Below are 57218 nucleotides of genomic sequence, written 5' to 3'. Positions count from 1 at the left end.
CGCGCGGCCAGCACCTGGCTTTCACCGGTCCGCCCGGAACCGGCAAGACGACGATCGCACGAGTGGTCGCCAAGATCTACTGCGGTGTCGGGCTGCTCAAGACCGACAAGGTGGTCGAGGCCAAGCGCGTCGACTTCGTCAGCCAGAACCTCGGTGGCACCGCGATCAAGACCGAGAAGCTCATCGACAGCGCCATGGACGGCGTGCTGTTCATCGACGAGGCCTACACCCTGATCCAGACCGGCCTGTCCGGTGGTGACGCGTTCGGCCGCGAGGCGGTCGATACGCTGCTGGCGCGCATGGAGAACGACCGCGACCGGCTGGTGGTCATCATCGCCGGATACGACGGCGAGATCGACCGCCTGCTCACCGCCAACGACGGTCTGGCCTCGCGCTTCGCCAAGCGTCTGCAATTCCCCTCCTACACCGCCGAGGAACTGGGCCGCATCGGCGAGATCGTCGCGGGCGGACGCGATTCCCAGCTCGCGCCGGAGGCACTGACGACGTTGGTGCAGACCTGCCAGTACCTCTACGACCTGGAGAGCACCGACCAGAGCGGGCAGCCGCGCCGCGGTGTCGATCTGGCGGGCAACGGCCGGTTCATCCGCAATGTGATCGAGGCGGCCGAGGAGGAGCGCGAGTTCCGGCTGGCCAATACCGAGGGCATCGACCTGACCGAGGTCGACGACGATGTGCTCATGCGGATCGAGGATCCGGACATGCGGACCGCGCTGAGCGGAATCGTCGCCACGCTGAATGTGGGCCGGGCCCCCGGCCTCGACTGAGCCCGAAACCGTAGGGGCCGTGGGCGATCCGCCCACGGCCTCGCCTACTTGCTGGCGGAGGGCAGCGAATCGTAGCTGGTCAGCGCGTCTTTCGCGGACAGCGTCGGCCCGGGGACCAGCTGGCCGACCACCGACCAGGGCGCGAGCCGCGGCGTGGCGCCGAGGCCGAGCACCGCGGCGGTGGCGGCGTCGGGGATGCCGTAGCGAATGCCGTTGTCGGCCACATAGAACAGCGATTCACGGCGCAGGCTGCCCGGCTCGGCGCCGGTGACCTGCACGTATTCGCCGGTGCTCGGCGGCAGGTAGACCGCGTCCATCCGGTCGCCGGTGCCGTCGGAGCTGGCCAGGGCGACCGGTTTGGCCGCGTCCGGCAGCGGCAGGGTCATCCCGGCCAGCATCGTCACCGTGGCGCGCTCGCCGGGACCGTCCACCGACTTGCCCGGCGCGGCGGCCGCACCCGGGTTCTTGGCCCAGTGCACGCAGGCGACCGGGGCGTCCTCGGCGGACAGGATGCGCGGCGCGCGCTCGGGGAAGCCGTCGATCGGCAGGGTGTGCCGGATCGGCATCTGGTCGAGCGCGTCCGGGGCCAGCGCGGCGATCTCGCGCATACCGCGTGAGTCGGCATTGCGCAGCAGGTCGGCGGTGAACTCCGAGACCCGCTGCACGCCGTCGGCCAGCACCACGTACAGGGTTTCCGGGTCGGCGGCCCGCACGCCGCGCACCGAGATGATGCCGCCGATCGGCACATTCGACAGTTTGCCCGGGCCGGGTTCGCCCGCGCGGTCGATCGTGGGCACGGCCAGCGGCGGGGCCTGGGTGGTCGCGCCGAGCACCGCGCTGCCCATCGGGCGCGCCTGCTGATCGGTGAGGCCGAGAGTGCGCGAGACCACCGAGTTGGCCGGGTCGATCTCGGCCCTGGTGCCCCGGTGGACGAGGTAGGTCTTGTCGTCGCGGCGCACGAGCAGGGCGTCGTCGTCGGCCGTGACACCGATCCGCTCACCGGTCGCCAGCCCGCCGACGATGGCGGTGGTGGTCCCGCCCGTCGCACCGGACGCGCTGCCGGAGGCCGAGAGCTGGGTGGTCTCGCACAGCGTCCACTGCGAGCTCGCGCCCTGGCCGGAGCCGGGCATGGCCGCGGGGGCGCCGGGGATGCCGAGCAGCGGGCCGCGCGGCAGCGAGCCGAGCTTGTCGTCCTTCACCGATTTCGGGGTCTGCGCGTCACCGACGATCAACCGGGCCGAGGCCAGGTTGAGCACCGGATGCAGCGTCTTCTCGCCCTCTTTCGCCTCGACGACCACATACATGGCGCCGCTCTGCTTGCCGGTGACGATCAACGCGTCACCGATCGCGCCCTGTGGTTTGAGGAAACCCAGAATCGCCGCGCCCGCCACGATGATCAGCCCGAGCACCGCACCGACCATCATCGACCGGCTCTGCGAGCGCATCGGATCGTGCAACATGCGCACGTCGCGGCGGACCAGCGCGTGGTCGAGCCTGCGCAGCAGAAAACGATAACCATTGACCTGGGCTTTGGTTGTCAGCTGTGCCGGCACAGGAACTCCGTTGCTGCGTTGATCACCATCTCGTCGGACACGGTACCGTAAATCCGGAATTGTCCTTCACCATGAATCGACGGATGCCGAGCAGGGACAACGATTTTGAACAACGAAATGAACGCCGGGCGAACCGGCGGCGACAATGCCTATGACACACTGCGCGATCCGGAATTCTGGTTGTTCCGCATGTATCCGCTGCGGGCCTGTGTGCCGGTCGCGATTCTCGCGGCCGTGGTGGCGTGGGTGGTCCTGGCCACCACCGATTCCGGGTACGGGGCGCTCGGTGCCGCCGCGGCGGTGCTGCTGATCGGGCTGGTCCCGATCCGGCGCCGCCCGCCCGCGGTGCGGGTCGAGGGCTGGGTGGCGCGGCGGCTGCGCGCCCGCGCCGACACCCTCGACCGGGCCCCGGCCTTCGATGTCCCGCTGCCCGAGGGCGGCGGCTGCGGCGTGCGCTGGGACGGCGACCTGCTGCTCACCATGCTGCGGATCGACCCGCCCCCGGACACCCTCACCCTGCTGCGCCGCGGCGCGCTGAGCGCCGATCAGCTGCTGCCGCTGACCGAGGTCGCCCAGTGCCTGGACCAGTTCGACGTGGAGCTGGTGAGCATCGATGTGATCGCCACCGGCGCGCGCACCGCGGGCACCGGTGCGGCCGCGCACCTCTACGACCGCATCCTCGGCCCCCTGCCCGCCATCGCCCACCGCACCTGCTGGCTGGTGCTGCGGCTGGACCCGGTGGCCAACGCGGCAGCCGTGGACAAGCGCGGCGGCGGCGCCACCGGCGCCCTGCGCACCATGATCATCGCCACCCGCCGGGTCGCCAATCGCCTGGCCACCCAGGGCATCGACGCCGCCGTGCTCACCGCCACCGAGATGAACAGCGCGGTGCGCGAACTCTCGCACGGTTTCGACCCGCTGCGCCTGACCGAGTCCACCCACGGCCTCGAGTCCGAGTTCGGCAGGCACCTGACCCACTACCAGCTCACCGCGCCGATGATCAGCACCGCGGGCCTGGCCGAGATCTGGTCGCTGCCGACGCTGTCGACCACCGTCACCCTGCGCCTGCATCCCGGCGCGCGACGGGTCGGCCGCGCCGACGACAAGGCGGGCACGGTCGTGCTCAACGCCGTGGTCCGTTTCGATTCCCCCGCCCCCTACGACGAGGTCCCGATCGCCGGGCTGCGGGAACTGCCCGGCGGCCAGCGCCGAATCCTGCTCGACGCCTTGCCCATCGGCGCCGCCGAGGACCTGGGCGGCCGCGACGGCTACCGCGGCACCCTCACCGCGCTCACCGACATCGCCGTCCCCACCACCGGCTGCGGTCAGCTGATCGGCGCCGACGAACGCGGCCAGGGCATCGCCGTGCCGCTCATCGGCGCGGGCACCCGCCATGTCGACGTGATCGGCAATCTCGACCTGGCCCAGCAGGTGGTGCTGCGCGCCACCGCCCTCGGCGCCCACGCGGTGGTCCACACGACCCGCCCCCAGGCCTGGCACTCGATGGTCGCCAATCTGGCCACCCCACAGCTTCTCTCGATCGCGCCGCGCGCCGCCGGTGCCACACCCCAGACCCCACCCGGACCCCCACCGGCCCCCGCCGCTCCCTATCCGACGACCACGGTCCTGGTCTTCGACGGCATCGCCCCCACGAGCCATCTGGGTGGCGCGACGATCGTCGAGGTGCTCGCGACCGAACGCGATCCCGAGGCGATTCCCCCCGACGTCACCCTCGTCCAGGACCCCTACGCCCCCAACAGGATCACCGTCCGAACCGCCACGGGAAGTGCGACGGTTTCGATGGTGACGACTCCCGACGAAATGCACTACATCGGAGAATCCCTGGCAGCCCGCTGAATTCGGTCACCGCACAGCGAATGCCGGGCGTTCCCCGCATTCGCAACCACCCACGGGCCGACCTCGAGGAGGCCCCGCCCGCGCAGCGGGCGTAGCGGCCCGGCCCGAGGAAAAACGGGGCGTGACAAAGTGCCGCAGGCACAAGTCACGCCCCGTTTTTCATCGGGCCCCACAGGGGCCGCGCTCGAGCGCGCCAGCGCTCAAAAAACACAGCTCCTAAAAGTCAGCGAAGCCGTCGCCGACCTTGCCGTCGGCTTCGAGGGCGCGGTTGAGCGCCGACTCGACCTGGGCGGCCAGCTTGTCGAGCTTGTCGAGGGTGTCGGTCAGCTCGGTGGTGACGTTCTTGTGCGCGGTGTCGAAGTTCGCGATCGCGTTGTCACCCTGCAGGTTGTTGCGGAAATCCGAAGCGGCGCCTTCGAGTTCGTCGATCTCGCCCTTCATCTTCCCGCCGTAGGTCTGCAGGTCGCTGAACAGCTCGTTCATCGCCGCGGGATCGTAAAGAATGGTCATGAGCTCAGTTCCTGTTCGTGCGGGTACGCGTCAGAGGTTGGTGTAGGTGCCGCCGCCACCGGAGGCGCCGCCACCGGACAGCCCTGCGCCGTCCATGTTCACCAGGGTCGACTTACCGGTGTTGACGGCTTCGGTGAGCCGGTCGAACTTCTTGTTCAGCGCGTCGGCTTCGTCGTGCCAGGCCTGGGCGACCTTGACGAATTCGTCGGAGGCGTCACCCTTCCAGCCGCGCAGCACGGCCTGGGCCGCGTCGTCGATCTGGCCGACCGACGTGCGCAGGTTGTTGATGGTGCCTTCGAGCTTGGAGACGACGCCGTCTACGCCGCCTGCTTCTACACCTACTGGTCCCTGAGGGGGCATGTGCCGAACCTTTCCTAACTTGATGGTTGAAACGAGAGATGGCTAATCGGGCCGCCACCCCCCACCGGGAAGCCCCTCGAGGAGCGCACCGACCGCCTGGGTGAGGCGATGGTCGGTGCCCGGCGTGATGGTGGACCACACCTGCCCGTCGGGCGCCGTCATCGGCGCCACGACGATCCGGCCGCGCGCGGTGTCGTACACCGCGACCGCGCCAGGGGCCCGGGTGGTCAGCCCGTCGTGATGGACGGTGGCGACGATCTCGGTGTAGCCGTGACAGCTGCCGAAGGCCGCGCCGAGCACGGTCGCCTGGTGCGCGTCGATTCCGAGCGCGTACATCGCGTCCACGTAGTGGGAGGTGGTCTCGGCGGCGTCCAGGCGCGCGGCCAGCTCGTCGGCCGCGACGCTCACGCCCGCCACCTCGGCGGGCGGGCAGGCGGGCAGGGCGGCGAGCAGCAGGCGGGCGAGTTCGCGGTCGGAGCCGTCGATGGTGCTGGTGGTGATGTCGAACGCGGCGCCGGTGCGCACGGCGTTGGCGTGGCCTGCGCCGCGGCGGGCCAGGCAGACGCGGCGGCGGTCGTCGTCGCCGTAGCGGCGGGCGACGAGTTCGGCGTCGGGCTGGGCGAGGATGTACAGGGCGTCGGCCAGCTCGGGTTCCACATCGCCGTAGGCGTCGAATATCCCGGTCGCGGTGAGCTCGTCGACCGCGGCGTCGCGGGCCGCGCGCCAGGCCTCGAAGGTGTCCTGCTGGGGACCGACGCCCAGGACCAGCGGCAGGGTCTGCACGCCGAGCCGGTCGGCGACGGCCAGCAGCGAGTCGTTGGTGAGGGTGGTCATGGCCTGCCCTCCGCCGCGGCCGTGGTGGTGCCGGTCTGCGGGGCCGGTCGTTCGGCGACGCCGAGCACGGCGGGCGCGGCCTGGATCTCGCCCTCGGCGACGAGCTGGTCGGATTCCTCGTAGGCGATCCCGGCGCGGGGGAAGGCGCTGCCGCCGCTCTGGCCGCCCGCGCCGGCGCCCATGGCACCGGGGACGATCGGGGCGTGGCCGGTGGGGGTGTTCACCGGGGTGGCCTGCGGTGTCGTGGTGGTGACCGCGGCGGTGGACTGTACGAAAGTCGGTGCGCGGTACGCGGTTTGCACGGGCGCGGGCATCCCGGGCAGCATGCCGAGTCCTGCCGTGCCGAGGCCCGGCAGGGCGCCGGTGGCGGGCGCGCCGGGAGGTGTGGTCTCGGCCGCTTGTTCGCCTGTCAGCGCGGTTTCCGGTGCGATGGACGGTGGTGGGGCGTGCAGCCAGGGGGTGGCCAGGGGCTCGGTGGCGGCCTCGTAGCTGCGCATCACCCGGGAGGCGACGGCTTTGGCCACGTCGGCCTCGGTATCGGTCTGCGCGGCAATGGCTTTGATCGGCGCGCCGAGCGCGGCGCCGACCTGTTCGAGGGCCTGTTGCATCGCGGTGATGGCGGCGATGTCGGCGGTGGCGGGCATGGCCAGGGCCGCCACCTCGTAGGCGAGGACCTGGGCTTGCAGGCGCGCGGCATTGGCGGTCGCGGCGGCGGCCGTCTCGATGAGCCATTCGCGCAGCGTCGAGATGCGTTCCCACACTTGTTCACTGCGCCCGGAGGTCCAGGAACCGCGCAGGGTGTGCAGCACCTGCTCGTAGTCGAGCACGGCCGCGCCGAAGGCCGCGGCGAGCCGCGTCCAGGCGGCGGCCGCGTCGGCCATCGGCATCGGACCGGCACCGGAGGTGAGGTCGGTGGCGAGCTTCTCTGGCTCGCGCGCCTCCCACACCACTCCGGTGAAGCCGGGCTGCGGTGGTTCGATCATCGTCCGGTGAAGCCGCTGGTGTTGTCGGTCTCCATCTGGTCGAACTCGCTGACCTGCGCACGCAGGGTCGCGGCCAGCTTGCTCATCTCGTGCGCACCGGCCTCGGCGCCGGTCAGGTAGTCCTGGGCAACGCCGTTGGCGGTGGTCGCCGCCCGCGCGGACACCTCGTCGGTCCCCGCCGGTGCCACCTGCAGGGCGGGGGCGAGCGCGCTCAGTTCCGTGGTGAGCCGCTCGGCGATGCCGTCCAAGGCGGCCGCGGCCTTGCTCGCGGCGGTCGCGTCGAATTCGAAGCTGTTGGTCATGTGCCACTCCTGTCGTGCTGATCCCGCGTCACAGTGAGAGTTCTTTGTCCGGTGGCGCTTCGGTGGTCACCGTCTCGGCGGCACCCACCACGGGCGTCGCCACACCGGCGATCGGGCCGACGACTTCGTCGCCGTGGTTACCGGTCACCAGTTGCGAGTGCACGGCCTCGTTGCCGCCCCCGTCGACCGCGCGCGCCAGCGGTGCGCCCGCGCCCGCCGCGCCACCCATCGGCATGTAACCCGGTGAACCGCTGGCCGAGGCCGTGGTCGTGGCGGCGCCGCCGGAGGTGGTGCTCCCGCCCGCTCCGCCGAACGCGCCGGTGCTGGTGAGCCCGCCCGCGCGCCCGCCCTGCCACGGGCTCAGCGGCGTGGCGGCCGCGCCCGCGGCGCCGATCGCGCCGACGCCACCGATCGCACCGCCACCACCGCTCGCGCCGGTGAGCGCGTCGGCGGATTCCCCGGCGGTGAGTTCGGCGTCGGTGGTGGTCGTGTCGGTGGTCGTGGTGCTGGTGGACAGCGAACTCACCTGCTCGGCCAGCGTGCCGATCGAGGACACCGCGGTGCTCGCGGTGCTGATCAGCGGCGAGATCAAGCTCATCAGCTGACTCAGCGACTCGCTGCTCGCGTCGACCCCGCTGGGCGCGTTGGTGACCTCGACCTTCTCCCCCGCCTGCGCCATCTCGCCACTGCGCGCGACCATCTCGGCCTTGGTCTCGGCGGTGATCGCCAAGCCCTCGGCCATCGCCTCCATGGTCGCCGCGACCAGCACCGCCTGCCCGCCCGGCGTCGCCGCGTAGAGCGGGGCCAGCGCCAGCGTCGCCGAATAGCGCGCGATCACCGCGGCCATCTTGGCGCCGCCGACGGCCACATTGCCCGCCGCGTGGGTGAGCACCGCCTTCTCCTGGGTGCTCTGCGCGGCCAGCTTCGCGCCGTCGGACTGGGCCGCGGTCGCCTTGTTGGTGGCTTCCATCGCCGCGGCGCTCTGCCACAGCTGCATCACCGTCTGCAACGCGGTCGACCCGAGCGACATCGCGGTCTGCAACCCCGAGGTGATGGCCGAGAGCGCGTCGACCGGATTGGTCGAGGCGCCCGTGTCGGAGGTGGTTCCGCCGCCGAGGGACCCCGTGCCGAAGGCCGAGGCCAGCTGGGTGAGCGGCTGCATGAGCGCGCTCAGGTCGAGCGTCGGCAGCGGTGGCATGTCCGGCAGCTGGATGAACTCCGGCAGCGCGGGCAGCTGCGGCAGCCCCATCGTGCCGAGCACCTGACTCACCGGCTGATCCAGCATCGGCGCCAGCGAACTTCCGCGCAGCAGCTCGAGCACGGTCGGATCGACCGGCACCGCCGCGCTTCCCCCGGGATTCGTCATGACTACCGATCGACCGCGGCGATGCCCAGCTTGGACGCTCCGTCGGCGCCCTCGTAGGTGGCCGCGGCCTGGGTGGCGGTGAGCGCGGTCCCCGCGTGCACCGCGGCCAGCTCGGCCACCGAGGTGAGGTGATTGGCCTGCGCGTAGGCGAACGACAGCAGGAACTCCTGGCCGATCAGGCCGAACACCGGCACCGCGGCGGCCATCGTGGCCGCCTGGTCCACCGCGCCCGCCTGGGCCACCCCCGCCGCCATGGTGGCCGACGCACCCGCGTACGCGCGAACCGCTTCGGGAACTACCGCAACGTGATTCATGGCTATCGTCCAATCTCGAAACAGCCCATGGTGTTTCGCTACTCTATCTACCCGCTGGAAACCTGCACCATGCATATCGAGGGTGAAGTTCAGCTGAACCTCACGTGCCCGCCCGGTTGAAAGCGCTGACCAGCTCGGCGCGTTCGCCGAGCGCGCGATGCGCGGCGGCCCGTGCCGTCTCGACCAGAACGCGCTCGAAATCGGCGGGCGAGAGCTTGCCGACCGCGGCCGTGAATTCCAGCCCGACCAGCGCGCCCGCGCCGTCGACGGTGGCGGTCACCGCGCCGTCGGGCGAGGTCTCCTGCGCCCTGATGTCCTGGGTCGCCTCGTTGAGGTCCTGCAGCCGGTAGAGCTGCCCCTGCACCTTGGCGATCAGTTCGTCCATGGTCTCGACCATCGCCCCCTCCTCTCTGCTCGTCGGCTCGTCAGATCGAGCGCAGCCAGCTCTGCGGCTCGGTGTCGTATTCCTGCTCCTCGACGATCTCCGCCGCCGCCACCTCGGCCGCGGTCGGCAGCCCCGTCGCCGCCAGCAGCGCCGGGTCGAACCCGGCCTCCGCCAGCTGATTGCGCCGCGCCAGCCCCGCCCGCTTGGCCGATTTCCGGCACAGCCGCAGGATCTCGGCGGCCAGCTCGGCGGGGTCGCGCCGCAACTGATCGGCGTCCACGGTGACGCCCACCGGCAGCCCCTGCTCGGTGGTGCGCACGGAGATCGCGCCGGTGAGCGAGGCCGCGGTGAACTCGGTCGGGAACTGATCCATCGCGTTACGCCCGATCATCTCGGATGGCTCTGACAACTTCGGCGATCTGGCCGTTGATCAGCGAGACCAGCCTGCGCCGATCGGCGCCGACGGCCACCCTCGGTGAGCCCGGCACCAGCACGTAGCGGCCGTCGTCGGTCAGGTCGCGCCAGCCCAGCCGCAGCCGCACGACCCCGCGCGGCCCGAACCGCGACCAGCCCTGTTCGATGTCGATGAAGCCGTCGCGATCCAGGGCCGCCCGCTGGAAGGTCAGGGTCTGTACCGCGGCGTCGTCGTCGTAGTGCTGCACCAGCGAGCGGCCGTAGCTGTGGTCGAGTTCCTCGTCGGTGGGCTCGTCGAGCCGGATCTCCTGGCCGCGGCCCGCGGGCGCGGCGGGCAGCTGATCGGCGATCACGTCGCCGAGGGTGAGCGCGCCGTGGCGGGTGATCTCGAAACCGTCGGCGTGGTAGAGGGTCCGGCCGGGCCGCTGCCTCACCAGATAACCGACCTCGCCCTTGCGCACCGCGAGCATGCGCACCGACCAGGCCGGGTCGGTCAGGCGGGCACCGCCACCGTAGCCGCGCACGATCACGCGCAGGTCGGGCTGGGTGAGCACGTCGAGGAGTTCGTCCAGTTCGTGGCCGCACCGCTGCTTGATCTCGATCCAGGCCTGCCTGCGGGCGAACTCGGCCTCCTCGGCGTCGGCGGGCTCGCTGGTGTGGATGAACGGCTCGGGCATGTACTCGGCTTCCAGGCCGGTCCACAGCGCCTCGAACTCGTCGCCGGTGAATTCCCAGGTGGGCGTCACTGTTCCACCACCGGGCGCGCGACGATCGGCGCGTCACCGAGCGCTTCGTCGAGGTGTGCGGTCGAGTCGAGGTAGTCGGCGCGCTTGTGTTCCTTCTGCTGGCCCTGACCACCCGCGCCCGCGCCGCCCATCGGCGCCATCGGCATGCCGCCCATGGGCGAACCCGCGGTGGACGCGAGGCCGGCGCGCACGGCCGACTCCGCGCCGGTGGCGACCGAGGCGCGCGGGAACAGTTTCGAGGCACTGTCCAGGCTCGGCGAGAGGCCGCCGGGTCCCGCGCCCGCGCCACCGGCACCCGATCCGCCGCCGCCACCGCCGCCCTTGCTCGCCGCGCTGAGGGCCTTCTTGGCCTGGTCCTGTAGCGAGCTGAGCGCGGCCGAGGTCGGGATGCCCGCCAGGGAACTCTGATCGGCGGCGGAACTGGCCTGGTCCAGCGCGGACTGCGCGGCCGAACTCGCCTGCTCCAGTGCCGATTGCGCGGCGGAGGTCAGCTGATCCGCCGACGACGAACCGGTCGAGCTACTGCCGCCGTTGTCGCCGGTGCCACCGTTCTGGGTGCCGCCGTCCTTGCCCTTACCGGCGCCGGACTCCTGCTGTTGCAGCTGGGACAGGACCTTGTCGAACGCCCCGAGGGCCGAACCCGTGCTACCGCCCGAACCCGAGCCCGCACCCGATCCGGAGCCCGAACCCGAGCCCGACCCACTGCCGCTGCCGTTCCCGTTGCCGTTCCCGTTGCCACTGCCGTCGCCGGTGGTCGGCGCCGTCGGCTCGGGCAGCGTGGCGATATGGCTGGTGGTGCTGTTGACCCCCGGCACATAGACATTCCACATCACCTGTCGGCCGTTCTTGGCGCAGTTCTCCTTGTCGGTCTGCGCCTGCGTGCCATTGGGATCGGAGTAGCAGCGCGGCAGCATCAGCGCCGTGGCCAGCTGCCGCGAGGTGGCATCGAGCCACACCACCGAGTACTCGAGCGCCGACTTCACCTGCTCGACCTGATCCACCAGCACGCCGTTGCCGTCGTGATAGGCCGACATCGCCGACATGGCCTTGGTCGCGCCGCCGGGACTGGTCCAGCTCTTCTTGCTGGCCTGCACCTTGGCGTTCAGGTCGTCGAATCCGGTCTTCAACGAGGAGGCGAGCGTGCCCCAGAACAGCGCGTTGTGCGCGATATTGCCCGGCGAGGTCGCCAGCGACGCCCGGATCGTCTGGAGCTGGTCGTAGGTGAACCCGCTCGGGCTCTCGGCCTTCATGCCCGCCGGATCGAAGGTCTTGCCGTCGGCCAGGTTCTTGGGCAGGGTGACGGCGGTGCCTGCCTCGGGCAGCAGCCCGGTGGTGGGCGGGGGCGGGGGCAGCTTCATGCCCTCGGTCTTGCTCTTCTCGATCTCGGTGCGCAGCTGGTTCATGTCGACCGAGCTGTCGGATTCGGCGCCCTTGTAGTGGCGTGCCGCGTCCAGGAACGTGTTGCCGACGTCGTCGAGCACCGTTTCGTGTTTGCCGAGAATGGTTTTCAGCTGATCGGCTTTGGCCTCGAACTGCTTGGACAGCTGCTTACCCGACTCCAGCGAGGAGAAGTCCACCAGCTCGGCCACCGTATCGACCGACATCTTGACCGTGTTGACCCAGTACCGCGCGTTGGTGGCGGCCTCGACCAGGTCCGGCAACGCCGACGGCTCGAGCATCAGCGTGCCGTCCGCTGCCGCCGAACGCAGACCCGACCACTGTTGCTGCGCAGATGGTCCCGTCATGAAGTAGGCCCTCCCAGTCCGTACCGGCGTCGCCGGGCGCCTCGCCGGGCACCGCCATCACGACACCGCCGATTCGCACAGCTCGTTATCAATTCTAAGGGTTGCCGGATGAATCCCGCATGTACAGCGGCGATCTCACCGATGACCGTGCGGCGACCATCCACCGCCACGGCACGGTCACCAGCCGGAGTCGGTCGCGGTGCGCGGGCGGGCGACGGCGCCGTCGTCGGGCAGAGCCGAACCCGCTTCCCGCTCCGGCGAATTGGGCGGTGCCAGCGATGCCTCGACGGGCTGCGGAATCGCGAATCCGTCCATGTCGTCGACCAATTCGGTGATCTTGGGCAGGCGGGCCCGTTCGCGCTGCAACGGCGCCATCAGTTCCTGGGTGCGCCGCCCCACCTCGACCGCGGCCTGCTGCGCGGCCTCGGTGACGGCCTTGGCGATCTCGGTGTAGGTGAGGTCGTCGATGTCGGGGGTGAACTTCGTCTCGATCACTTTGTAATCGGCGTTGACGGTCACCGTGACCCGCTTGCGCACGGTGGCGCTGGCGACGATCTGCGCGCGGTCCCGCTGCACCTGCGCGATCGCCCGCATCTGCTCCTGGACGGTCTCGAGAATGTCCGCCATCTGTGCCTTGGCGTGCTCGTTGGCCATACCGTTCTCCCTTCGGTCAGCGAGCACACCACACCTGCCCCGGCCTCGCAACAGCGCGGCGGGGCTTACCCTTTCGCGAGCCCCGCGGTGTGCGTGCCGGTGAGCCCGGCCAGTGTCAGCTCGAACCAGGCCGCGTCGACGTGGTAGGTGTCCGCGGGAAAGACCCGGGTGAAGGTGTCCCTGGCGACGGCGGCCCGCTCGGCGGACTCGACCAGGCCGAGCACGGCGGCGCGGCGTTGTTCGGGCGCCGTGTCGCCGAGCAGACCGGTCAGCACCCGCACCACGGTCGCGGTGTCCCACATGCCCGGCACCGCGGCGGCGACCGCGTCGGCACCGGGCGAGGCGCCGCGATACCAGCGACCGCCCTCCCACCAGTAGCAGAAGGTGAGCAGCCCGTTGTCGGCCCGGCGATTGATCACCGGGGCGGCCACCCAGTCCGGCGCGCCGAGATACAGCTGCGGCGCGGGCGCGTCACGGTTGTAGACGGCGTCGAGTTCCGGTGCGTCCCAGACCCCGCCGGACAGGACCGCGCGATCACCGGGCAGCAGGCACAGCGTCGAACCACTGAACGACGACCCCTCGAAGACATGGAACGCGGGGGTCACCCGCGGACCCCACTTCGAGCCGACGGCGACGAAGGCCGCGGCGATCAGCGCCCACCGGCGGGCCATCGGTTCCAGCGCGGGGAACTCCACGTCCGGTGCCGAGCCGACCGCGTGCCTGCCCGCGGCGGTGTCGGCGCGCGCCTGCTCGGCGGCGGCCACCGGGCCCCGGATCTGGCGGTCGCCGTGACCGATGTAGGCGGCCAGCCAGACCGGCAGCCGCTCGCGCGGGTAGATCTCGATATCGGTGCGGTACACCGTCGGCGGGAACAGCTGGTCGTCGGGGAAGGGCTCGTCCCCGTAGTCGTAGTCGACGTCCATCCGGCCCGCGTTGGTGAGCGTGAGCAGGTAGCGCCACCACGGGCCGTCACCCAGCGAGGCGGACAGGTGCCGGTGCTCACGCAGCAGATCGAGCAGGTCCGGGCTCGGGAACACCCGGGCGAACCGGTCCTGTTCGTCGTGGAAGACGATCATCGACACCTCGGCCGCCGCGGTCATCGCGAACGACGCCTCGACCTTCGTCCACCCCGGCGGCCCGAGCGCCGCCACCGTTTTCGCGATGCGGTGGCTCAGCGCGGCGGCCTGCTCGGTCACACCGTTCTCGGCCACCGCCGTGGTGAGCGTGAAACCGACATCCGGCTCGCCGGTCAGCTCCTCAGCCAATGCACACTCCTTGCCTAGTCCCGGCTCCGGTCGTACTGCGCGATCAGGGCGCCGGTCTCGTCCCACAGCCGCCGGGTGAGCAGCGCGCCGTCCGGGGCGAAGACAGTTTCCTCTTTGCGGGCCCCGGTCGGGAACCACTCGCGCCAGGTACCCACCTGACGGCGGTCGGCGTATTCGCCGGTGTAGCGCGGGGTTCCGTCGAGGTACCAGCCCCGGACGGGCCCGTCGGGATAGCCGTCGGTGTAGCCGGCGACCTCGGTGATCGGGCTGCTCGGTGCGGCGCGGCGGAATTCCTGACCGGTGAACGGTTCGTCACCGCGGTAGCGGCGTTGTTCCTCGTCGTCCCAGCGCAATTCCTCGGCGGGGACGGCCGTGGCGGCGACGCCCTTGCGGGTGCGCTCGTCGGAGTATTCGACCAGCTCGCCGGCCGGGTCCCACACCGAGTGGGTCAGCAGCACGCCGTCGATGTCGTAGACGTCCTCGAGGCGGCGCGCGCCGTCGGGATACCACTCCTGCCAGGTGCCGACGGGGCGGTTGCGGTAGAACTCGCCGTTGTAGCGCATTGTGCCGTCGGGATACCAGCCGGTCCAGTCGCCGTCGCGTTCGCCGGCGTCGTAGCTCCAGTACTCGCGCCAGGTGCCGTCGGGATAGGACTGGGTCACCGCGCCGCTGTAGGGCTCACCCCGATACGACAGGGTGCCGGTCGCCGGGTCGATCTCCACATCCGGATCGTCCGGTTCGATCGGATCGTCACTCACCTGGAAAACCTCTCCGATCGGTCAGGCTCGGTCGCTGAAGATTGTCATCCGGCTCGCCGGATCGGCCACCACGTTACGGACCAGCAGGCCGAGGTCCAGTTCCGGTGGCAGGGCACCGTAGATCAGCTCACCCATCGGCCGCCCACCCACCGCGACGCTGAACCGCGTCATCCGCTGCGGCGAACGCTCCCACCCCACCTGCGCCCCATAGGTGACATCGATCGCCTGACCACCGACCTGCACCAGCAACCGGTCGGCGAGCCGATAGAAGATCACCGTCACCCCACCGAGATCGGCGTACAGCCCGTGCGCACCGTGCTGCCCCGGCGCCGCGGGCCGCAACGCCCCCGACCGCGGATCGAACTCGGCAGGCACACCCCCGCCATACGCCCGCACCAGCAACACAACCGGCTCGACCGGCGCCCGATACTCCGGCCGATAAGCCCGTCGCTCACTCCCCTGCCCACCCCCCGGCGGCATCACCGTCGGCGGATACATCGGCCCACCCTGACCCCCACCCGACCCGGAACCCGGCTGCCCACCCGGCCCGTACAGCTCACCCGATCCGAGACCATGAGGCTGGCTGCCCGGCGGATACGACTGACCGTTCCCGGGCACGTAAGCCTGGCCGGACCCCAGCGGCTGCCCCTGGCCAGCTCCGGTTCCGTGGGGCTGACCGTTCCCAGGCGCAGGGGTGTGACCATCCCCGGACACGAAGTTCTGACCGGGCACCGGCGGCTGGAGCTGACCGGTCCCGGCCCCGTAAGGCCGACCGTTCCCAGGCGACGGGGCGTGACCATCCCCGGGCACAAAGTTCTGACCCGGCGCCGGCGGCAGGAGCTGACCTGTCCCGGCCCCGTAAGGCCGACCGTTCCCAGGCACCTGGGCCTGACCATCCCCGGGTACGAAGTTCTGACCCGGCGCCGGCGGCTGGAGCTGACCGGTCCCGGCCCCGTAAGGCCGACCGTTCCCAGGCGACGGGGCCTGACCATCCCCGGGTACGAAGTTCTGACCGGGCACCGGTGGCTGAACCGCACCGGTGCCGGTTCCGTAAGGCTGACCGTTCCCCGGTGCGTACGGGTCACCGGTCCCCTGCGAGTACGGCTGACCGTTCCCGGGCGAGAAGGACTGGCCGTTCGCCGGGGCATGCGGATGACCGGTGCCCGGCATGAACGGCCCAGCGTTTCCGGGCTGGTACGGCTGACCGTTCCCAGGTGGATACGGCTGACCGCCATCCGGTTGGTAAGGCATGCCCGGCCCCGGCTGAGTCACCCACGGCGGGAGCGACGGCATGACACGACCACCGTCGGGCGGAGTCGGCCGATCAGGCCATGACGGTACCGGAGACCCACTCGCCGACGGCTCGCTCGGTACCGCGCCCGGCGGGACCGTAAGCCCCGGCGGCACACCAGATTCCGACGGTACGGATGGAGCCGAAGGCCCCGATGGATTCGTCGGCCACGGCTCGACCGGCAGGGGACCCGGAGTCCCCGGCGGAACCGGAATACGGGGCGGCACAGTCGGTTCTGTCGGCCACGGCGGCGCAGGCGCAGTCGGTTCGCCCGGCGACACAGGGGGCCATGGAGCGGTCGGTGGATCCGACGGCGCGGGCGACCATGGCGGAACCGGCGGGCCCGATGGCACAGGCGGCAGCGGCGGAAGCGATGGGTCCGCCGGCCCAGGCTGCGTGGGACCTCCCGGTGGAACAGGAGGCCATGAAGGTATCGGCGGGTCCGCCGGGTCAGGTGACCGCGGCGGGACCGTCGGGTCCGTCGGCACGGGAGGCCATGGCGGCACCGGCGGGTCCGACGGCACAGGCGGGTCCGACGGCACGGGAGGCTGCGGGGTCGGGTCCGACGGCGCAGGCGGCCACGGCGGACTCGGCGGCTCCGTGGGCACAGGCGGGTCCGACGGCACGGGAGGCTGCGGGGTCGGGTCCGACGGCGGAGACGGCCACGGCGGACTCGGCGGGTCCGTGGGCACAGGCGGCCACGGCGGCACCGGCGGATCCGAGGGCACAGGCGGCCACGGGGGACTCGGCGGGTCCGTGGGCACAGGCGGCCACGGCGGCACCGGCGGGTCCGTGGGCACAGGGGGGCGCGGCGGCACCGGTGGGTCCGTGGGCACAGGGGGCCGCGGCGGGACCGGTGGGTCCGCTGGTGTGGGGGGCCGCGGCGGGACCGGTGGGTCCGCTGGTGCGGGGGGCTGTGGTGGGGTCGGCGGTTCCGGCGGGGCGGGAGGACGTGGTGGTTCGGGGGTCTCCGGTGGGCAGGGCGGGTCCTGGGGGCCCGGTGGGGGTAGGGGTGGGTGGGGAGGGTGTGGTGGGTCGTGGGGTTGTGGGGTCAGGTCCAGTGGGGGGACCGGCCATTCGACGGCGTCGAAACGCGGTACGTCGAGGTCCACCTCGTATTCGTGCGGGGGGTGCGGGATGTGTGAGCGCAGGGACGAGCCCGGCAGATGACGACGCGCACCGGGGTGGTCCCCGTCCGGGGATCGGGGTGGGAGGGTCGGTCCGCCCGGGTCGAAGCCCTTGTCCGGACTTCCACCGTCCGCATCGGCATCCGAGCCGTCGGACCCGTCCGGATCGCCGCGGTCGACATCGGCCGGATCGGCAGGACGCCGCGACTCCTCGGCGGGCCCGCCCTCCTGATCGGATCGGCCGGACCCGCGCGATTCATCTTCACCGGCAACAGGATCCGGGTCCACCGAAGGTCGGCGCGACGACCCATCACCCGCGGTCGCGGAGTCGAGACCCGTTGCAGGCTGACCCTTCTCGACGGGTCCGCGATCCGTCGGGATACCGGGGTCGCCCGGGTCCGTGACCGGGTCGAGCACGGAAGGATCATCGACCACGACATCCGGTCCACTGCGCGGTGGGCGAGGCGATTCGGCAGCGGGACGATCGGCGCTTCCGGATTCCTCGTCCGAGGCAGCGGGCACATCGTGCGAACGATCCACGGATCGAGTTCCGTTATCCCCCTCGCTGTTCGGACCGGCAGGCAATTCCGGACGCACCGGCGCACCCGGCACGGCGGGAGTCGACGGCGCGGGCCTCGGCGCGCCATCCGGGTTCGACCGGGTCACGCCATCCGACCCGTCGACCTGGGCGGGCGTTTCCGGCGCGCCGAGTTCGGGGTCGGTGACGAACGGTTCGTCGAGCAGTGCGCGCAGGCGGGCGATATCGGCGGCGCGGCGGCGGATCTCGTCGCGGATCTGTTCGTGGACCTCGGCGAGGCGGTCCAGGGTGAGGCGTTCGTGTTTGTCGATGCGGCCGTCCCGGAACCAGTCGTAGACCTTGGCGATCTTCTCGTCGTCGGCGTCGGTGAGGTCGGCACCGAGCAGGCGGGCGTGGTCGCGGCTCGGGCCGGGGACGGCGTCGGTGGGCGCGGGGGGCCGGGGCGAGCGGTCGCCGATGGCGTCGGCGCCCACTTCGCGCAGGAAGTCGAGGGCGTCGCGGGGGTGGACCGGCGGGTCGTCGCCGATCGCGCGGGGGTCGGTGGCCGGGTCGTAGACCAGGTCTTCGGCGTAGGGGTCGACCTTCGCCAGCGCCCGCACGTAGTCGGCGAGCGGACCGGTGAGATCGTCGAGGTCGCCGCGCGCGGCCCGGTTCGACACGGCCTCGGCCAGGGTCGCGGCGTCCAGCGGCAGCCCGCCACGCGGGAATCCGAGATGCGGGGCGAGCGCGTCACGCGCGGCGTCGACCGCGGCCGGGTCCAGGGCGCGCAGCAGCTTCGCGTACTCGGTGAGGTCCTTGGCGCGCTGCCGGTGCAGTTCCACCCGGGTCGCCGGATCGGCGAGCCCCTCGGCCACCACCCGCGGACTCAGCTCGCCCGGGTCGACACCGAGCCGCAGCGCCAGCGCGCTGCGCGCGTTGTGCAGGGCGTTGAAGTTGTCGACGGCGTCGACGCTGAGCGCGTAGTCGACGAGCCCCTCGAGCTGCCTGGCCCGCACCTGGTTCGCGCGGTCCAGCTCGGCGAGCAGATCGTTCCACTGCCCCGGCGCGAGGTTCGACGGATCGTCGATCGCGAGCCGCCGCGCGACCTCGGCGATCTCGCCCCGCACCTCGGCGAGCGAACGCGGCTCCGGGACAGCACTGTTCGCCTCGTCGACGACAGCGGGCGGACCGGCGTGCGGCACGGTGTCCAGCGCAGGCACTTCGACCATCCGCCACGGCCCCGCCCCGTCGCGCACCATCGTCGCGTCGACGGTGCGCCCGTCCACCTCCTCACGCAGCTGACGCACCTGCGGGGCCTCGACCTCCGCGACCCGCACCCGCCCGTGCTCGTCGATCCCGACGATCCTGATGTGGATGTCGATCTCGCCCCGGTTGAGCCGATCGATGAAGTCCGCGTCGGCCGCGGCGAGCGCCCGCGCCAGCGCCGCTTCGTGCCCGGCCCCGGTGTCGACGATCGCGATCGTGCCGTTCTCCGGATCGAGCACGAGCCGGTCCCCGCTGTCGAGGTCGAGGAAATCGGCTGTCCGCCGGACGAATTCGTCGAACAGCCCGGCATTGCGGTCGAGCTGGTCACGCAGCTTCGCGATCTCGGCGTCGAGGTTCCCGACCAGCGCCGTGAGATCGGCGGCCGCCAGATGCGCCCAGGTGGACCGTTCGTCGCGCAGGCCCGCGCGGCGCAGGGCGTCGTCGAAGATCCGGCGCGCGTCCTCGGCGTGGATGGTGGGTGAGCCGTCGTCGCTCAGATCCGGCCAGAGATCGACCCATTCGCCGCCGTTGTTCACCCCGCGCCAGTTCAGCATGTCGAAGCTGAACTGCTCGCCCCTGGCCGCGACGACTTCCTTGAGGTAGGCGCCCAGCGGATCGTTGCTGAAGAAATTGGCGGGCCGGAACGGGATGTCGGCGTGTTCGGCGTTGAACAACCGCGCCGCGGCTTCCAGCGCCTGGATCACCCCGTCGCGACGCAGCAACCGGTACTGCGCCTCTGCGAGGGCCTTACGCAGGCCCTCCTCGCTGAAATCGGTGATCCGCAAGCCGAGTTCGGCGGCGAGCGCGTCGAGCACGGTGGCGTCGGCGAGTCGCTGGTCGACCGCGTCGAGCACCTCGCGCAGCCACGGCGGCAGCGGCTCGTCCGGCGGGGGTGTCCGCTCGGGTTCGGCGGAAACTCGCTGCGGCTCAGCAGGTTCCGTGTGCTGCTCGGCCTGCCGGTCGGCGAGTTCCTCCGGGGTGAGACTTTCCGGTTCGAGCAGGTGCTCGAGCCCGGCGTCGCGCAGTTCCTGTTCGATCCGGCGACGCAGTTCCGGATCGGCGTCGGAGATCCACGGCTTGTACTCGGTGCCGTCGAGATTGCGCAGCGGCAGGAACTCGCCCGCCTGATCGGCGATCCGCGCGGACAGATGCCGCAGAATCGGCACCAGCTCACGCTTGCGCCACATCTCGATGCTCTCTTTGAGGATGCGCACCGGATTGAACTTGACCTGCAACTGGTCGTATTCGCCGCCGGGCACCCCGGGTGTCGCGTCCTTCTCCGAGGTCAGCGGCAGCCCGGCACCGTGCCCGAGCATGGACTGGCCCGCGCTGTCGAGGCTCGAGCCCGACGGGTACTTCGGGTTCTCGCCGTGGAAGCCGCGATTTACCAGGCGATCCCAGAGCTTGCGCAGCCAGTTCTTCTTCGGTGCCACCTCGACCGGAGCATCGGCAGGCCGGAACGGACGCGGTTCGCGGTTCGCGAGCGGTTCGAGATGCCAGGCGTCGGGCCCGTCGGCCACCAGCCGCACCAGCATCCTGTCTCCGTCGACATCCAGCGACAGGACCCGGTCGTCGAGCTGGTGGCGCACCATCTGATACAGGTGCGCCATGTCCCCGGCATCGCGCGCCACCCCCGATCGCAACCGGAGGATGTCGTCGGCGGCGCGGACGAGACCGGGATCGGCGGGCAGTCCCAGCCGGGCGGCCCAGCGCCGCGCGACGGCCTCGCGCAGCGCCCGCTGCTGCGGATCGGTGGCGGCCTCGGCGTGCCGGACCGCGGCCGCGAACGCCTCGACCGCACCCGCCCGCAACACCTGGCGGTAGCGCGCGGCGTCGAGGGCACCCGGGTCGGTGAGGTCCACCCCGAACCTGGCGGCCAGGCGATCCATCGCCTGCTGCGCGGGCTCGAGCCGGGGTCCACCCGGCTGCCGCGCACCGTCTTCCGGCGGCAGGATCGCGGACGGACGCAAGGGCGTGGCCTGCGGGTTCGGCTCCGGTTCGGCGCCGAGCGCGGGGCGGGCGTCGTCGAGTCCGGCCAGCCGCAGGTCCTCGGCCAGCTCGGCGCGCACGCGCGGATCGCCCTCGACCCGCCAGTGATCGAGCCCGTCCTGCAATTCGTCCAGGTCGAGCGGCTCGTAGTCGTCCGGATACCGCATGGGCTTGCCGAGCTCGGCGTCGGAATCCAGGGCCCGGTCGAGGAATCCGCGCGCCCGCGCCATGTCGGCGATCTCGGCGAGCGCGCCGAGCGGATCACGCTGACCGGTCAGCGCGTCGCCGAGACCGAGCGCCTCGGCGAGTATCCGGACCTGTTCGGCCTGGTCCGGGGTGAGCGGTGGCGTGCCCGCGGTGGTCGAGGGCGGCAGGTCGCTCAGTTCCTGGAGGAACCGATGGACGTCGTTGAGGAAATCCCTGCGCTGGTAGGCACGTTGGGGCGCGTCACCCGCGCCGTCGGTGACCGGCTGATCCGGCCCGTCGGCGGCGGGGACGGCCAGTTCGGCGGGCGCCTTGGGCAGGCCCGAGCCCAGCGGTGACGAATTGCGTGACGGCTCTTCGGGTTCCGGGCTCGGCGCGGTCGGCGGCCGGGACGGCGGCTTCGACGGCGGCCCACCGGGTTCGGCAGGAAGGGGCGGCTCCCCCGGATCGTCGTCCCCACGGGAACGGCCGTCACCGCTGTCGCCGTCACCCGCGACACTCTTGCCACGGTCGCCGTTCCCACCATCGCCGGTCCCACTGTCGCCGTTGGTGCCGTCGCCGTTGGTGCCGTCTCGGTCGCCCCCCGGAGGCGCGGCAGCGGGATCGTCCGCGCGCTGATTCGCGGCCTCCCCGGCGAGTTCCTCGAACCGGCGGGCGATGTCGGCCTGCGCGGCATCGAGTTCCCGCTGGGCACGCAGGGACGACGGCTGGGCCGCGAGATCGTCATCGACACCGTCTAGGGCGCGCATCGTGTCGTCCAGCGCCGCGTCGGCCTGGTCCGCCCGGCGCTCATCGGCCTGATCGGCCAGCCTGTTCTGCCGGTCGACGGCCTCATCGATCCTGGCCAGCGGGTCGACCCGCTCGCCGGGCCCGACCAGATCGTCCAGCGTCGGCAGGGGTTCGGCGAGCTCGTCGGCGACCCGATCGAGCTTGCGCAGGGTCTCGTCGAGCTTCGCCTCGGCCCGCTCGTCGAGTTCCCGGCCCCGCTCAGGCGGCACATCGGTAGCCGACCGCGGATCCGGACCACCGTGGATCGTCCGCGGCCCGCCACCGGCTGGCCCACCGGCAGCTGGCCCACCATCGGCAGGCCCTCCACCGGTGGGCTCGGGCCCGGCGGGCAAACCCTGCTGTTCCCGGCCCACCTCGCCCGGCTCACGCCCGGGATGTTCTCTGACGGGCGGCCCGGCGGGCAGGTCCGCCACCGGCCGGTAGAACTCGTCGGCCAGCTCCCCCAGCCGCCGGATCTGCTCGGTCCTGGTCCGGATCTCCTCGCGGATGGTGGCGATCTCGGCGGCCAGTTTCTCCGGGGTCAGCCCCTCGTGCTTCTCGATCTTGCCGTCGCGGTAGGCCTCGTAGACCTTGGTGAAGGTGGCGTCGTCGGCGGTGGAGATGTCGACCCCGACCAATCGCGCCCAGTCCCGGTTCGGTTGCGGGCGTGGATCGTTCGGGTCGACGGGCAGGTCGGCGCCGTAGGCGTGCGCGAGGTTGTCCGCGATCAGGGTGGCGAAATCGAGCGGGTCGCCGCCGGGCCGGGCGGTGTCGGCCAGCTCGCGCAGCGCGTGGACCGCGTCGGCGTCGTAGATGTGCGGATCGCCGGTGGTGCGCGGGTCGGCGGCGGAATCGCCCTTGGGCACATCCTTGTACGGGTCGATCGACAGCAGCGCGTCGGCGTAGGCGGTGAGCGCGTCGAGCACCTGATCGCGCCGGCCGAGCCGGTGCAGCCGCATGACCCGCCTGCGCAGCGCGGTCGGGTCGATACCGGTGTCGGCGGGCCGGAACGACGACCTGCCGTGCCGGTCGGTCTCGCTGATCAGCGGCCGCAGCCGGTCCGGATCGCCCGGGCTCAACGCTCGGATCAGCGCGTCCTGCGCGGCCCTGACCGCGGCCTTGTCGATGTTCTCCAGCTGCTGGGAGTAGCCCGCGGTCCGTTGCGGATCGCGCTGCTGACCGGCGAGCAGATCCTCGAACTGCTGGTTGCGCAGCCCCCGCCGCTGCTCGGGGTCGGCCAGCGCCTCGGCGATCCGGCGCGGGGTGAGTTCGGCTTCCGGGATGCCGAGCCGGGTCGCCAGCTGTCCGCGCGCGTCACCGATCAGATGGAAGCTCTCGATATCGGACATGGTGCGCGCGTAGTCGGCCAGCGCCTCGGCCTGACCCGCGCGGACCGCGTTGTCCAGGTGCAGCGCGCGCACGGTGTCGGCGATGGCGTCCGGATGCAGTGCTGCCGGACCGAGCTGCAATTTCCTTGCCAGGTCGACGATTTCGCGCACCACGTCGGCGCGGTCGCGCGGCGTGGGCGGCGGCTCGGGTGCCGGCTGGACCGGACGCCACTCCCCGTCGTCGCCACGCAGCATCGTCACCTGGAGTTCGGCGCCGTCCACAACGCGCCGGATGTGCTGGACCTCCGGGGTCGCCAGCGGATCGAGGAAGCGCTGCCCGGCGCCGTCGTCGTGGGAGACGCGGAAGTCCGGCGTCAGCACACCGTTGTTCACGTCGACGGCCAGCTCGGGATGGTCACGCAACGCGCGCGCCAGCGCCTCTTCGCGGTCGAGCGCACCGTCGACCACCAGCAGCCGGTCGGGCCCACCGTCCGGATCGGGCACCCGCGCGACCTGATCGCCGTACATGGTGCCGACCGGCGGCGTGCCGTCCCCCTGCAGGAGGGGCTGCGCGGCGGCGACGAAATCGGCCAGATTCCGGGCCCGCTGCCGCGCCGACTCGCGCAGCTCGTTCAGTGTCGGTTCCAGCCGGTCGCCGGACAGATCACTCAGGTCCCGGCCGAACATGGCCGCCCAGCTGGACAATTCGTCGCGCAGCTGGTCGCGGCGCAGCGCGTTCTCGAAGAACTCGCGGGCGCGCGCCTGGTCGCGGCCCGGCTCGCGGTCGTCGGAGAAGCTCGCCCATTCGGGCAGCCGGTCCGCGCCGTTGCCGACCCGGTCGTAGTCACGCAGCGCGGTGTCGCCGTCGAAGGCGACGATCAGATCGCGCAGGAAGCGGCCGAGCGGATCCTTGTCGAGGAAGCTGGCCTCCGCCGAGAACGGCACGGCCCGCGGCTCACTGGTGTCACCCCAGTAGTCGCGCCGCGGCGGCGTGGCCTCGTCGTCGAGGTCGTCGTAATCGGCGGTGTCCTCGCGTGGTTCGCCCGAGTCGAGCTCCGCGCGACGGCCCGGCCCCGCCACGGTCCGCTCGTCCGGCGCGCCCGCCGGTTCGGTGTCGAGGGGGTGATCGGCGCGCCGGTAGGGCCGGGTCTGTTCGGCTTCGGCCCGGTGGGCGGCGTCGGCCAGCCCCTCGACCGCGCCGATCTCGCGCAGCACCCGGTGGGCCTGCCGGTCGATCGCGGCGCGCACATCCCGCGGGCTGTCGCTGTCGAGATCGATGCCGAGACGCTGAGCCATGTCGGTCAGCGATTCGCCCTCCGGCGGCGGGCCCGGCTGCTCGGGCGGCTGCGGCGGATCGGGCAGCGGCGCCTCTTCCATGGCCCGCGCCGTGTCGGTGTCGATGAGCCCGTTGAACTCCAGGTCGTCGATCAGGTCCTGGCGCAACCGCGGGTCCCTGCTGGCGCCGAACAGTTCCTCGAGGACGGCGCGAGCCTCGTCGGGGTCCATCCGGTGCGCCAGCAGCTCGCTGATCACCGTCTCGCGCACCGCGTTCGGATCGGCGTCGGTGATCCACGGCCGGTATTCGGTGCCGTCCGGGAAGTAGACCGGGTGGTAGTCGCCCGCCGTGTCCTCCTGGCGGCCCATCATGCCGCCGATGATCGGCAGGTGTTCCCGGTTGTGCCAGACCGTCAGACCTTCCTTGCCGATGCGTGCCACATTCAGGGCGGGATCGGCGGGTCCCGGCGGCGGGGCACTGGCCACCGGGCCGTCCGGCACGGGCGTCGGTGCGGCCGGTGGGTGCGCGGGCGGCGGGTCGGTCACCATGTCGATGCCGCCGGTCACGCCATCGCGAATCGCGGTCTGGCCACGTCCGTCGAGCCCCGAACCGGACGGGTACTTGAGATTGAGGCCCTCGAAGCCGCGATTGAGCCGATCGACCCACTTGCGCAGGTCACTACGGGTGTCCAGCAGCTCGGGATCGCTGTTGTGCGCGGGGGTCTGCTCGGGGTCGGCCGCACCGTCGTCGCGCGCGACGATCCACTGCCCGTCGTCGAGGCGCACATGCAGCGCGACGACCTCACCGTTGTCACCGAGCTCGACGCGAACCTCCCGCACCGGCGGCTCCGGCTCGGCGAAATCCGGCCTGCGCGGAGCGGATTCGTCGTCGGCGCCCAGCCAGTCGGTGTCGTCGGTGTCCGGTGTCCGCGCCGGATCGGCGTCGGGCTCACCCATGTAGTCGGTGGTGGCATCGTCGCCGGTAGACCGGTCGATGGTGGTGGGGTCGGCGCCGAAGGGCAGCGGCACGTCGGCGAGCAGGTCGACACCGTCGCGGTCGAGCAGCAGCTCGGTGACGGTGACCTTCCCGTTCTCGTCCGCGTGCACCAGCCGGTACTCCACCCGCAGTGTGCCGTCCTCCATGGCCGCCCGCAGCTGGTCCACCGCATCGCGGATCGCCCGGCCCTCCGGACCGTCGGGATCGATGCCGCGGGCCCGCATCTGCTCGGGGGTCTCGTTGAGCAGCAGAACGAGATTGCGGTCCTTGTTCAGGATGTGGCGCAGGTACTCCGGCGAGCCCTGTTCGGCACTGATGACCTTGGACCCACCGAGCGTCGCCCCGACACCCTTGGCCTCCACGACCAGCAGCGCCGGCCCCGAGTCGCCCTCGGCCGCCGGGACGTACGACGCGATGTCGACCACCCCGGCCCCGTCGAACGCGCCGTCGAACGGCGAGAGCTGGACCGCACCCGGCCGGGTGTCCGGATCGAGGGCGTAGTCCAGGCCCGCCAGCTCACCGAGCTTCTTGGAGACCTCGACCATTTCGCGGCCCTGGTCGTTGTAGTCGGTGGCGACGTCCTCCAGATCGCCGAGCAACGCGCGCTTACGGGTCCGTTCCTGCTCGCTGAGCGTGGTGTCGGCGAGCAGCTCCGCGCGCAGGCTCTTGATCTTCTCCGACAGCGCCTTGGGCGCGAGTTCGTGCTTGTCGGTCAGCCCGAACTCTTTCATGATCTTCGCGAGTTCTTTGCCGGTGTTGTTCCGCTCGGTCTGCAGCTCCAGTCGCCGCGCGGAGGCTTCGCTCAGCTCCGCCGCGCGTTCCGGGTCGCGCACCTCGTAGGACTCCGAATCGCCCTTCTGCACGCGATGCTGGTAGTCGGCGCCGGTGAGATGGTCCTTGAGGAACCCGCCCGCCCCGTAGAGCCGGAAGTCGACATTGCGTTTGGTGCCGGGGGCGTCGTCGTTGTGATGCCAGCTGCCGTCCGGGTCGCGGAAGCTGTCCGGGCGGTCGCCGGGGCGGTGCAGTCTGCCGTCCTCGCCGCGGAACATGCCGGGCGGCACCGGATCGTCGTCGCCCATGAAGTCGGTCTCGGGATACTCGGGCGAGACCAGCCGGGGTTCGAGCGGATCGCCGTCGCGCGCCGACTGTTCGATCTCGGCGTGGCGCAACGGGTCCACCCGGGGCGCGCCTTCGTCGATGATGTGGCCCGCGGTGCTCTCGGTGCCCTGCACCACCCGGGTGCAGTTGGCGCAGCACGGCGCTTCGGCGGCACGGCTCGGCACGTAGGGCGAGTTGAGGATGGAGGCCAGGCCGTCGAAATCGGTCGGCAGCTGGTCGTCGGGTCCCCGGCGCCGGTTGAGCAGTTCGCGGTCGTGCAGGGCAGCGTTGGTGCCGCGGATCTCGGCGTGGCCGAGCGGGTTGTCCGCGTGCGGGAAGTGCTGCCGGTCGCCGCCGTTGTGGTAGACGTCCTCGGGGTCCTGGTAGCGGGAGACGTTGTCGTGCAACGTCGGATGCAGCTCGGACGGATGGATGCGCTGCTCGGAGGTGCCGTTGGCGGCCTCGTAGACGCGCCCGGTGAGCCGGTCGATCGTGATCGACGAGACGTGACCGCGCCGGGAGGCGGGCAGCCGGTTGGCCTCGGCCTTCTCCAGGCGCTTGGCGGGCGAGTTGCCTGCCTCGGCTTCGGCCTTGTCGGCGGCGAGGAAGGTGTCGAGGGCCTCCTTGGCCGCTTTGGCCTTGTCCTTGGCGGCGGTGAGGCCCTCCTCGGCGGCGCGCACCCGGTCCTCGGCACCTTCGACCCCGGCGTCGCGGTCCTTCTGGGCGGCCTTGAGCTCGAGTGCGGCGTCACGGACACCGCGGCCCGCCGCCGCCTTCTCGGTTTCCAGGGCCTTCTGCTGGGCTTTGTGCTGCTCGTATTCGGCGACCAGGGCCGCGTCCTGCGTGGACGCGTCGACGAAGGCCCGCCCGCGCTCCTCGCTGAGCCGGTGCGAGAACTCGTCGATCGGCTCCCCGCCGACATGGGTGATCCGGCGCGGATCGCCCGTGGTCCGCACCATCGGGTCGTTCACGTCCAGCACACCGAGCAGGTGCGCGTCCACCCCGGGCGTCCGGCTGAACGGCGCGTTGACGGTGCCGACCTCCGGTGTCAGGAACGACATCGCCGCGGGGCGCGTCGGCGGGTCCTGGTCGCTCATGAAGTCGACGAGCTCGCGATCGCGGGACGGAGTGTCGCCGTCGAGGGTGTCGCGCGGGTCGGAGGGATCGGAATCCGGTTTGGTAGCCGGTGTTTCGCTGTTCGTGGTCGCCGAGTCCGGGCTGAACGTCCGCCACTGGCCGCCGCGATCGATCACCGGATCGGAGCCGGGTTCGCGCCGCACACCGACCCGGTCGGTCGGCGCGCTGACATCCACGCCGAGCTGATCCGCGATGTACTGCGCCCAGCCCGCGTCATTGCCCGCATGGCACGACAGCAGCCGAATGGGCGTGCCCTCGGTGTAATTCGGGTTGTTCCGGATCGCGTCGACGATGTCGCGCGGATGGACCGCGTCCCTGTTGCCCGGTGTCACCGAACCGTCGCTGCGGCCGTGCACCACCACATCGTGCGCGCCGTCGTTGCGGACGTTCTGGCTCACCCGGTGGGTGCGGGCGTCGTCACCGATCGCGGTGCCGGTCGGATTATGGACGACGCCTTGACCATTGGGCAGATGGGCGTCGGGGACCGGCGTGATGTCGTCGCTGTCGGGGCGCGGGTGTCCGCTGTCGTCAGCGCGGTCACGCGGGGAAGCGGCGTCATCACCCGGGTCGCGCGGCAGGCCGCTGTCATCGGTGCGATCTCGCGGCATGCCGGCCTCGTCGCCCGCGCGTGGACGCGCGGAGGAGTCGGCGCCACCGGGGCGTACCGGACGACCTGTCTCCGTACTCGGCCGTGCGGGGCTCGCGCCGGGGTCGGCGCCGACCAGCGGCACCACAGGTGCGACAGCGAGCGGGTCGGACCGGACCTCGGCTTCCCCGGCTCGCACCGGGAGCGCGGTGTCTTCCCCCTCCGCTCGCACCGAAGTCGCGCTGCTCTCCCCCTCGACTCGCACCGGCGGCGCTTCGCCCGGCGCGGCCCGCAATCCCTGGAGCGGGGTGTCGGCCAGCCCGGCGCCGCGCTGTTCGCCGGCACCGGCGCGCGATTCCTCCCCGGCGCGGACTCCCGGATCGTTCACCTGATCGGCATCGGAATCCGCCGTACGCGACGTATCACCGCCGAGTTCCGGTGTGCTGGAACGAATATCGGAGCCCTGGACGCCGTCCGGCATCCCGGCCCGGACATCGCTCGCCCCGGGCCGCGCCGCGGGAGTACCCGCCTGCTGGCCCGGTGCGGGCGGGGACTGCGCGGGGGTGGCGGGCTGCGCGGGGGTGGCCGCGGGCTGCGACGTCGAGGGCGGCGCCGACTGGCCCGTGACCGGCGCCTGACCTGTCGCGGCGGGCGACGGCGCGCCCGTCGCCGCCGGACCCGCACCGGTCATCCCGGCGGCCAACGGCGCCCCACCGGCCTGCGTGGTCGTGTCCCGGCCCGTCATCGGCGCGTCGACCTGGGTGATCGGCTTGCCGGTCGACGCCGCGTCGGTGCGGGTCCCGTCATTGACGTTCACACCGTCGGCGGGTGCATCGGCCTCCCCTGCCCGCGAATCGTTGCGGCCCGAATCAGCCTGTGCGGCAGGGCTTTCCCCGTCGGCGCGCGCACCGGAGTCCTGGCGTCCGCCGTCACCGGACTGCTGCGATTCGCCGGTCTGCGCCTCCGGCCTGGCATCCTGACGCGCACCGCCGCCACCGCCGTCTTGACGGCTCTCGCCGGTGTCCTGACGTGCTTCGCCCGCACCGGAATTCGTATCGGACGGGGCATCGGCTTCCGGCGACTGGGTGCTGCCCGCGGGCCGCATCGACTGGCCGCCGTCGTCGGCACCGGCACGACCCTCACCGGACCCGCCGTCCATGCCGTCCTCGCCCGCGCCGACCCGGACCTTGTCGTCGCCGCCCGCGCCGGTGGCACCGTCGTCGGCGCCCGCCCGGTTCTCACCCTCGCCACCAGGACGGTTGGACGAACCATCGCCCGCTCCCGGCGTCTGGTCGGTCCCGAAACTGCCCAGGTCATAGCCGGGACCCATGGCCTCGCGCACCCGCGAACTGAAGCTGGGCCGCTCGAACAGGCCAGGATTCATCTTCTGCCAGGCGGAATTCGCGCCCGCCTTGTTCAGGCCCGACAGCCCGCCGTTGGTGGCGCCCGCACTCCACATCAGTGGGTCGGAGGCCGCGGTCTGCAGGTTGTTCCAGGCTTGATCCCAGCCCTGGGTGAAACCCTCGTAGGCGAACTGGCCGAGCATGCCTCCGCCCGCGCCGACCAGACCGGCACCGGTGCCGGTGATGGCGCCGCGAAGCCACGGCGCCATGCTGTCACCGAGCCGCTTGCCGAGGAAGTCACCGAACGGTCCCGCCGCCAAACCGCCTGCGGCAGAACTGATCGCGGCCGACTTGACCTGATCCCAGTTGATCTCCTTGCGGTGGCCCTGGTCGACCTGCCACTGCTGCACACCGAGTTCCTGCAGGGTGCCCAGGGCGGTATCGATCGCCACATGCTGAGCGAGGAACTTCAGAACGCGGGTCAGCACCGCCTTCGCGCCGTGGCGCAGAATCGCCGCCACCACCCGGCCGAAGATGGTGCGCGCCACCACCCGGGTCACCGCGATCGCGGCCGCCTCCACCGCGGGCGCCGTCGGCGGAAAGACCCACGCCGCGGCGATTTCCAGCGCCAGCAAGCCCAGCGAGGACAGGAACATGATCTTGGTGTATTCGATCTCGGTGCCGGTCTGATACACCGAGTCACCGAGGATGTCGAACAGTTCGCCCAGCTTGGTGACCGACTGGTCACCGCGCGCCATGCCCTCGAAGGCCGCGAGCATCTTGTCGACGCCCTCGCCCTGCGGATACGCCTTGTACGCAGCGTCTTTGGCGGCATCGATGTCGTCGACCAGACCGCGCAGACTGTCGGCGGCCGTGCGCCAGTCCTCGGCCATGGCCCACATCTCGTCTTCGTTGCCTTCCGGCCATTCCATGCCGGCGAGAATCGAGAGCCAATGCAGCCCGGAGGGCAATTCGATCATGGGGGGCTACGTCACCAACTCACGTCCGTGAACGTCGCCATCGCCCCTCATCCTCCAAGCAAGTGGTGCCCACCCGAGCACACCACAAGTCGTTCGCCTGTGCAACAGAGTGGCAGTCATCGGCGAATCCGCCGTAACCGCAATATGAACGGCAAACGTCCGCCGCGAAGCCCGCCGCCGTCGGCTCGGTGGACCACGCCGGAGAACTTGACGGCCATGCGGAGCACGCGAAGGATCGGGTCCATGGAATTGCAGCCGGTGGCCATGTACCGCGAGATGTACGAGGGCACGCACGACGAACTGCCCTCGGTACACACCGCGCCGACCGGTGTCGTCGAGCCCGATCGCGAGCAGATCCTCGACTACATGCGCAAGGTCCGCGCCATCTTCGATGTCATGGGCTCCTCGGACCACCTCTTCGCCGAGGGCACCGATATCGAAGGCGGGCCCTCGCTGTATTCCGACGGCGTGTGGATCTGGCGCGAGGACTCCCTGGAATACCTCGCCGGACAGCCGCTGCTCCTGCCCGCCGAGTTCGTCGAGCGCGTGCGCTCCTTCGACTACACCCCGCAGACCTTCGACACCCGCGACCCCGACTTCGACGCGGCGTTCCTGTCCTATTTCTGATCGAGAGGAAGGCAAGCCAATGGGCAACTGGCGCGCTCTGCCCGCCGGCGAGGCGGCTGATCTCGCGGGCGCACTGCACACCCTCGACTGGTCGTGGGCCATCGACGACGCTCCCGCCGTGATCGAGAAGTTCGGCTGGCAGATCCTGTCGAGCCGTCCCCGCCGGATCATGCTCGACATCGGGTTCGGCCCCGACAGCGGCGCGATCCGCGCCAAGGACGGTCAGGTCACCGGGATCGAGCTGCAGCTCAGCGATTTCGCCGACGCGGATCACGACGCCGAGGTCGGCACGGCATTCGACGACATCGCCGCGGCGATCGCAGGCAGGCTCGGCGCCCCCACCGCGCGGGTCGCCGGTCCGCCACCGCAGATCCGGTGGGCCGGAGCGCGGGCCACGGTCGTGCTCGAGCGCTCCGCCGCCTCGGTGTGGCTGTACCTGCTCACCAATGCCCGGCTCGCCGCCGACGACCGCAATATCGCGCTCGACGAGCAGGGCCTGCTGTGACCGACTGGTCCCAGTTCGCCGCCGGGCTCGCCGCGGAGCTCGCGGCCGCACCCGACACCACCGTGCTGGTCATCGGCGAATCGGCGGCACCCGGGGCCCGCCGCTTCGCGCAGTTCCGCAAGGACGGTGACGCGGTGTCGGCCGAACTCACCGGCGACGAATGGCTCGAGCCCGGCTTCCGCCCCGGCGACGACGGCGCCCGGGCCATCACCGAGGCAGGCTGGCACCGGCCCGACGAAGCCCACATGGGCAACTGGTGGACCGAATTCCCCTGGCCGGTCGCCACCGAGGACTACCAGCGACTCGCCGCGAGCACCGTCACCGGCCTCCGCGACGGCTTCGGCATCGCCTCCCCGGCCGCGCTGGTCTACCAGGGCTGGGTCGAACGCGCGGGCAACAGCGATCTGCACCTGCCGGGCCTGGGCATCCGCGACGCGGCTAGGTGAGCCCGTTCCGGTTGCCCTGCTCCATCTTGTCGATGTAGTCGGCGCTCTCGGTCTGGCCGTCGGCGAAGTCGGCCATGGACTTGGCCATGGTCTTGACGTTGTCGCTGGTATTGGTCCAGGACGAGTCGTAGCCGTCGTCACCGCCGGGGCCGTCGTTGAAGCTCTGGCCGAGTTTGTCGTTGCCCCAGACGTTTCCACGGCCGTTGAGCGAACTGTTCAGCGTGTTGATGATCGTCGTGAGTTGATTGCTGACCCCGCGCGACTTGCCCGCCGCGGTCCGGAAATCGTCGGCGTCGTATTCGAACGTGCCCATCGCCCTCATCCCTCCACGAGTGGTGCTTCGAGCACACCACAACACTTTCGCGTGCGCAACAGCCTCACACAGCCGGGCGAATCCCGCATGGCGCCACCGTGAACGGCCGGTGCGGGGTCAGACACCGGCCTCCCAGTGCGCCTCCACCCGCGACATCATGCGTTCGATCGAGGCATTGATCTTGTCGGTGAGATCGGCGCGCGACATCGCGGTGGCCGTGGGGTTTTCGTGCGGCAGCTCGATCACGTAGCGGCCGTCGGCGGGCAGGTCGCGCCACACCAGGATGTCGCGGTGCATGCCGCGCGAGCCGAACATCGATTGGTTCTGCAGGATATTGATGGTGCCCGTGCGCTCGGCCGGACGGTTGAAGAACTCGGTGCTGCGCTCCACGATGGAGGTGTCGGCCTCCTCGAAGAACATCGACGGGCGGTGGCCGTAGTCGTCGGGGGTGTCGCCGGTGTCGGTGACGAGCGGGATGATGCCGCCCGTTCCCGCGCCGGTGTCGGGCATCAGGCCGACGATCGCGTCGGCCAGCCCGTAGGGCCCGATGTCGACCACGGTGTAACCGCCGCTGTGCGTGGGTGTTTCACCCGGCAGCTGGTAGATCAGATACCCGTTGGCACCGGCCCGCGCCGCCCGCGCCTTGAGCCAGTACCCGGCCTCGTCGCGCGCGGCGTCCTTCCAGCCACGCAGCCGCACATAGGCTTCCGGCCGCTCGAGCACGTCGAACACCGAGCGCAGCGTCGGATCGACCGTGTGCTGCAACCGCTGCCAGGTCTGGTACTTCTCCTCCTCGTAGTCCTCGTGCAGGCGGGTCGTGGACTGGAAGGTCAGTGGGCGCGGCAGGTCGGTGCCGACGAATCGCTGCCACAGCACCCGGAACTCGATATCGGTGAGCTCCCACCTCTGCGTCATGCCTGACCCTCCGGGCGCGCGTGCGCGAGGGAGCCGGTGGCGCCGACGTCCACCGATTCGACCGGCGCCTCGAGCTGCTGGGCGGGCGCTTCGGCCGCCAGCGACTCGGCGACCAGGCCGGTGAGCGGGGTGACGACATCATCGAGCCCGGACAGGTTCGAGAAATCGGGCAGCGAGGCGCGCGGGAACGCGTCGGCGGTCGCGGATTCGGTGGTCTCCCCGGCCACCGCGGCCCCGTCGGTGGCGGGTACGGCGGTCTCGATGCCGAGCAGTTCCGCCAATGGGGACAAGGCGGGATTGTCCGCGATCAGCTGGTTGATCTCGGGCGACTGCGACAGCAGCTCGGCCAGGTCGGGGAACTGGCCGAACAGGTTGCCGAGCTGGGTGAAGTCGGGCAGGCCGGAGGTGGCGCCGGTGTCGGTCGCGGTCGAGGACACCTGCTGCAACGCGGTGGCCAGCGACGGCAGCGCCTGGGTGAGCGAGGAGACCGCACCGGTGACCGCCGACATCACCGAGGACAGGATGCCGGACATGTCGCCGGAACCGGAACCGGCCGAACCCGACGAGGACCCCGTCGATCCGGTCGAGCCGTTGGACCCCGCGATCTGGCCGTTCGCGCTCTGCTGCGAACCGCCGGTGCCACCGCCCTGCTGCTGCAGGGCCGCCGCCGCCTGCTGGGCGGCTTGCTGAGCGGCCTGCTGCTTGGCCACGTCGGCGGCCGACTGGCCCTGCTGCTGACTCCCGCCGCCGGAATTACCACTGCCGCCGGAACTTCCGCTGCCACCGGAATTACCGCTGCCGCCATTGTTTCCGGCGTTGTTGCCATTTCCGCCGTTATTGTTGTTGCCGTTGTTGTTGTTATTGTTGTTGTTTCCGTCGTCCGGTTTCGTCACCGGACCCTTCGGCGCGGCGGGCTCCGCCGCCGCCGGGAACAACTTCTCGGTGTTCATCACACCGTTGACGTAGTGCCGCTCGTACCGATCGCGGTTCTCCTGCAGATCGTCGTCGCATTTGTCCTCGGTCTCGATCGGCATACACACCTTGGTCGCGTACAACCAGTCCGCCGTGTACTCGAGGTTCTGCTGCATCATCGTGAAGGAATCGCTGGCGACCATCGCCGACTTGCCGAACGTGCTGATCGCCGCCAGCGCCGCGTCACCGCCCTGGCTCTCCCACCGGTCGCTGGTGATCTCGCCCAGCTTCTGCTCGAGGTTGTAGGCGGCGCCGTGCACGGCGTGCGCCATGGCCTCCCAGATCGGCGCGTCGTTGGCCACTTCCTGCCAGGAGATCCGCTGACCGAGGTCGTACATGTCGCGCCAGGACATATTGTCCGCGGCGCGGACCGGGATCCGCACACCGACCGCTTCGGCCGTCGCGGTGCCCGAGTGCTTGGGCACGTTCGCGGTCTCGATGTCGTAGTTGTGCTTCTCCATCTTGATGTTCATCTCGTTGCCGGAGACCTTGACGTCGACCTCCCAGTGGTCCGGCGTGTACCCACCGGCCCGCGACACCTCCCCCGCCATGTCCTTGGCGCCGGGCGCGGAGTTCACGCTGCCGAGCTGACCCTTGAGCGCGGCGAGATTGTCGGCCGAACCCTGGTCGGTGTCGGTGTAGGACTCCCCCGCCGCCTTGAACAGCGAGACCAGGTCCTCGAGCGAGTCGATGTAGCGGCCGAGCAGGTCCTTGGCCTGGGTGGCCTCGGCGATGAACTTGTTGCGCAGCGGCGGCCCGGCGTCGACCTGGCTGCCGCCGAGCTTGGCCTCGTCGTAGTTGTTGAGGTCGCCGCGGAACAGGTCCTGGCATCCCTTGAACACCTCGATCGCCTGGCTGCACGCCTTGGCGGCCTCGAGCGCGGCCCCTGTCTCGACCTTGACTTTCGCCTTGCCTGCCAACCCTGACCAGGGAGAATCGCCCACGCTCACCGCTCCTCGAAGCACCCCACCGACGACCCACGCAGCCGGTTCGATCGTCTCGCATTCTAGTAAGCAATGCGAAATATGCACAGCCACAAGGAAACAGGGCAACACCACCGGATGAACATCGGAGTTCGCCCCAACGATCCGGCACCCGGGGCCGATCTGTGACAGACTCGATCGAAGCGCAAGGGCCGCTCGGCGGCCGGATACCGACGAGTGATGAGGCCGGAGATTGACGTCGCGATGGAACTGCTCATGCCCGATCTGAGTAGCCTCGAGCGGCGCGTGGCGGTCGACCGCACCCAGACCCGCAACCAGCGGCCCGAGGACTACCTCCAGCTCGCGGGGTCGCTGACCGAACTGGCCCAGGGCCTGCTGGCCACCCGCGACGATCCCACCGGCCGCGACCGCACCGCCGAGGCGCTCGAACCCGCGCAGGAGGCCGTGGCGATCCGGCTGCACTGGCTGGTCGAGGGCTGGGTCTCCTACGAGTACGCGGGTGCGTTGCAGGACGCGCTGCGCCTGTTCGAGCAGGCCACCCGCCTGGTCGGGCACCGGCAGCTGGCCACCAACACCATTCGCAGCGCCTGCTCGGCCTATCGCCAGGTCGCCCAGGACTATCCCGAGGTGTCGGCCATGTGCGCCGACGGCCTGTCCAAATGCGGCGTCTGGCTGATGCGCCTCGACCACGACGCGGCGGTGGCGGCCACCGAGTCCGCCGTGCGCATCCGCGCCGCCATGTACGCGCGGGCCCCGGAGCAGCCGGGCAAGTACCTGGCCAGCCTGAGCACGCTGCTGCGCACCATGATGGTCGGACGCTCCCGCAAGCAGGCCATCGCGACCTACCGCGCCCTCTACTCCGAGCTCACCTCGCCCGCGGCCACCGCGCGACTACGCGAAACCCGCGTGGAGGAGCTCGATCTCACCCTCAAGACCACCCAGGCGCTGGTGAAGCTGGGCGCCACCACGCTGGAGAAGGCCGGGCGGCTGACCCAGCAGCAGATCCTCTACCAGTCGGGCGGCGACCTGGCCACCATCGACGAGATCAACTGGCGCCTGGCCCTGGTCGGGCTCAAGCCGCTGGCGGCGGGCGCGATGCCGGAGCCGCCCTCGCGGCCGGTGGAGATCTCGGCGACCTACGGCGCGCTGGCCGTACGCTGCTCGGCCCCGGACGCGCTCGACCAGGTCCGCGCCGCCATCGTCGCCGCCTACGCGAGCGACGGCGCCACCCCGGTGGACGCGGGCCGCTTCGCCGGCGTCCACGAAAAGCACTGGGGCGTCAAGGAACCGGTGACCAACTCGGCCACCGAACTCGGCGCCGATGTCGTCCTGGTCGAAAAAGCTTCGGGCAGCTGGATTTCGGTGAAGAGCCTGAACTGGGAGATCGGCGCGCTGGCCAAGCATCCGCTGGCGGTGCGGCTTTCGGAGAAGTGGCCGGTGCTCACCGTCGCCACCATCGAGAACATCTCCTACGAGCTGTGCCTCTACGACAACGGCGTGGCCACCCAGTACGCCGCGCTCGGCAGGCCCGCCGGACAGGCCCCGCTCGACGCGCCACTGGCCCCGCTGGACTTCGCCACCCTGGCCGACTACGGCGCCGACTACGCCTCCGAGACCCAGGTGCGCGCGGCCTTCGGCAATGCCCCGATGTTCGCCAAGGTCACCGAACTGCCCGGCAGCGGCATCCGTCAGGCCGCCGAGAAGGGCCCGCTCACCGACTTCGGCCCGAACATCCTGTTCTTCGGCAAGGACTGACCCGCCGGGTCCGCACGCGCCGTCACCGGGCATGATCGGTGGCTGTGCGAGTACTGCTGCAACGGGTGACCAGTGCCCAGGTGAGCGTCGACGAGCAGGTCGTCGGCCGGATCGAGCCCACCGCCGCATCCGGCGGCCACGGTCTGCTCGCCCTGGTCGGCGCCACCCACACCGACACCGAGGCCACCGCGCGCGCCCTGGCCGACAAGACCTGGCGCCTGCGCATCCTCGACGGCGAACGCTCCGCCGCCGACCTCGACGCCCCGATCCTGGTGGTCAGCCAGTTCACCCTCTACGCCAACACCGCCAAGGGCCGACGCCCGTCCTGGAACGCCGCCGCTCCCGGCCCGATCGCCGAACCGCTCGTCGACATCTTCGCCGCCACCCTGCGCGAACTCGGCGCCACCGTCGAAACCGGCCACTTCGGCGCCCACATGCGCATCGACCTGACGAACGACGGCCCGGTCACCATCCTGCTGGAAGGCTGACCGGGCCGCGTCGAACGAGCAGAACTACTCCGGGCGGAGGGTGAGGATGCGGGGGCCGTCCTCGGTGACGGCGACGCTGTGTTCCCAGTGGGCCGCGCGGGTGCCGTCGGTGGTGACGACGGTCCAGTCGTCGTCGAGGGTCTTGGTCTCGGTGGTGCCGAGGGTGAGCATGGGCTCGATCGCCAGCACGGAACCGACCACCAGGCGCGGCCCCTTGCCAGGGGCGCCCTCGTTGGGCAGGAACGGGTCCATGTGCATCTCGCGGCCGATGGCGTGGCCGCCGTAGCCGTCGACGATGCCGTAGGCGCGGCCGTGCGCCTGCTCGGCGGCGCGGGTGCCCAGCTCGATGGCGTGCGAGACGTCGGTGAGGCGGTTGCCGGGCAGCATGGCCGCGATGCCGGTCTCCATCGACAGCCGGGTCGCTTCGCTCAGCAGTTCGTCGGCCTCGATGATGGTGCCGATACCGAAGGTCCAGGCCGAATCGCCGTGCCAGCCGTCGAGGATGGCGCCGCAGTCGATGGACACCAGATCACCCTCGGCGAGAATGTCACTCGCCGAGGGGATTCCGTGCACGACCCGGTCGTTGACCGAAGAGCAGATCGAGCCGGGGAAGCCGTGGTAGCCCTTGAACGACGGGACCGCGCCCGCGTCCCGGATGGTGGCCTCGGCCACCTGATCCAGCTCCAGGGTGGACACGCCGGGCTTGGCCGCGTCCCGCACGGCGACCAGCGCCCGCCCGACGATCGCGCCCGCCGCCGCCATGGCGTCCAGCTCGCCCGCCGTGCGGAACGGCACGACCTTCTTCTTCCGGTTGAAGACCATCCGGCCTCAGTACTCCGATCGCTACTTGCCGAGAGCGGACAGCGCCCGCGCGTTGACCTCGTCGACCTCGCCGATGCCGTCGACGGTCACGACAAGACCGTCGTAGTAGGCCAGCAGCGGCTCGGTCTCCTCGCGGTAGACCCGCAGCCGGTTGCGGATGACGTCCTCGGTGTCGTCGGCGCGGCCACGGGCGAGCATGCGCTCGACCACGGTGTCCTCGGCGACCACGAAGCACAGCACCGCGTCGAGCTCGGAGCCGTTGTGCTCGAGGATCTTCTTCAGCGCGTCGGCCTGGTCGACCGTGCGCGGGTAGCCGTCGAGCACGAAGCCGTTGGCGGCGTCCGGCTCGGCCACGCGGGCCTCGACCATGCGGTTGGTGACGTCGCTGGGGACGAGGTCGCCCGCGTCCATGTACTTCTGCGCTTCGCGCCCGAGGGCGGTCTGCTGGCTGATGTTCGCGCGGAAGAGGTCTCCGGTGGAGATGTGCGGAACGCCCAGCTTCTCCGACAGCAGGACGGCCTGAGTACCTTTGCCGGCACCCGGCGGACCGAGCAGAACAACTCTCACTTGAGGAACCCTTCGTAATTTCGATTCATCAGCTGGCTCTCGATCTGCTTGACCGTGTCGAGACCCACACTGACCATGATGAGCACCGCGGTACCGCCGAACGGCAGGTTCGCCACCGCCCCCGAATTGCCCATGTCGAGGAACAGGTTGGGCAGCACGGCGACCAGACCCAGGTAGATCGAGCCGGGCAGCGTGATCCGGCTCAGGACGTAGTTCAGGTAGTCCGCGGTCGGCTTACCGGGCCGGTAACCCGGGATGAAGCCGCCGAACTTCTTCATCTCGTCGGCGCGTTCCTCCGGATTGAAGGTGATCGCGACGTAGAAGTAGGTGAAGAACACGATCAGGCCGAAGTAGATCGCGATGTAGACCGGGTTGCCCGGGTTCACCAGGTACTTCTGGATGATCTCCTGCCACCAGCTCGGGTCCGTGGCCGTGTTCGACCCGGTCAGCTGAGCGATCAGGTTGGGCAGGTAGAGCAGCGAGGACGCGAAGATCACCGGGATGACACCGGCCTGGTTGACCTTCAGCGGAAGATAGGTCGAGGACCCGCCGTACATCTTGCGGCCGACGACGCGCTTGGCGTACTGCACCGGAATCCGGCGCTGACCCTGCTCGACGAAGATCACGGCCACGATGATCACCAGCACGGCGGCACACACCAGGCCGAAGACCAGGCCACCGCGGGTGTCCAGGATCGCCTTGCCGTCCAGCGGGATGCGCGCGGCGATACCGGCGAAGATCAGCAGCGACATGCCGTTGCCGACACCGCGCTCGGTGATCTGCTCGCCGAACCACATGACCAGCGCGGCACCGGCGGTCATCACCAGCACGATGATGATCATGCCGAAGATGCTGGTATCGGCCAGGATGGGCTCGTTGCAGCCCTGCAGCAGCTGACCGCGCGCCGCGAGCGCGACGAGACCGGTGGCCTGCAGGATCGCGAGCGCGATCGAGAGGTACCGGGTGTACTGCGTCATCTTGGTCTGGCCGGCTTGGCCTTCCTTGCGCAGTTCCTCGAACCGCGGGATGACGACGGTCAGCAGCTGGATGATGATGCTCGCGGTGATGTAGGGCATGATGCCGATCGCGAACACCGACAGCTGTAGCAGCGCTCCACCGGAGAAGAGGTTGATGAGCTGGTAGATACCGGCGGACTCACCGCCGGAAACCAGCTTCACGCACTCTTGGACGTTCTGGTAATCGACACCGGGGGACGGCAGCGCGGCACCCAATCGGTACAGCGCGATCAACCCCAGCGTGAAGAGAATCTTCCGCCGTAAGTCCGGAGTCCGGAAGGCCGATACGAAGGCGGAAAGCACAAATCCTCCTGGCGAACGACATGGTCAGGCCATCAGCCGATGACGGTCTTGGCAGACAAAGCTTGTTGAGACTCTAACAGTGGCACCGGACGAGCTTTCGACTCGTCCGGTGCCTACTGCCGACTAGCCTACCGTCAGGCCAGCTCGGTGACAGTGCCACCGGCAGCGGTGATCTTCTCCTTGGCGGAGCCGGTCACCTTGTCGGCGGTCACCTGGACCGCCACGCCGATCTCACCGTCGCCGAGGACCTTCACCAGCTCGTTCTTGCGAACGGCGCCGGCAGCGACGAGCTCGGCCTTACCGACCGTGCCGCCCTCGGGGAACAGCTCCGCGATGCGGCCCACGTTCACAACCTGGTACTCCACGCGGAAGCGGTTGGTGAAGCCCTTCAGCTTCGGCAGGCGCATGTGCAGCGGCATCTGGCCACCCTCGAACGCCGGGGAGACGTTCTTGCGGGCCTTGGTGCCCTTGGTACCGCGACCGGCGGTCTTGCCCTTGGAACCCTCACCGCGACCCACACGGGTCTTCTCGGTCTTGGAACCCGGCGCAGGACGCAGGTGGTGCAATTTGATGGTCATGTCAGACCTCCTCAACAGTTACGAGGTGGCGCACGACGTTGATCAGACCGCGGTTCTGAGCGTTGTCCTCGCGGACAACGCTCTGACGGATCTTGCGAAGGCCCAGCGTACGCAGGGAGTCCTTCTGATTCGCCTTGGCGCCGATGGTGCTCTTGATCTGGGTCACCTTGAGATCAGCCATGGTCAGGCTCCCTGTCCCGCACGCGCACGCAGCATGCCCGCCGGAGCGACATCCTCGATCGGCAGACCGCGACGGGCGGCAACCTCTTCGGGACGCTGGAGCATCTTGAGCGCGGCAACCGTCGCGTGAACGACGTTGATCGCATTGTCGCTACCGAGCGACTTGGCCAGAATGTCGTGAATGCCCGCGCATTCGAGCACGGCACGCGCCGCGCCGCCGGCGATCACACCGGTACCGGGCGAAGCCGGACGCAGCATGACGACACCGGCCGCCGCCTCACCCTGAACCGGGTGGGTGATGGTCGAGCCGATCATCGGGACGCGGAAGAAGCCCTTGCGAGCCTCCTCGACACCCTTCTGGATGGCCGCGGGAACTTCCTTGGCCTTGCCGTAGCCGACGCCGACCAGACCGTTGCCGTCACCGACGATCACGAGGGCGGTGAAGCTGAAGCGACGACCACCCTTCACGACCTTGGAGACGCGGTTGATCGCGACCACGCGCTCGAGCTGGTTCTTCTCGGCAGCGTTGTCCCGACGGTCGCCGCCACCGCGACGATCGCCACCACCGCGACGGTTGTCGCGGTTGCCCTCGGGGCCATTGCTGTTCTGTCCGGCGGGTCCGTTGCCGCCGTCACGCCGCTGACGTCCCGGCATCAGACGTTCCTTCCGTTCGAAATAACAGTCATCAGAACTTCAACCCGCCTTCACGAGCGGCATCGGCCAGCGCCGCGATACGGCCGTGGTAGTCGTGACCACCACGGTCGAACACGACCGACTCGATACCGGCAGCCTTGGCACGCTCGGCGATCAGCTGACCGACCTTGGCGCCCTTGGCGGACTTGTCGCCCTCCAGCGCACGCACATCGGCCTCGATCGAGGACGCGGCGGCGATGGTCTTGCCGACCGAATCGTCGACGAGCTGGGCGTGCAGGTGCCGCGAGGAGCGGTTGACCACCAGGCGCGGACGCTCGGTGGTGCCGACGACCTTCTTGCGCAGACGGAAGTGACGACGGGTCTTGGACAGCCGACGCTTGGTCGAGACGTCCTTGCCCAGCGGAATCCGCTTGGCCTTCTGGTTAGCAGTTTGCGCCATGATCACTTACCCGTCTTTCCGACCTTGCGGCGAACGACCTCGCCGGCGTAGCGGATGCCCTTGCCCTTGTACGGGTCGGGCTTACGCAGTCCGTGGATGACAGCGGAGATCTGGCCGACCTTCTGCTTGTCGATGCCGGACACAGAGAACTTGGTGGGCGATTCCACCGCGAAGGTGATGCCTTCCGGGGCCTCGATCGGGACCGGGTGGCTGTAACCCAGGGCGAACTCGAGGTTCGAGCCCTTGGCGGCCACACGGTAACCGACGCCGAAGATTTCCATCTTCTTCTCGTAGCCCTTGGTGACACCCTCGATCATGTTGGCGATCAGGGTGCGGGAAAGGCCGTGCAGCGAACGGTTGGCGCGCTCGTCGTTGGGACGGGCCACCTCCAGCTCGTTACCCTCACCCTTGGTGACGGTGATCGGCTCGGCCACGGTGTGCGACAGGGTGCCCTTGGGCCCCTTCACCGTGATGACCTGGCCGTCGATGGTGACGTCGACGCCGGCCGGAATCTCGATGGGCTTCTTACCAATACGCGACATTAGTCCTGACCTCCCTTACCAGACGTAGGCGAGGACTTCGCCGCCCACGCCCTGCTTGGCCGCCTGACGGTCGGTGAGCAGACCGGTCGACGTGGAAATGATCGCCACGCCGAGGCCGCCGAGGACCTTGGGCAGGTTGGTGGACTTCGCGTACACACGCAGACCCGGCTTCGAGACGCGACGCAGGCCCTGCAGGCTGCGCTCACGGCTGGGGCCGTACTTCAGATCGACGACGAGGGACTTGCCCACCGGCGCGTCTTCGGTGCGGTAATCGGCGATGTAACCCTCGCGCTTCAGGATCTCGGCGATGTTCGCCTTGAGCTTGGAGTGCGGAGCCTTCACCTGATCGTGGTACGCCGAGTTGGCGTTGCGCAGACGCGTCAAGAAGTCTGCGATCGGATCAGTCATGGTCATGGTTAGACCTCGACACCTTTCTCGCTGCGGTTCCCATGCAGCATCGGCACGCTCTCGCGCGCAGACCGTGGGCCTACAACAATTCGGCTGGTCCGGGCGGCACTTACCGACCGGATGAGTACTCTTCACGAGCGCTCGGCGCCCGGCAACGATCCGCCAACGCCGAGCGTGTAGCGGACACAGATCTGCCCAGGCAACCGCTCTAGTGTAGGCAACGCCGTGGTCAGGACAAAATCCGGGTGCCGCTCAGGTGGCGGGCAGCGGGTCGCGGCTCGCCCGGGCGGTGAACACGACCCCCGCCGCGCAGACCCCGGCCGCGACCAGCAGCATCTGATCGCCGCCGACGATCTCGCCGAGGACACCGCCGAACAGGGCCCCCACCGCGAACGATCCGTATTGCAGCGCGTAGCCGAGCCAGTCGCGGGCGCTGCCACCGCTGACATGGCTCTCGATGCCCTGGCCGAGTTTCACCACGGTGCCGGTGACATAGCTCAGCGGCACGCTGACCTCGCCGTTCTTGACGAAGGCGGTGTTGAGCGCGCCGACGGCGAAGGCGACGAAGGCGATCGGGATGAAGCCGACCTCCTGCCCGCCGGTGCGGTCCAGCGCCCAGTCGACCGCGGCGGCCACGACCAGCGCGACCGTGGCCACCACCGTGGCGCCGTGGCGGCTGTCGCGCCAGACCCGCCTGCGCAGCAGCGAGGCGACGAAGACTCCGAGGCCGAAGGACAGCAGCAGGGTGATGGCACCCGTCGCGAGCAATTGGTCGTTGTCGAACCAGCCGAGCACGGCCCGCTCGGTATTTCCGGTCATGAAGGTGACGAAATATCCGGCGGAATGCGTATAGGCGGCCGCGCCGATGAATCCGGCCAATATGGAAAGAAAGGCGACCATCGGCAGCGCGCCCTCGGGCATGCCCCGCAGCGGGGGCCGGTGGGCCAGGTCACGCCCTGTTTTCTCTGTGGTTGCAGTCACAATCCCACTTCCTCTGCACTCATCGGAAATCAGGGATCGTCATTGACACCCGTACTCGCCGCATTGTCGTGCGGCCATTCCGACAGTAGCGGCACACGCACCGGCCGACCACCATCGAATGCGAATTATCGGGAAGACCACAGAATTACCTTAATTATGTAACTTCGCGTTTACCGAACAAAGTGAAACAAATTCTGGTCCACACTCGTCGGTCCCGGACATACGCACGAATTCTGTTCGGCGCCAACTAGTTTCCCGAAGTAAGCACGTGGTAGCTTCACCTGGTTCGCCCGATCTGCAGGAGGCTCGGCAGGTGTATTCGCGCTTCGCGCGCCGTGGAACTCGCCGAGGCTGGACCAGCGCTTTCGCTGTCCTGCTCGGCATCGGCGCCCTCACCGTCCCCTCCCCCGCGCACGCGGCCGATCCGTACGTCGACCAGCTCGCCGAGGCCGCCACCACCCCGGATCTGGCCTGGTCGGACTGCGCGGACGGGTTCTCCTGCACCTGGGCCCAGGTCCCCCTGGACTACCACGATCCGCACGGCGAGCAGATCGACCTGGCGGTCATCAAGCTGCCCGCCACCGACCCCACCCGCCGAATCGGCACCCTGTTCGTGAACTTCGGCGGCCCCGGCCCGTCGGGCGTCGACCGGCTGCGCGAGCGCGCGCACTGGCCCTGGCTGTTCTCCGACGAACTGCGGGCCCGCTTCGACCTGGTGTCCTGGGACCCGCGCTCGGTCGCCCGCAGCGCCGGGACCAGCTGCTTCTCCTCGATCGAGGAACAGCAGCAGTACTTCGCCACCTTCCCCGGCACCCCGACCGGCCCCGCCGAGGAACCGGAGTTCCTCGCCCGCTCGGCCGATATCGCGGCCCGCTGCGCGGCCACGGCGGGCCCGATCCTCGCGCACGCCTCCACCACGAACACCGCCCGCGACCTGGACCTGCTGCGCCGCGCGGTGGGTGATACGGCGCTGACCTATCACGGCATCTCCTACGGCACCCAGGTCGGCGCGGTCTACGCCAATCTGTTCCCCGGCCGGGTGCGGGCGATGGCGCTGGACGGCTCACTCGACTTCGAGGGCAGCGCGAACGGCCACGGCGCCGACGGCGCGAACCTGCCGCTGGACACCCGTCAGGGTGTGGCCGACGCCATGGCCGAGACCTTCGACGCGTTCCTGCGCGACTGCGTGGCGGCGGGCCCGGACTGCGCCTTCTCGGCCGGCGACCCGAAGCTGAAGTGGATCGCGCTGGCCGAGCGGGCCCGGCTCGCGCCCATCGTGATCGACGGCACGGAGTGGACCTACGGCCAGATCGTCACCGCCGCGGGCAGCCTGGCCAGGCCCGACACCTACGCCGACCTGGCGGCCCTCTTGCAGCAGCTCTTCGACGCGGGCACCACGCTGCTTCCCGCCGTCACCCACGACGCGATCTTCGAGCGGGAGCATCCGGGCAACCGGGTGGAGGCGTTCTATTCGATCCAGTGCGCCGACAGCGCGGTGCCGACCGATCCGGCCGTCTACCAGCGGGTCGGCGCGATCGAGGACCTGCGCGTCCCGTATTTCGGCCGCACCGCCGTCTTCAACGCCACCCCGTGTGCTTTCTGGGCGGCCCACGACGCCGACCGCTACACCGGTCCGTGGAATCGCGAGACCGCCGCCCCGATCCTGGTACTGAACAGCCGGTTCGATCCGGCCACGCCGCTGCGCGGGGCGGTCGCGGGGGCCGCGCAGCTCGCGCGGGCACAGGTGGTGGTCATGGAAGGCGCGGGCCACAGCAGCATGTATGTCGCCAGTACCTGCGCCGAACACGTCAAGCGCGACTATCTGTTCACCGGTCAGCTGCCCCCGACGGGCCTGAGCTGCGGCATCGACCGCTCGCCCTTCAGCTGATCAGCGGTTGAAGCACACCGACCCGAGCAGCGGCCCGTAAGGGTTCTCGGCGCTCCCCGCGAGCACGAGAATCCCGCCCAACGGGCCGCACAGCACGTCCAGACTCGACGAACCCGAGTCCGCGACGGGCTCCTGAGCCTGTGCGGTAGCCGCACCGGCAACCGGCGCGAACACGAAAAGGGCGAGGGCGGAGGACAATACGAGCTTCTTCACAGCTACACCCTGCCCCGCCACCCTCGCCCCACGCACGCCCCGACTTGCGGGGGCACGCACCGGGTATTACGAGAACAGGCAGAGGAAATCGTAGAGCGGCGGCTTCTCCACACTCCCGGTGGAGAACAGGAACTGCGCGATCGGCGAGCAGATCAACTGCGTCTCCGACGACCCCGACCCCTGCGAGGACCCCTGCGACGACCCGGAATCAGCCACCGGCCCGGCCTGGACAGGAGCAGCCGACGCCACAGCAGGCGCGGCCAGAATCGCGCAGGACAACGCTGCGACGGTAACAAGCTTGTTCATCCGCCCAGCGAACACCACCCCACCGTTTTCCGGAGTGAAACGCAAACATTTCACCGCCGAACCCCCTCGACGATCCGAATCCCATCCAAGGACGGACTCCGACAGGAAGACCGCGCCTCATCGCTCGGTGCCCAACGCACCGCCAGCGACACATCCGTGATCATGCGGGAAGCAGGCGCCCTCGATAGGACGATCTCGACACCACGCCGTGACCGGATTCGGTGTCCACCGGTACCAAGCTGGCTCTACCAGCCCGGAATCATCGATGTTTGGAGGGATCGTGAGAAGACTCGCCGCATTGACTCTCGGAGTTTCCTTCGGCGCGCTTGCCGTACTCGGTTCGATCGCGTCCGCATCACCCGGTGAAAGCTATCTGATGGGTGAAACCGCTTCCATCCCCGTTCTGAACTACAACGGGGCCGCGACGACGGTCACCGAGATCACCGTCTCGGACTGGACCTGCGATGCCGCGCGAGACAGCTGCACCGCGTCGGTGAGCTTCGCACATCGTGGCACGCAGTCGACCGACCCGGCGACGATCGACTACAGCCTGTCCTATGCTGACGGAACGACGGTCGCAGCCACCGCAGAGCCGAACGTCGGGTATCTCTACGACGGAAGCAATGTGACGGGGACGGCGGCCTTCCCGTACGTCAGCAAGCCATCGGTGCCGGGCTCAGTAGTCCTACGCGGCGAGGTTTCCGGCGATGTGCTCGGCAAATGGGTGTTGCCCTAGTAGCAGGGCGCCATAAACGCCACAAGGCACGAACTCCCTTGCGGAAGTCCGTGCCTTGCTTCGATATTTGCCTAGGTGGCAACGCTCACGAGGAGCGCGGGCTCACCAGGAGCTCTTGTGCACGCCCGGGAGCTCGCCGCGGTGGGCCATTTCGCGCAGGCACACGCGGCACAGGCCGAACTTGCGGTACACCGCGTGGGGGCGGCCGCAACGCTGGCAGCGGGTGTAGGCGCGGACCGCGAACTTCGGCTTGGCGTTGGCCTTGTTGACCAGTGCTTTCTTGGCCATGTGCTCAGTTCTCCTTGAACGGGAAGCCGAGGTGCTTGAGCAGCGCACGGCCTTCTTCGTTGTTGGTCGCAGTGGTCACCACGGTGATGTCCATACCGCGCGGGCGGTCGATGGAATCCACGTCGATCTCGTGGAACATCGACTGCTCGCTCAGGCCGAACGTGTAGTTGCCGTTGCCGTCGAACTGCTTCGGCGACAGACCGCGGAAGTCGCGGATACGCGGCAGCGCGATGGAGACCAGGCGGTCCAGGAACTCCCACATGCGGTCGCCACGGAGGGTGACCTTGGCGCCGATCGGCATGCCCTCACGGAGCTTGAACTGCGCGATCGACTTGGTGGCCTTGCGGACCTCCGGCTTCTGGCCGGTGATCAGCTCGAGGTCCTTGATGGCACCGTTGATCAGCTTCGCGTCACGGGCGGCGTCACCGACACCCATGTTGACGACGACCTTGACGACGCCCGGGATCTGCATCACGTTGGCGTACTCGAACTCGCTGTTCAGCGCGTCCTTGATCTCGGCGCGGTAGCGCGCCTTCAGCCGGGGCTGAGTCTGCTCAGAGGTGGTCATGTCAGATGTCCTTCCCGTTCTTACGGGAGATCCGAACCCGCTTGCCGGTCTCTTCGTCGGTGCGGTAGCCGACGCGGGTCGGGTTACCGTCGGAATCGACGACCATCACGTTGGAAACCTGGATGGGGGCTTCCTGGGTCACGATGCCACCCGAGGACGCGCCACGCTGGTTCGCGGAGTCCGCGACGTGCTTCTTGATGCGGTTCACGCCTTCGACGAGAACCTTGCCGGTCGCCGGGTAGGCCTGGATGACCTTGCCCTTGGCGCCCTTGTCCTTGCCCGAGATGACGAGGACGGTGTCACCCTTGTGCACCTTCATGGTCAGAGCACCTCCGGGGCCAGCGAAACGATCTTCATGAAGCGCTTGTCGCGCAGCTCACGGCCGACCGGGCCGAAGATGCGGGTGCCGCGAGGATCGTTGTCCGGCTTGATCAGCACGGCAGCGTTCTCGTCGAACTTGATGTAGGAACCGTCCGGACGGCGGCGCTCCTTGACGGTGCGCACGACGACAGCCTTGACGACGTCGCCCTTCTTGACGTTCGCGCCGGGGATGGCGTCCTTGACGGTGGCGACGATGATGTCACCGATACCGGCATAGCGACGCGACGAGCCACCGAGCACGCGGATGCAAAGGATTTCCTTCGCCCCGGTGTTGTCGGCGACGCGCAGTCGCGACTCCTGCTGAATCACTTCAGCACCTCCTGGACCTGGATGTATACGTACGCCGGATTGCCGACCCGACGCACATGGTCAGTCACCACCGGACGCGCGCCTGCCAGCGGAGATACCTACCGCTGGGGGTTCACTGCCGGATCGCGGGCGCAGAGCTCCCGCAGGCAACCGGTCTAGTGTAGGGGAAAGCCCAGGTCGCCCCAAATCGGGGGTCACCTGCCGCGACGACCCCACCGTGTGGCCCGCGCGCCGGTAACCTGTGCGGGCTGGATCGCAACGAGCACGGGTGCGGGTGCCGCATCGGGGAAGGACATCCTGTGACAATGGATCGCCGCGCATTCCTGATCGCCATGGGGCTGGTGCCCGTGGCGGCGACGCTGGCCTCGTGCGCCACCGACGATCCCACAGTGCGGCTCACCGGCGTGGACATGGGTGGCGGCGATCTGACGATCCGCCCGCAGGACGACCTCTACCGGCACGTCAACGGTGCCTGGCTGCGCGATTTCCAGCTGCCGCCGGACAAGGTCTCGGTCGGCGCGATCACCGACGCCACCGACCGCACGCTCGACCAGCTGCGCGCGATCATCGAGGGCATCGAGGACCCGGAGCACGGTTCCGAGGCCCAGCAGATCAAGGACCTCTACGACGCGCGCCTGGACCTCGACGAGATCGAGAAGCTCGGCATCACCCCGCTCGCGGGCCTGTTCGCGGCCGTCGACGCGGCCCCGGGCAAGCCCGAGCTGGCGAAGGTGATGGCCGAGGCGCCGATCTCGGGGCTGATCGCCATGGGCATCAGCATCGACCGCAAGAACTCCACCGCCTACATCCCCGGCGTCGGCCAGTCCGGGATCATCCTGAGCGAGCAGTACTACCGCAAGCCCGAGTTCGCGGCCCAGCTCGCGGGCTACCAGACCTATCTCGAACAGCTGGCCAAGGGCCTGGGCATGGCCGAGCCGGCCGCGGTCGCCCAGCGCATGCTCGACCTGGAGAAGCGCATCGCCGCCAACCACTGGGACAGCGTGCGCCTGCGCAATACCGACGCCACCTACAACCTGATGAGCTGGCAGGAGCTCACCGCGCTGGGCCCGCAGTTCGACTGGGACCCGTGGCTGTCGGGCATGACCGACCGGCCCAAGTCGCTGTTCGACAAGATGGTCGTCGGCCAGCCGTCGTTCGTCACCGCGGCCGCGCAGCTGTGGGCCGAGGTGGACATCGCCCAGTGGCGCGAGTACCTCAAGCTGCACATCGCCAACAACTACGGGCGGTTCCTGCCCGCGGCCATCGCCGACCCGCGCTTCGACTTCTTCGGCCGGATCATGGGTGGTCTGCAGGAGAAGCCGGAGATGTGGCGTTCGGCCGTCGGGGTCGTCGACGACAATCTCGGCGAGCCGCTCGGCAAGCTCTACGTCGACGCGCACTTCCCGGCCAGCGCCAAGGAACGCGCGCTCGAGATGGTCGACGACCTGCGCGCCGCCTACCACGACAATTTCACCAACTCGACGTGGATGTCGCAGCCCACCCGCGAAGCCTCCATCGCCAAGCTGGACAAGATCGTGGCCCAGATCGGCTACCCCGACAAGTGGGTCGACTACTCCTCGGTGCAGATCACCCGCGGCAAGCTGATCGAGTCGCTGCTGGCCATCAACACCTTCGAGTCCGCGCGCGCCTTCGCCCGCCTGGGGACGCCGGTGGACAAGTCGGAGTGGAGCATGTCGCCGCAGACGGTGAACGCCTACTACAGCCCGACCACCAACCAGATCGTCTTCCCCGCCGCCTACCTGCAGCCGCCGTTCTTCGACAAGGACGCCCAGGACGCGGTCAACTACGGCGCGGTCGGCTCGACCATCGGCCACGAGATCGGGCACGGCTTCGACGACCAGGGCTCCAAATACGACGGCGACGGCAACCGCCGCGACTGGTGGACGCCCGAGGACCGGGCCGCTTTCGAGGCCAAGACCCAGCAGATCATCGAGCAGTACGACGTGCTCGTCCCCGAGGGCGCGCCCGAGGGGCAGCACGTGAACGGCGCGCTCACCGTGGGTGAGAACCTGGCCGATCTGCGCGGTCTGCAGATCGCGCTGGCCGCCTACCGCAAGGTCGCCGAGCGCACCGGTGTCGAGCCCGACTACCAGACGATGTTCTTCTCCTGGGCGCGGCAGTGGCGCGACAAGCAGACCGAGGAGGCGACCCTGCAGGGTCTGCAGGACACCCACTCCCCCAACGAGTTCCGCTGCAATCAGGTGGTCCGCAATATCGACGAGTTCTACACGACCTTCGAGGTGAAGGACGGGGACAAGCTGTTCATGGCCGAGGATCAGCGCGTCACGTTGTAGAACCGCCCTCCCCGGCTGTAGCTGTAGGTTAGCCTTGGCTGACTCTCACGGTAACCGGGTCTATGGAGGATGTTCGATGACCACTGTTCGGATTTCGCGCGGTCTGCGGCGCGGGGCGGTGGCGGCGCTGGCCGGCGCGCTCGTCCTCGGCCTGGCCGCCTGCGGTTCCACCGACGACGACACCGCCGGTGGCGGCGAGCCGGTGACCATCACCCACGCCAAGGGCGAGACCACCGTCACCGGCACCCCGGACAAGATCGTCGCGCTGGGCAACCAGTGGCTCGACACCACGCTGGCGCTGGGCGTGGTGCCGGTCGGCTACATCGACAATGTCGCCGCGGTCTCCAAGACCACCCCGCCGTGGGAGCCGGAGAGCCTGAAGTCGGCCAAGGCCCTGAACACCACGGGCAATGTCGCCGAGCAGGTGGCCGCGCTGGAACCGGACCTGATCCTGGTCGATCCGTTCATCGCCGATCAGAAGACCTACGACGAGCTGTCCAAGGTCGCCCCCACCCTGCCTGCGCTGACCACCAATGCCGTCGCCCCCTGGCAGGACCAGGTCACCGCGCTGGGCAAGGTGCTGCGCAAGGAAGACGACGCGGCGGCGGTGATCAAGAAGGTCGACGACCGGATCGCCGCCATCGGCACCGCCAACCCCGGCCTGAAGGGCAAGACCTTCGCCAGCACCTGGCTGGCCAGCCCGTCGCAGCTGATGGTCCTCACCGACCCCAACGACGGTTCGGCCCAGCTGTTCACCCAGCTCGGCATGACCATCCCCGCCAACCTCACCGCCCAGCCCTCCAACCAGGGCCGCCTTGCCCTGTCCCCCGAACGCGTCGACGAACTCGGCGCCGACCTGCTGCTGGCCGGTTACTCCGCGGGCATGGACGAGAAATACCGCCAGCTCCCCGGCTTCAACGACCTCCCCGCCGTCCAGAAGGGCGCCGCCGTCTTCCTCACCACCCAGGAGATCAGCGCCGTCAACCAGCCCACCGCCCTCTCGGTGCCCTACATCCTCGACAAACTCGACCCCTACTTCGCCGCTGCGGCGAAATAGCCACTCGCCCAGTACCACAGGGTGATGCGCGTACGGAGTCGCGGCTGACAACGTCGGACCCGTGCGCACTCTCGATACCGGCGGATCGCCGACCGCCGCATCCATTCGCGCGGCGGTCGGCGTCTATCTGCTCGCCACGCTCGTCGCGTCCATGTTCTTCCTTGCGGTGCAACCACACTCGGGCATCCACCCCGCGGCATTGTCGCTGGTGCAGTTTGCTCCGGCGGTGGGCGCGCTGGTCACCTGGCTGTTGTTCCGGCGGACGGTCTCCGGTTCGCGACCCACGGCGGTGCCGTCGCGGCGGGTCGGCCTGCGCGTCGTGGCGATGGTCGTCGTGTGTGTGGGGTTCGGGCTGCTGATCACCGTGGCGGCCGCCGTCAGCGGAATCGCGCCCGTGGGAACGGCAGCGGTCGGCGGCGTCCCCTTCGCGGTGTTCGTCCTCCTGCAACTCCTCGGCGCCGCGGGCGAGGAGATCGGCTGGCGGGGCCTGCTCCAACCCCTTCTGGAATCCCGCACAACGAACCTGGCCGCCATCACCATCACCGGCGCCACCTGGGCCCTCTGGCACGTCCAAGCGTTCACCAGCGACCCCGCCACCGCCTGCTACTTCACCCTCTCGACCATGTCCTTCGCCCTCGTCCTCGGCACCCTGACCATCGGCACCCTCGGCCAACGGGTCCTGATCGCCACCACCGGCCACTGGCTCATCAACATCGCCTGCTACCTCCTGGCCGGCGACAACACCCTCCACCACCCCCAGCTCCCCGTCATCACCCTCGCCGCCCTCCTCACCGCCACCGCCGTAGCGACCTATCCCCTCGCACGCCGAAGAATCCGCAGCCACCGGCCCCTTGCACAGACTTCAAGACCGTAGTGAGACCGCTGGATAGGGCCAGATCAGACCCGCGAACGCTACAAAATAGCCTGGCCCCCAGGGAATCTCGACACGCCGCTGTAGCGGGCCCGGGCTAGCTACAGCGTGTGGCCGTGGACGATGGGACCCGGCTCGCCATCCGTTCGAGGCCGACAGAGCCGCGACAGTGACTGGCGGACAGTCGCATTCCCGATCTGTCGGTGCCGCCTCGCAAGGTTCAGGGGACGAGTTTGGTGAGGATTTCGCGGAGGGTGGATCGTTCGGCGGGTGTGAGGCGGGCGAAGAAATCGTCGGATTCGCGGGTTCTGGCTTCGGAGAGGTCGGTGAGGGTGCGCCGGCCGTGGTCGGTGACTGTGACGAGGATTGCGCGGCGGTCGGTGGGGTCGGGTTCACGGGTGACCAGCCCGGCCTCCTGCAAGGCGTCGATCACCTCGGTGGCCGAGCGCGGGCTGATGCGCAACGCCTCGGCAACGGCAGACAACCGCAGCCCGTCGTGTTCGCCGGTGACGCGCAGGGCGCGGGCCTGGTGTGGGGTGAGGCCCAGCGGGGCGTAGGCCGCTGCCCAGCGTCTGCGCAGGGTTCTGGCGACCTGCATGAGCAGGTCGCTCTCGTTGTCGGGCATAAACCGGCCTCTCCATGTGTTTCCACTACCAGATAGTGAGGTAACCTCAGCATTACAGCACAACCCGGAGGGGGTTGCACATGGAAGACACTCCCCGCGGCCGCACCCGCCGCACCGACCCTGCCGACCGCGCCCAGCTGCGCGAATCCCCGGTTTCCCTGCGCCGCGTCGCCGCGCTCTTCGCGCCGTACCGGCGTCAGCTCGCCCTGCTCACCGGTCTGATCGTGGCGGCCTCGACCGTCGGCCTGGCCTCGCCGTTCCTGCTGCGCCTGGTGATCGACGAGGCGCTGCCCCGGCAGGACATCGCCCTGCTGCTGTGGGCGGTGGGCGGGATACTCGCCGTCACCGTGGTCACCGCGGTGCTCGGCGTCGGGCAGACACTCATCTCCACCACCGTCGGGCAGCGAGTCATGCACGCGCTGCGCACCGAGGTGTTCCGGCATCTGCAACGGCAGTCGCTGGCGTTCTTCACCCGCACTCGCGGCGGCGAGGTGCAGTCGCGGCTGATCAACGACGTCGGCGGGATGCAGTCGGTGGTCACCAGCACGGCGACCTCGATCGCCAGCAATGTCACCACCGTGGTGGGTATCGCGGTGGCGATGGCGGTGTTGTCGTGGCGGTTGTCGCTGCTGTCGCTGGTGGTGCTGCCGCCGGCGATCTGGCTGACGCGTCGCGTCGCGCTGCTGCGCCGGGAGATCACCGCGCAACGGCAACGTCGCCTCGCCGACCTGCACGGTCAGGTCGAGGAGGGACTCTCGGTGAGTGGCGTGCTGTTGGGCAAGACCCTCGGCACCGGGCCACTCGCCTCCGCGCACTTCGCCGAGACCTCCGGCGATCTCGTCGGCCTCGAGGTGCGGTCCCAGCTCGCGGGCCGCTGGCGGATGGCGACGATGAGCATTCTCTTCGCCGCGATCCCCGCCCTGATCTACCTCGCCGCCGGTTTCCCCGCGACCAGCGGCGGCATGACGATCGGTACCCTGGTCGCCTTCACGAGCCTGCAGTCCGGGCTGTTCCGGCCGCTGATGAGCCTGCTCAATGTGGGTGTCGAGATCACCAGTTCGATGGCGCTGTTCAGCCGGATCTTCGGGTATCTGGACCTGCCGGTCGACATCGACGAGCCCGCGCGGCCGGTGCGCCTGGACTCGCGTGATGTGGTGGGCGAGGTCCGCTTCGAGGACGTCGGCTTCCGCTACGACGCCGAGGGGCCGGACGTGCTCGACGACGTCTCGCTGGTGGTTCCGCCCGGGACGACCCTGGCGCTCGTCGGCGAAACCGGTTCCGGCAAGACCACTCTCGCGTCCCTGGTCGCGCGCCTGCACGACCCGACCCGCGGCAAGGTCACCATCGACGGCATCGACGTGCGCGATCTGGAACTGGGCACCCTCGCCCGCGTCGTCGGCGTCGTGTCCCAGGAGTCCTACCTGCTGCACACCACCATCCGCGAGAACCTGCGCTACGCCGCCCCCACCGCCACCGACGCGGAGATCGAACGCGCGGCCCGAGCCGCCCAGATCCACGACCTCATCGCCTCGCTCCCCGAGGGCTACGACACGGTGGTCGGCGCGCGCGGCCACCGCTTCTCCGGCGGCGAGAAACAACGGATCGCCCTGGCCCGTACCCTCCTGCGCGACCCCCGCGTCCTGGTCCTCGACGAGGCGACCAGCGCCCTCGACACCGAAACCGAGCGCGCCGTCCAGGCCGCCATCGACGTGGTCGCCCAGGGCCGCACCGTCATCACCATCGCCCACCGCCTCAGCACCATCCGCGACGCCGACCAGATCGCCGTCCTGCACCACGGCCGAGTAGCCGAACTCGGCACCCACCCCACCCTCCTCGACAACAACGGCCCCTACGCCCACCTCCACAACACCCCAACCCCCATAGCCGCCTGACCAGCACACGGATACTGGACTGATCAGGTGGTCTTCAGCGCCATATCAGGCGGCCCTCGACGACGGTCGGGGCCGACGAGTGGTCGAAGGTCGATCCGGTGCGGAGGCTGGTGGTGAGGTCGGTCAGCATGGCGCTCAGGGATCGCCAGCTCGGGCCGGCGTCGTCGGCGTCGACCTTGTCGAATCGGGAGACGCAGCCGTGCAGGTCGCCCGGGCGGGTGTCGACGAACAGCAGGTAGCCGTCCTGGCCCGCGAACGGGATGAATTCGGGCAGGAATGTTCCGGTGGGGTCTCCGGCTTGTGCGTCGGGGTCGGTCTCGAGGCCCATTTCCTCGGACAGGGGTCCCCAGATGTCGAGTTCCAGTTGCCGCTCGTGCACGACCCGGTCCAGGTCGAACAGTTCGTCACCGGGCAGTAATTGCACCCAGTGTTCGGTGGGAATGCCGTTCACCAGGCCGAAGAACTCGCGGAGTTCAGCGGGCCATCGTCGACCGGTCGCGGCCATCGCCCGCTCGATCTGTTCGGCAGACGCACCGCGCAGCGGCATCGTGGCGAGATTGTCGTGCAGCCATTCGGCTGTCGCCGCGAACTGCTCGGTGACCGAGCCGGGCGGGGTCGGATACTTCGGTTCCACAGCGATCCTCCGGTCGTACGTGGGTGATCATTCGAGCGTCCCACGCACCGACCGGCGGATCGACCACTGACACGGTCAGCTCTGGACGGCCTTGCGGTAGCCGCGGATGGCGAGGCCGCCGAAGATGGCCAGGCCGGCCAGTGACCAGGCGATGGTCTGTAGCAGTGGGGTGGTGATGGGGCCGCCGAGGAGGAAGGCTCGCATGGTGTCGATGGCGGTGCTCATGGGCTGGTAGCGGACGATGGGCTGGAGCCAGCCGGGGTAGTTGTCGACCGCGACGAAGCCGGAGTTGAAGAACATGCCGACCAGGACGACGATGGCGAAGATCTGGACGACCTGGCCGCCGATCTTGCTGACGCCGACCATGACCACCAGCGGCGTGAAGCCGATGATGACGATCACCGGCACGGCGAGCACGCCGAGGACCCCGAGCAGACCGGCCTCGAACCGCAGGCCCAGCAGCACGCCGACCAGCACGACGACGATGGTGGCGGCCAGGGCGCGCAGGCATTCGGCCAGCAACCTGCCGACCAGGCCCGCGCTGCGGTGGATCGGCAGCACCCAGAACCGGCGCAGCAGCCCGCTCTCGCGTTCGCCGAACAGCGACTGGCCGGTGCCCATCGCGCCGTACATGGTTCCGGCGACGGCGATCATCGGAACGAATCCGTAGATCGGTTCGTCACCGCCGCCCATCTCGAGTGTGCGCGAGAGCACGAGCTGGAACATCAGCAGCAGCAGGACCGGCAGCACCAGGGTGCTGGTGAGCACCTCGTGCTGACGGCTCCAGCGGCGCACCAGCCTGCCGGTCTCGGCGAGGCTCTGGTCGATCAGCGTGGTCACCGGCGCTTCCTTTCCACCAGGACGGCCAGCACCGCGCCGCCGATCAGCATGGCGGCGATCCAGATCGCCGATACCGTCAGTTCCGCCGGATACCGTCCCTCGG

Annotated in this window: 52 protein-coding genes (2 of these 52 cut by a window edge); 13 read left to right on the top strand and 39 right to left on the bottom strand. The window is 69.7% G+C overall.

The genetic code is table 11. The annotated features are described in order from the left end of the window. Window positions 1-785, top strand: partial view of a type VII secretion AAA-ATPase EccA gene (gene eccA / locus ACFC06_RS22295; RefSeq protein ID WP_375934320.1) — the 3' portion only. It extends 1057 nt beyond the left edge of the window; only the last 785 of its 1842 coding nucleotides appear in the window; its start codon lies off the left edge, out of view; its stop codon occupies window positions 783-785. 44 nt (window positions 786-829) lie between these two features. Here eccA and eccB read toward each other — a convergent pair whose 3' ends face one another. Beyond that, window positions 830-2338 (bottom strand): type VII secretion protein EccB, encoded by a 1509-nt coding sequence (gene eccB, locus ACFC06_RS22290; RefSeq protein ID WP_375934317.1) that lies wholly within the window; start codon window positions 2336-2338, stop codon window positions 830-832. A gap of 117 nt (window positions 2339-2455) precedes the next feature. On the opposite strand from eccB, the gene eccE reads away from it, so the two are divergent. After that, the gene (gene eccE / locus ACFC06_RS22285) at window positions 2456-4195 is read left to right on the top strand and encodes a type VII secretion protein EccE (RefSeq protein ID WP_375934314.1); all 1740 of its coding nucleotides are present in this window, start codon (window positions 2456-2458) and stop codon (window positions 4193-4195) included. Between the two features lie 216 nt (window positions 4196-4411). Here the strand turns inward: eccE and ACFC06_RS22280 are convergent, their stop codons facing one another. From ACFC06_RS22280 to ACFC06_RS22210, 15 genes are all read right to left on the bottom strand, one after another. Then, window positions 4412-4705: a WXG100 family type VII secretion target gene (locus tag ACFC06_RS22280; protein ID WP_375934311.1), complete on the bottom strand. Its 294-nt coding sequence runs from the start codon at window positions 4703-4705 to the stop codon at window positions 4412-4414. Between the two features lie 30 nt (window positions 4706-4735). Next, the gene (locus ACFC06_RS22275) at window positions 4736-5065 is read right to left on the bottom strand and encodes a WXG100 family type VII secretion target (RefSeq protein WP_336085347.1); all 330 of its coding nucleotides are present in this window, start codon (window positions 5063-5065) and stop codon (window positions 4736-4738) included. A 42-nt stretch (window positions 5066-5107) separates the two neighbouring features. Beyond that, window positions 5108-5899, bottom strand: coding sequence for an ESX secretion-associated protein EspG (locus ACFC06_RS22270; RefSeq protein ID WP_375934309.1), 792 nt, complete (start codon window positions 5897-5899; stop codon window positions 5108-5110). Then, complete coding sequence (locus ACFC06_RS22265; RefSeq protein WP_375934306.1) at window positions 5896-6882, bottom strand: PPE domain-containing protein; 987 nt, start codon at window positions 6880-6882, stop codon at window positions 5896-5898. The genes ACFC06_RS22270 and ACFC06_RS22265 overlap by 4 nt, the downstream gene beginning before the upstream one ends. Beyond that, window positions 6879-7184: a PE family protein gene (locus tag ACFC06_RS22260; protein WP_375934303.1), complete on the bottom strand. Its 306-nt coding sequence runs from the start codon at window positions 7182-7184 to the stop codon at window positions 6879-6881. The genes ACFC06_RS22265 and ACFC06_RS22260 overlap by 4 nt, the downstream gene beginning before the upstream one ends. Window positions 7185-7212: 28 nt before the next feature. Further along, window positions 7213-8550, bottom strand: coding sequence for a hypothetical protein (locus tag ACFC06_RS22255; protein WP_375934300.1), 1338 nt, complete (start codon window positions 8548-8550; stop codon window positions 7213-7215). Window positions 8551-8552: 2 nt separating this feature from the next. Beyond that, entirely contained in the window at window positions 8553-8864 is a 312-nt protein-coding gene (locus ACFC06_RS22250; protein WP_375934297.1) for a type VII secretion target, read from the bottom strand. 100 nt (window positions 8865-8964) lie between these two features. After that, a complete protein-coding gene (locus ACFC06_RS22245; RefSeq protein ID WP_375934294.1) occupies window positions 8965-9261 on the bottom strand; it encodes a YbaB/EbfC family nucleoid-associated protein in 297 nt (98 codons plus the stop codon). A gap of 28 nt (window positions 9262-9289) precedes the next feature. Further along, window positions 9290-9622, bottom strand: coding sequence for a hypothetical protein (locus ACFC06_RS22240; protein ID WP_375934291.1), 333 nt, complete (start codon window positions 9620-9622; stop codon window positions 9290-9292). A 4-nt stretch (window positions 9623-9626) separates the two neighbouring features. Then, window positions 9627-10409 (bottom strand): ESX secretion-associated protein EspG, encoded by a 783-nt coding sequence (locus tag ACFC06_RS22235; RefSeq protein ID WP_375934288.1) that lies wholly within the window; start codon window positions 10407-10409, stop codon window positions 9627-9629. Next, a complete protein-coding gene (locus ACFC06_RS22230; protein ID WP_375934285.1) occupies window positions 10406-12154 on the bottom strand; it encodes a hypothetical protein in 1749 nt (582 codons plus the stop codon). The genes ACFC06_RS22235 and ACFC06_RS22230 overlap by 4 nt, the downstream gene beginning before the upstream one ends. A gap of 177 nt (window positions 12155-12331) precedes the next feature. Continuing rightward, the gene (locus ACFC06_RS22225) at window positions 12332-12808 is read right to left on the bottom strand and encodes a YbaB/EbfC family nucleoid-associated protein (RefSeq protein ID WP_375934282.1); all 477 of its coding nucleotides are present in this window, start codon (window positions 12806-12808) and stop codon (window positions 12332-12334) included. A gap of 65 nt (window positions 12809-12873) precedes the next feature. Further along, the gene (locus ACFC06_RS22220; RefSeq protein ID WP_375934279.1) at window positions 12874-14073 is read right to left on the bottom strand and encodes a hypothetical protein; all 1200 of its coding nucleotides are present in this window, start codon (window positions 14071-14073) and stop codon (window positions 12874-12876) included. Window positions 14074-14087: 14 nt separating this feature from the next. Beyond that, window positions 14088-14831 (bottom strand): toxin-antitoxin system YwqK family antitoxin, encoded by a 744-nt coding sequence (locus tag ACFC06_RS22215; protein WP_375934276.1) that lies wholly within the window; start codon window positions 14829-14831, stop codon window positions 14088-14090. 21 nt (window positions 14832-14852) lie between these two features. Continuing rightward, window positions 14853-30737, bottom strand: coding sequence for a hypothetical protein (locus ACFC06_RS22210; protein ID WP_375934273.1), 15885 nt, complete (start codon window positions 30735-30737; stop codon window positions 14853-14855). 243 nt (window positions 30738-30980) lie between these two features. Here ACFC06_RS22210 and ACFC06_RS22205 point away from each other — a divergent pair, with 243 nt between their 5' ends. From ACFC06_RS22205 to ACFC06_RS22195, 3 genes are read left to right on the top strand one after another with little or no spacing between them, the layout of a single operon-like run. After that, the gene (locus ACFC06_RS22205) at window positions 30981-31364 is read left to right on the top strand and encodes a hypothetical protein (protein ID WP_375934270.1); all 384 of its coding nucleotides are present in this window, start codon (window positions 30981-30983) and stop codon (window positions 31362-31364) included. A 19-nt stretch (window positions 31365-31383) separates the two neighbouring features. Continuing rightward, complete coding sequence (locus ACFC06_RS22200; RefSeq protein WP_375934267.1) at window positions 31384-31869, top strand: DUF6301 family protein; 486 nt, start codon at window positions 31384-31386, stop codon at window positions 31867-31869. Continuing rightward, window positions 31866-32315: a hypothetical protein gene (locus tag ACFC06_RS22195; RefSeq protein WP_375934264.1), complete on the top strand. Its 450-nt coding sequence runs from the start codon at window positions 31866-31868 to the stop codon at window positions 32313-32315. Before ACFC06_RS22200 ends, ACFC06_RS22195 begins: the two co-directional genes overlap by 4 nt. Here the strand turns inward: ACFC06_RS22195 and ACFC06_RS22190 are convergent. The 3 genes from ACFC06_RS22190 to ACFC06_RS22180 form a co-directional block, all read right to left on the bottom strand. After that, window positions 32308-32628 carry a hypothetical protein gene (locus ACFC06_RS22190; protein WP_375934261.1) on the bottom strand — a complete coding sequence of 107 codons (321 nt, stop codon included), beginning with the start codon at window positions 32626-32628 and terminating at the stop codon, window positions 32308-32310. The genes ACFC06_RS22195 and ACFC06_RS22190 overlap by 8 nt on opposite strands. 117 nt (window positions 32629-32745) lie before the next feature. Further along, window positions 32746-33543 (bottom strand): ESX secretion-associated protein EspG, encoded by a 798-nt coding sequence (locus ACFC06_RS22185; RefSeq protein WP_375934258.1) that lies wholly within the window; start codon window positions 33541-33543, stop codon window positions 32746-32748. Continuing rightward, the gene (locus ACFC06_RS22180; RefSeq protein ID WP_375934255.1) at window positions 33540-35459 is read right to left on the bottom strand and encodes a hypothetical protein; all 1920 of its coding nucleotides are present in this window, start codon (window positions 35457-35459) and stop codon (window positions 33540-33542) included. Before ACFC06_RS22180 ends, ACFC06_RS22185 begins: the two co-directional genes overlap by 4 nt. A 219-nt stretch (window positions 35460-35678) precedes the next feature. Between ACFC06_RS22180 and ACFC06_RS22175 the strand changes: the two genes are divergently transcribed. After that, window positions 35679-37214: a hypothetical protein gene (locus ACFC06_RS22175; RefSeq protein WP_375934252.1), complete on the top strand. Its 1536-nt coding sequence runs from the start codon at window positions 35679-35681 to the stop codon at window positions 37212-37214. Between the two features lie 44 nt (window positions 37215-37258). Continuing rightward, window positions 37259-37702, top strand: a complete 444-nt coding sequence (dtd, locus tag ACFC06_RS22170) for a D-aminoacyl-tRNA deacylase (RefSeq protein WP_375935692.1) — start codon at window positions 37259-37261, stop codon at window positions 37700-37702. A 24-nt stretch (window positions 37703-37726) separates the two neighbouring features. Here the strand turns inward: dtd and map are convergent, their stop codons facing one another. The 10 genes from map to ACFC06_RS22120 form a co-directional block, all read right to left on the bottom strand. Continuing rightward, window positions 37727-38524, bottom strand: a complete 798-nt coding sequence (gene map, locus ACFC06_RS22165) for a type I methionyl aminopeptidase (protein ID WP_375934249.1) — start codon at window positions 38522-38524, stop codon at window positions 37727-37729. A gap of 21 nt (window positions 38525-38545) precedes the next feature. After that, on the bottom strand, window positions 38546-39091 hold the full coding sequence (locus ACFC06_RS22160; RefSeq protein WP_278264887.1) for an adenylate kinase: 546 nt from the start codon (window positions 39089-39091) through the stop codon (window positions 38546-38548). Then, the gene (gene secY, locus ACFC06_RS22155) at window positions 39088-40410 is read right to left on the bottom strand and encodes a preprotein translocase subunit SecY (RefSeq protein WP_375934245.1); all 1323 of its coding nucleotides are present in this window, start codon (window positions 40408-40410) and stop codon (window positions 39088-39090) included. Before secY ends, ACFC06_RS22160 begins: the two co-directional genes overlap by 4 nt. A 134-nt stretch (window positions 40411-40544) precedes the next feature. Then, window positions 40545-40988 (bottom strand): 50S ribosomal protein L15, encoded by a 444-nt coding sequence (gene rplO, locus ACFC06_RS22150; protein WP_232996647.1) that lies wholly within the window; start codon window positions 40986-40988, stop codon window positions 40545-40547. 1 nt (window position 40989) lies between these two features. Beyond that, window positions 40990-41169, bottom strand: coding sequence for a 50S ribosomal protein L30 (rpmD, locus tag ACFC06_RS22145; protein ID WP_019045070.1), 180 nt, complete (start codon window positions 41167-41169; stop codon window positions 40990-40992). Between the two features lie 2 nt (window positions 41170-41171). Next, window positions 41172-41822 carry a 30S ribosomal protein S5 gene (gene rpsE, locus ACFC06_RS22140; RefSeq protein WP_278264885.1) on the bottom strand — a complete coding sequence of 217 codons (651 nt, stop codon included), beginning with the start codon at window positions 41820-41822 and terminating at the stop codon, window positions 41172-41174. A 31-nt stretch (window positions 41823-41853) separates the two neighbouring features. After that, complete coding sequence (gene rplR / locus ACFC06_RS22135) at window positions 41854-42261, bottom strand: 50S ribosomal protein L18 (protein WP_030200461.1); 408 nt, start codon at window positions 42259-42261, stop codon at window positions 41854-41856. Window positions 42262-42263: 2 nt separating this feature from the next. Further along, window positions 42264-42803 carry a 50S ribosomal protein L6 gene (gene rplF / locus ACFC06_RS22130; RefSeq protein WP_375934240.1) on the bottom strand — a complete coding sequence of 180 codons (540 nt, stop codon included), beginning with the start codon at window positions 42801-42803 and terminating at the stop codon, window positions 42264-42266. A gap of 15 nt (window positions 42804-42818) precedes the next feature. Then, window positions 42819-43217, bottom strand: coding sequence for a 30S ribosomal protein S8 (gene rpsH / locus ACFC06_RS22125; RefSeq protein ID WP_375934237.1), 399 nt, complete (start codon window positions 43215-43217; stop codon window positions 42819-42821). A 246-nt stretch (window positions 43218-43463) separates the two neighbouring features. Then, window positions 43464-44192 carry a YoaK family protein gene (locus ACFC06_RS22120; protein WP_375934234.1) on the bottom strand — a complete coding sequence of 243 codons (729 nt, stop codon included), beginning with the start codon at window positions 44190-44192 and terminating at the stop codon, window positions 43464-43466. 313 nt (window positions 44193-44505) lie between these two features. On the opposite strand from ACFC06_RS22120, the gene ACFC06_RS22115 reads away from it, so the two are divergent. Continuing rightward, window positions 44506-46080: an alpha/beta hydrolase gene (locus ACFC06_RS22115; protein ID WP_375934231.1), complete on the top strand. Its 1575-nt coding sequence runs from the start codon at window positions 44506-44508 to the stop codon at window positions 46078-46080. Here ACFC06_RS22115 and ACFC06_RS22110 read toward each other — a convergent pair whose 3' ends face one another. Together ACFC06_RS22110 and ACFC06_RS22105 are read right to left on the bottom strand one after the other, a co-directional pair. Further along, the gene (locus ACFC06_RS22110) at window positions 46081-46293 is read right to left on the bottom strand and encodes a hypothetical protein (RefSeq protein ID WP_375934228.1); all 213 of its coding nucleotides are present in this window, start codon (window positions 46291-46293) and stop codon (window positions 46081-46083) included. Window positions 46294-46359: 66 nt separating this feature from the next. Then, window positions 46360-46599: a hypothetical protein gene (locus ACFC06_RS22105; RefSeq protein ID WP_375934225.1), complete on the bottom strand. Its 240-nt coding sequence runs from the start codon at window positions 46597-46599 to the stop codon at window positions 46360-46362. Window positions 46600-46879: 280 nt separating this feature from the next. On the opposite strand from ACFC06_RS22105, the gene ACFC06_RS22100 reads away from it, so the two are divergent. Continuing rightward, entirely contained in the window at window positions 46880-47335 is a 456-nt protein-coding gene (locus ACFC06_RS22100; protein ID WP_375934222.1) for a hypothetical protein, read from the top strand. 102 nt (window positions 47336-47437) lie between these two features. On the opposite strand, the gene ACFC06_RS22095 is transcribed toward ACFC06_RS22100, so the two are convergent. The 4 genes from ACFC06_RS22095 to rplN are packed head-to-tail and all read right to left on the bottom strand — an operon-like array spanning window position 47438 to window position 48881. Then, window positions 47438-47623 carry a type Z 30S ribosomal protein S14 gene (locus ACFC06_RS22095; protein ID WP_014981705.1) on the bottom strand — a complete coding sequence of 62 codons (186 nt, stop codon included), beginning with the start codon at window positions 47621-47623 and terminating at the stop codon, window positions 47438-47440. Window positions 47624-47627: 4 nt separating this feature from the next. Beyond that, window positions 47628-48191 carry a 50S ribosomal protein L5 gene (rplE, locus tag ACFC06_RS22090; RefSeq protein WP_019045062.1) on the bottom strand — a complete coding sequence of 188 codons (564 nt, stop codon included), beginning with the start codon at window positions 48189-48191 and terminating at the stop codon, window positions 47628-47630. Window position 48192: 1 nt separating this feature from the next. Then, window positions 48193-48510 carry a 50S ribosomal protein L24 gene (gene rplX / locus ACFC06_RS22085; RefSeq protein WP_019045061.1) on the bottom strand — a complete coding sequence of 106 codons (318 nt, stop codon included), beginning with the start codon at window positions 48508-48510 and terminating at the stop codon, window positions 48193-48195. A 2-nt stretch (window positions 48511-48512) separates the two neighbouring features. Next, a complete protein-coding gene (rplN, locus tag ACFC06_RS22080; RefSeq protein WP_043647623.1) occupies window positions 48513-48881 on the bottom strand; it encodes a 50S ribosomal protein L14 in 369 nt (122 codons plus the stop codon). Window positions 48882-49186: 305 nt separating this feature from the next. Here rplN and ACFC06_RS22075 point away from each other — a divergent pair, with 305 nt between their 5' ends. The 3 genes from ACFC06_RS22075 to ACFC06_RS22065 all read left to right on the top strand — a co-directional run bounded on the left by ACFC06_RS22075 (window position 49187) and on the right by ACFC06_RS22065 (window position 53127). Next, entirely contained in the window at window positions 49187-51196 is a 2010-nt protein-coding gene (locus ACFC06_RS22075; RefSeq protein ID WP_375934216.1) for a M13 family metallopeptidase, read from the top strand. A gap of 76 nt (window positions 51197-51272) precedes the next feature. Beyond that, complete coding sequence (locus tag ACFC06_RS22070) at window positions 51273-52253, top strand: ABC transporter substrate-binding protein (RefSeq protein ID WP_375934213.1); 981 nt, start codon at window positions 51273-51275, stop codon at window positions 52251-52253. A gap of 61 nt (window positions 52254-52314) precedes the next feature. Further along, on the top strand, window positions 52315-53127 hold the full coding sequence (locus ACFC06_RS22065; RefSeq protein WP_375934210.1) for a CPBP family intramembrane glutamic endopeptidase: 813 nt from the start codon (window positions 52315-52317) through the stop codon (window positions 53125-53127). Window positions 53128-53344: 217 nt separating this feature from the next. Here ACFC06_RS22065 and ACFC06_RS22060 read toward each other — a convergent pair whose 3' ends face one another. Beyond that, complete coding sequence (locus ACFC06_RS22060) at window positions 53345-53749, bottom strand: MarR family winged helix-turn-helix transcriptional regulator (RefSeq protein WP_375934207.1); 405 nt, start codon at window positions 53747-53749, stop codon at window positions 53345-53347. A gap of 80 nt (window positions 53750-53829) precedes the next feature. On the opposite strand from ACFC06_RS22060, the gene ACFC06_RS22055 reads away from it, so the two are divergent. Next, window positions 53830-55641 carry an ABC transporter ATP-binding protein gene (locus ACFC06_RS22055; RefSeq protein WP_375934204.1) on the top strand — a complete coding sequence of 604 codons (1812 nt, stop codon included), beginning with the start codon at window positions 53830-53832 and terminating at the stop codon, window positions 55639-55641. Between the two features lie 34 nt (window positions 55642-55675). Here ACFC06_RS22055 and ACFC06_RS22050 read toward each other — a convergent pair whose 3' ends face one another. From ACFC06_RS22050 to ACFC06_RS22040, 3 genes are all read right to left on the bottom strand, one after another. Continuing rightward, a complete protein-coding gene (locus ACFC06_RS22050) occupies window positions 55676-56275 on the bottom strand; it encodes an SMI1/KNR4 family protein (RefSeq protein WP_375934201.1) in 600 nt (199 codons plus the stop codon). Between the two features lie 75 nt (window positions 56276-56350). After that, window positions 56351-57115, bottom strand: coding sequence for an ABC transporter permease (locus ACFC06_RS22045; protein ID WP_375934198.1), 765 nt, complete (start codon window positions 57113-57115; stop codon window positions 56351-56353). Continuing rightward, window positions 57112-57218 carry the 3' end of an ABC transporter permease gene (locus tag ACFC06_RS22040; RefSeq protein ID WP_375934195.1) on the bottom strand. The gene runs 673 nt beyond the window's last position, so 107 of the gene's 780 nt are visible here — the last part of the coding sequence; its start codon lies off the right edge, out of view; its stop codon occupies window positions 57112-57114. Before ACFC06_RS22040 ends, ACFC06_RS22045 begins: the two co-directional genes overlap by 4 nt.

The organism is Nocardia sp. NPDC056064 (genome assembly GCF_042266925.1).
In the GTDB taxonomy this organism is placed as follows: Bacteria; Actinomycetota; Actinomycetes; order Mycobacteriales; family Mycobacteriaceae; genus Nocardia.
This window is presented reverse-complemented; position numbering and strand designations above follow the sequence as displayed.

Excerpts from the sequence above, each read along its gene's own strand:
- eccE (WP_375934314.1), top strand. The coding sequence starts at position 2,456 with ATGAACGCCGGGCGAACCGGCGGCGACAATGCCTATGACACACTGCGC.
- ACFC06_RS22280 (WP_375934311.1), bottom strand. The coding sequence starts at position 4,705 with ATGACCATTCTTTACGATCCCGCGGCGATGAACGAGCTGTTCAGCGAC.
- ACFC06_RS22275 (WP_336085347.1), bottom strand. The coding sequence starts at position 5,065 with ATGCCCCCTCAGGGACCAGTAGGTGTAGAAGCAGGCGGCGTAGACGGC.
- ACFC06_RS22270 (WP_375934309.1), bottom strand. The coding sequence starts at position 5,899 with ATGACCACCCTCACCAACGACTCGCTGCTGGCCGTCGCCGACCGGCTC.
- ACFC06_RS22265 (WP_375934306.1), bottom strand. The coding sequence starts at position 6,882 with ATGATCGAACCACCGCAGCCCGGCTTCACCGGAGTGGTGTGGGAGGCG.
- ACFC06_RS22260 (WP_375934303.1), bottom strand. The coding sequence starts at position 7,184 with ATGACCAACAGCTTCGAATTCGACGCGACCGCCGCGAGCAAGGCCGCG.
- ACFC06_RS22255 (WP_375934300.1), bottom strand. The coding sequence starts at position 8,550 with ATGACGAATCCCGGGGGAAGCGCGGCGGTGCCGGTCGATCCGACCGTG.
- ACFC06_RS22250 (WP_375934297.1), bottom strand. The coding sequence starts at position 8,864 with ATGAATCACGTTGCGGTAGTTCCCGAAGCGGTTCGCGCGTACGCGGGT.
- ACFC06_RS22245 (WP_375934294.1), bottom strand. The coding sequence starts at position 9,261 with ATGGTCGAGACCATGGACGAACTGATCGCCAAGGTGCAGGGGCAGCTC.
- ACFC06_RS22240 (WP_375934291.1), bottom strand. The coding sequence starts at position 9,622 with ATGGATCAGTTCCCGACCGAGTTCACCGCGGCCTCGCTCACCGGCGCG.
- ACFC06_RS22230 (WP_375934285.1), bottom strand. The coding sequence starts at position 12,154 with ATGACGGGACCATCTGCGCAGCAACAGTGGTCGGGTCTGCGTTCGGCG.
- ACFC06_RS22225 (WP_375934282.1), bottom strand. The coding sequence starts at position 12,808 with ATGGCCAACGAGCACGCCAAGGCACAGATGGCGGACATTCTCGAGACC.
- ACFC06_RS22210 (WP_375934273.1), bottom strand. The coding sequence starts at position 30,737 with ATGATCGAATTGCCCTCCGGGCTGCATTGGCTCTCGATTCTCGCCGGC.
- ACFC06_RS22205 (WP_375934270.1), top strand. The coding sequence starts at position 30,981 with ATGGAATTGCAGCCGGTGGCCATGTACCGCGAGATGTACGAGGGCACG.
- ACFC06_RS22200 (WP_375934267.1), top strand. The coding sequence starts at position 31,384 with ATGGGCAACTGGCGCGCTCTGCCCGCCGGCGAGGCGGCTGATCTCGCG.
- ACFC06_RS22190 (WP_375934261.1), bottom strand. The coding sequence starts at position 32,628 with ATGGGCACGTTCGAATACGACGCCGACGATTTCCGGACCGCGGCGGGC.
- ACFC06_RS22185 (WP_375934258.1), bottom strand. The coding sequence starts at position 33,543 with ATGACGCAGAGGTGGGAGCTCACCGATATCGAGTTCCGGGTGCTGTGG.
- ACFC06_RS22175 (WP_375934252.1), top strand. The coding sequence starts at position 35,679 with ATGAGGCCGGAGATTGACGTCGCGATGGAACTGCTCATGCCCGATCTG.
- map (WP_375934249.1), bottom strand. The coding sequence starts at position 38,524 with ATGGTCTTCAACCGGAAGAAGAAGGTCGTGCCGTTCCGCACGGCGGGC.
- rplO (WP_232996647.1), bottom strand. The coding sequence starts at position 40,988 with ATGACCATCAAATTGCACCACCTGCGTCCTGCGCCGGGTTCCAAGACC.
- rpmD (WP_019045070.1), bottom strand. The coding sequence starts at position 41,169 with ATGGCTGATCTCAAGGTGACCCAGATCAAGAGCACCATCGGCGCCAAG.
- rpsE (WP_278264885.1), bottom strand. The coding sequence starts at position 41,822 with ATGCCGGGACGTCAGCGGCGTGACGGCGGCAACGGACCCGCCGGACAG.
- rplR (WP_030200461.1), bottom strand. The coding sequence starts at position 42,261 with ATGGCGCAAACTGCTAACCAGAAGGCCAAGCGGATTCCGCTGGGCAAG.
- rplF (WP_375934240.1), bottom strand. The coding sequence starts at position 42,803 with ATGTCGCGTATTGGTAAGAAGCCCATCGAGATTCCGGCCGGCGTCGAC.
- rpsH (WP_375934237.1), bottom strand. The coding sequence starts at position 43,217 with ATGACCATGACTGATCCGATCGCAGACTTCTTGACGCGTCTGCGCAAC.
- ACFC06_RS22105 (WP_375934225.1), bottom strand. The coding sequence starts at position 46,599 with ATGAACAAGCTTGTTACCGTCGCAGCGTTGTCCTGCGCGATTCTGGCC.
- ACFC06_RS22095 (WP_014981705.1), bottom strand. The coding sequence starts at position 47,623 with ATGGCCAAGAAAGCACTGGTCAACAAGGCCAACGCCAAGCCGAAGTTC.
- rplE (WP_019045062.1), bottom strand. The coding sequence starts at position 48,191 with ATGACCACCTCTGAGCAGACTCAGCCCCGGCTGAAGGCGCGCTACCGC.
- rplX (WP_019045061.1), bottom strand. The coding sequence starts at position 48,510 with ATGAAGGTGCACAAGGGTGACACCGTCCTCGTCATCTCGGGCAAGGAC.
- ACFC06_RS22075 (WP_375934216.1), top strand. The coding sequence starts at position 49,187 with ATGGATCGCCGCGCATTCCTGATCGCCATGGGGCTGGTGCCCGTGGCG.
- ACFC06_RS22070 (WP_375934213.1), top strand. The coding sequence starts at position 51,273 with ATGACCACTGTTCGGATTTCGCGCGGTCTGCGGCGCGGGGCGGTGGCG.
- ACFC06_RS22060 (WP_375934207.1), bottom strand. The coding sequence starts at position 53,749 with ATGCCCGACAACGAGAGCGACCTGCTCATGCAGGTCGCCAGAACCCTG.
- ACFC06_RS22055 (WP_375934204.1), top strand. The coding sequence starts at position 53,830 with ATGGAAGACACTCCCCGCGGCCGCACCCGCCGCACCGACCCTGCCGAC.